At 69.0% G+C, this 42,282-nt stretch carries 39 protein-coding genes; 16 read left to right on the forward strand and 23 right to left on the reverse strand.

Annotated features, from left to right (window positions below; all coding sequences use genetic code 11):
• Both ON38_RS34190 and ON38_RS15300 read left to right on the forward strand, forming a co-directional pair.
• Nucleotides 1-706, forward strand: a 706-nt coding sequence (locus ON38_RS34190) for a DUF8176 domain-containing protein (protein WP_506330619.1), incomplete at its 5' end; no start/stop codon positions are given.
• Between the two features lie 69 nt (nucleotides 707-775).
• Complete coding sequence (locus ON38_RS15300) at nucleotides 776-1,768, forward strand: Acg family FMN-binding oxidoreductase (protein WP_039825500.1); 993 nt, start codon at nucleotides 776-778, stop codon at nucleotides 1,766-1,768.
• A 198-nt stretch (nucleotides 1,769-1,966) separates the two neighbouring features.
• Here ON38_RS15300 and ON38_RS15305 read toward each other — a convergent pair whose 3' ends face one another.
• The 16 genes from ON38_RS15305 to ON38_RS15380 form a co-directional block, all read right to left on the reverse strand.
• Entirely contained in the window at nucleotides 1,967-3,196 is a 1,230-nt protein-coding gene (locus tag ON38_RS15305) for a cytochrome P450 family protein (protein WP_039825472.1), read from the reverse strand.
• 26 nt (nucleotides 3,197-3,222) lie between these two features.
• Nucleotides 3,223-4,467 carry a cytochrome P450 gene (locus tag ON38_RS15310; protein ID WP_039825473.1) on the reverse strand — a complete coding sequence of 415 codons (1,245 nt, stop codon included), beginning with the start codon at nucleotides 4,465-4,467 and terminating at the stop codon, nucleotides 3,223-3,225.
• 175 nt (nucleotides 4,468-4,642) lie between these two features.
• The gene (locus ON38_RS15315) at nucleotides 4,643-5,911 is read right to left on the reverse strand and encodes a cytochrome P450 family protein (protein WP_245564055.1); all 1,269 of its coding nucleotides are present in this window, start codon (nucleotides 5,909-5,911) and stop codon (nucleotides 4,643-4,645) included.
• 145 nt (nucleotides 5,912-6,056) lie between these two features.
• The gene (locus tag ON38_RS15320; protein WP_039825474.1) at nucleotides 6,057-7,274 is read right to left on the reverse strand and encodes a cytochrome P450 family protein; all 1,218 of its coding nucleotides are present in this window, start codon (nucleotides 7,272-7,274) and stop codon (nucleotides 6,057-6,059) included.
• 11 nt (nucleotides 7,275-7,285) lie between these two features.
• Nucleotides 7,286-8,557, reverse strand: a complete 1,272-nt coding sequence (locus tag ON38_RS15325) for a cytochrome P450 (RefSeq protein ID WP_039825475.1) — start codon at nucleotides 8,555-8,557, stop codon at nucleotides 7,286-7,288.
• Nucleotides 8,554-9,177 (reverse strand): GTP-binding protein, encoded by a 624-nt coding sequence (locus ON38_RS15330; protein WP_051164821.1) that lies wholly within the window; start codon nucleotides 9,175-9,177, stop codon nucleotides 8,554-8,556. The genes ON38_RS15325 and ON38_RS15330 overlap by 4 nt, the downstream gene beginning before the upstream one ends.
• Nucleotides 9,152-9,499, reverse strand: coding sequence for a DUF742 domain-containing protein (locus tag ON38_RS15335; protein ID WP_030521401.1), 348 nt, complete (start codon nucleotides 9,497-9,499; stop codon nucleotides 9,152-9,154). The genes ON38_RS15330 and ON38_RS15335 overlap by 26 nt, the downstream gene beginning before the upstream one ends.
• Nucleotides 9,496-9,930: a roadblock/LC7 domain-containing protein gene (locus ON38_RS15340; protein WP_030521402.1), complete on the reverse strand. Its 435-nt coding sequence runs from the start codon at nucleotides 9,928-9,930 to the stop codon at nucleotides 9,496-9,498. Before ON38_RS15340 ends, ON38_RS15335 begins: the two co-directional genes overlap by 4 nt.
• Nucleotides 9,930-11,510: an ATP-binding protein gene (locus tag ON38_RS15345; protein ID WP_039825476.1), complete on the reverse strand. Its 1,581-nt coding sequence runs from the start codon at nucleotides 11,508-11,510 to the stop codon at nucleotides 9,930-9,932. Before ON38_RS15345 ends, ON38_RS15340 begins: the two co-directional genes overlap by 1 nt.
• A gap of 823 nt (nucleotides 11,511-12,333) precedes the next feature.
• The gene (locus tag ON38_RS15350) at nucleotides 12,334-12,723 is read right to left on the reverse strand and encodes a metal-sulfur cluster assembly factor (RefSeq protein WP_039825477.1); all 390 of its coding nucleotides are present in this window, start codon (nucleotides 12,721-12,723) and stop codon (nucleotides 12,334-12,336) included.
• Entirely contained in the window at nucleotides 12,720-13,223 is a 504-nt protein-coding gene (gene sufU, locus ON38_RS15355; RefSeq protein ID WP_039825478.1) for a Fe-S cluster assembly sulfur transfer protein SufU, read from the reverse strand. Before sufU ends, ON38_RS15350 begins: the two co-directional genes overlap by 4 nt.
• A gap of 3 nt (nucleotides 13,224-13,226) precedes the next feature.
• A complete protein-coding gene (locus ON38_RS15360; RefSeq protein WP_039825479.1) occupies nucleotides 13,227-14,480 on the reverse strand; it encodes a cysteine desulfurase in 1,254 nt (417 codons plus the stop codon).
• Nucleotide 14,481: 1 nt separating this feature from the next.
• On the reverse strand, nucleotides 14,482-15,252 hold the full coding sequence (gene sufC, locus ON38_RS15365; RefSeq protein WP_030521407.1) for a Fe-S cluster assembly ATPase SufC: 771 nt from the start codon (nucleotides 15,250-15,252) through the stop codon (nucleotides 14,482-14,484).
• A gap of 44 nt (nucleotides 15,253-15,296) precedes the next feature.
• Nucleotides 15,297-16,487, reverse strand: coding sequence for a Fe-S cluster assembly protein SufD (gene sufD, locus ON38_RS15370; protein WP_051164827.1), 1,191 nt, complete (start codon nucleotides 16,485-16,487; stop codon nucleotides 15,297-15,299).
• Nucleotides 16,488-16,510: 23 nt separating this feature from the next.
• Nucleotides 16,511-17,947, reverse strand: a complete 1,437-nt coding sequence (sufB, locus tag ON38_RS15375) for a Fe-S cluster assembly protein SufB (protein WP_039825481.1) — start codon at nucleotides 17,945-17,947, stop codon at nucleotides 16,511-16,513.
• A complete protein-coding gene (locus tag ON38_RS15380) occupies nucleotides 17,944-18,798 on the reverse strand; it encodes a helix-turn-helix transcriptional regulator (RefSeq protein WP_051164822.1) in 855 nt (284 codons plus the stop codon). Before ON38_RS15380 ends, sufB begins: the two co-directional genes overlap by 4 nt.
• A 472-nt stretch (nucleotides 18,799-19,270) precedes the next feature.
• Here ON38_RS15380 and mptB point away from each other — a divergent pair, with 472 nt between their 5' ends.
• From mptB to ON38_RS15400, 4 genes are all read left to right on the forward strand, one after another.
• Nucleotides 19,271-20,992 carry a polyprenol phosphomannose-dependent alpha 1,6 mannosyltransferase MptB gene (gene mptB / locus ON38_RS15385; RefSeq protein WP_373281220.1) on the forward strand — a complete coding sequence of 574 codons (1,722 nt, stop codon included), beginning with the start codon at nucleotides 19,271-19,273 and terminating at the stop codon, nucleotides 20,990-20,992.
• Nucleotides 20,989-21,921: an ABC transporter ATP-binding protein gene (locus tag ON38_RS15390; RefSeq protein WP_039825483.1), complete on the forward strand. Its 933-nt coding sequence runs from the start codon at nucleotides 20,989-20,991 to the stop codon at nucleotides 21,919-21,921. Before mptB ends, ON38_RS15390 begins: the two co-directional genes overlap by 4 nt.
• 87 nt (nucleotides 21,922-22,008) lie before the next feature.
• Complete coding sequence (locus ON38_RS15395; protein ID WP_039825484.1) at nucleotides 22,009-22,800, forward strand: ABC transporter permease; 792 nt, start codon at nucleotides 22,009-22,011, stop codon at nucleotides 22,798-22,800.
• Nucleotides 22,801-22,865: 65 nt separating this feature from the next.
• Nucleotides 22,866-23,840 carry a COX15/CtaA family protein gene (locus ON38_RS15400; protein ID WP_039825485.1) on the forward strand — a complete coding sequence of 325 codons (975 nt, stop codon included), beginning with the start codon at nucleotides 22,866-22,868 and terminating at the stop codon, nucleotides 23,838-23,840.
• A gap of 87 nt (nucleotides 23,841-23,927) precedes the next feature.
• Here ON38_RS15400 and ON38_RS15405 read toward each other — a convergent pair whose 3' ends face one another.
• Both ON38_RS15405 and ON38_RS15410 read right to left on the reverse strand, forming a co-directional pair.
• Entirely contained in the window at nucleotides 23,928-25,160 is a 1,233-nt protein-coding gene (locus tag ON38_RS15405; protein WP_039825486.1) for a PucR family transcriptional regulator, read from the reverse strand.
• Nucleotides 25,161-25,298: 138 nt separating this feature from the next.
• Nucleotides 25,299-25,649, reverse strand: a complete 351-nt coding sequence (locus tag ON38_RS15410) for a hypothetical protein (protein ID WP_039825504.1) — start codon at nucleotides 25,647-25,649, stop codon at nucleotides 25,299-25,301.
• Between the two features lie 136 nt (nucleotides 25,650-25,785).
• Between ON38_RS15410 and ON38_RS15415 the strand changes: the two genes are divergently transcribed.
• Nucleotides 25,786-26,751 carry a quinone oxidoreductase family protein gene (locus ON38_RS15415; RefSeq protein ID WP_039825487.1) on the forward strand — a complete coding sequence of 322 codons (966 nt, stop codon included), beginning with the start codon at nucleotides 25,786-25,788 and terminating at the stop codon, nucleotides 26,749-26,751.
• Between the two features lie 21 nt (nucleotides 26,752-26,772).
• Here the strand turns inward: ON38_RS15415 and ON38_RS15420 are convergent, their stop codons facing one another.
• On the reverse strand, nucleotides 26,773-27,375 hold the full coding sequence (locus ON38_RS15420; RefSeq protein WP_039825488.1) for a TetR/AcrR family transcriptional regulator: 603 nt from the start codon (nucleotides 27,373-27,375) through the stop codon (nucleotides 26,773-26,775).
• A gap of 97 nt (nucleotides 27,376-27,472) precedes the next feature.
• Between ON38_RS15420 and ON38_RS15425 the strand changes: the two genes are divergently transcribed.
• Nucleotides 27,473-28,900 carry an FAD-dependent monooxygenase gene (locus ON38_RS15425; protein ID WP_039825489.1) on the forward strand — a complete coding sequence of 476 codons (1,428 nt, stop codon included), beginning with the start codon at nucleotides 27,473-27,475 and terminating at the stop codon, nucleotides 28,898-28,900.
• A 290-nt stretch (nucleotides 28,901-29,190) separates the two neighbouring features.
• On the opposite strand, the gene ON38_RS15430 is transcribed toward ON38_RS15425, so the two are convergent.
• Nucleotides 29,191-30,180, reverse strand: a complete 990-nt coding sequence (locus ON38_RS15430; RefSeq protein WP_051164824.1) for a heme o synthase — start codon at nucleotides 30,178-30,180, stop codon at nucleotides 29,191-29,193.
• A gap of 349 nt (nucleotides 30,181-30,529) precedes the next feature.
• On the opposite strand from ON38_RS15430, the gene tkt reads away from it, so the two are divergent.
• Genes tkt through pgl form a run of 5 tightly spaced genes read left to right on the forward strand, consistent with a single transcriptional unit; the run spans nucleotide 30,530 to nucleotide 37,041 of the window.
• Nucleotides 30,530-32,671, forward strand: coding sequence for a transketolase (tkt, locus tag ON38_RS15435; RefSeq protein ID WP_039825491.1), 2,142 nt, complete (start codon nucleotides 30,530-30,532; stop codon nucleotides 32,669-32,671).
• Nucleotides 32,672-32,677: 6 nt separating this feature from the next.
• On the forward strand, nucleotides 32,678-33,820 hold the full coding sequence (gene tal, locus ON38_RS15440) for a transaldolase (RefSeq protein ID WP_039825492.1): 1,143 nt from the start codon (nucleotides 32,678-32,680) through the stop codon (nucleotides 33,818-33,820).
• 5 nt (nucleotides 33,821-33,825) lie between these two features.
• On the forward strand, nucleotides 33,826-35,400 hold the full coding sequence (zwf, locus tag ON38_RS15445) for a glucose-6-phosphate dehydrogenase (protein ID WP_039825493.1): 1,575 nt from the start codon (nucleotides 33,826-33,828) through the stop codon (nucleotides 35,398-35,400).
• The gene (gene opcA / locus ON38_RS15450; RefSeq protein ID WP_174372420.1) at nucleotides 35,397-36,308 is read left to right on the forward strand and encodes a glucose-6-phosphate dehydrogenase assembly protein OpcA; all 912 of its coding nucleotides are present in this window, start codon (nucleotides 35,397-35,399) and stop codon (nucleotides 36,306-36,308) included. Before zwf ends, opcA begins: the two co-directional genes overlap by 4 nt.
• Nucleotides 36,298-37,041, forward strand: a complete 744-nt coding sequence (pgl, locus tag ON38_RS15455; RefSeq protein WP_039825495.1) for a 6-phosphogluconolactonase — start codon at nucleotides 36,298-36,300, stop codon at nucleotides 37,039-37,041. Before opcA ends, pgl begins: the two co-directional genes overlap by 11 nt.
• On the opposite strand, the gene ON38_RS15460 is transcribed toward pgl, so the two are convergent.
• Complete coding sequence (locus ON38_RS15460) at nucleotides 37,033-37,566, reverse strand: anthrone oxygenase family protein (RefSeq protein WP_051164825.1); 534 nt, start codon at nucleotides 37,564-37,566, stop codon at nucleotides 37,033-37,035. The two genes, pgl and ON38_RS15460, sit on opposite strands and share 9 nt — an antisense overlap.
• An 86-nt stretch (nucleotides 37,567-37,652) precedes the next feature.
• Between ON38_RS15460 and ON38_RS15465 the strand changes: the two genes are divergently transcribed.
• Nucleotides 37,653-38,252, forward strand: a complete 600-nt coding sequence (locus tag ON38_RS15465) for a TetR/AcrR family transcriptional regulator (RefSeq protein ID WP_039825496.1) — start codon at nucleotides 37,653-37,655, stop codon at nucleotides 38,250-38,252.
• A gap of 95 nt (nucleotides 38,253-38,347) precedes the next feature.
• On the opposite strand, the gene ON38_RS15470 is transcribed toward ON38_RS15465, so the two are convergent.
• On the reverse strand, nucleotides 38,348-39,082 hold the full coding sequence (locus ON38_RS15470) for a TetR/AcrR family transcriptional regulator (RefSeq protein WP_083872705.1): 735 nt from the start codon (nucleotides 39,080-39,082) through the stop codon (nucleotides 38,348-38,350).
• 74 nt (nucleotides 39,083-39,156) lie between these two features.
• On the opposite strand from ON38_RS15470, the gene ON38_RS15475 reads away from it, so the two are divergent.
• Together ON38_RS15475 and ON38_RS15480 are read left to right on the forward strand one after the other, a co-directional pair.
• A complete protein-coding gene (locus tag ON38_RS15475; protein ID WP_039825497.1) occupies nucleotides 39,157-39,471 on the forward strand; it encodes a DUF1330 domain-containing protein in 315 nt (104 codons plus the stop codon).
• A gap of 85 nt (nucleotides 39,472-39,556) precedes the next feature.
• On the forward strand, nucleotides 39,557-41,893 hold the full coding sequence (locus ON38_RS15480) for a thiamine pyrophosphate-dependent enzyme (RefSeq protein WP_083872706.1): 2,337 nt from the start codon (nucleotides 39,557-39,559) through the stop codon (nucleotides 41,891-41,893).
• A 1-nt stretch (nucleotide 41,894) separates the two neighbouring features.
• Here the strand turns inward: ON38_RS15480 and ON38_RS15485 are convergent.
• A partial coding sequence (locus tag ON38_RS15485) for a protocatechuate dioxygenase (protein ID WP_039825498.1) occupies nucleotides 41,895-42,282 on the reverse strand: 388 nt, incomplete at its 5' end.

Consider the following 42,282-nt stretch of genomic DNA (forward strand, 5'->3'; position numbering starts at 1 on the left):
AACACCGGCCGGGGCGGCCTCGGCGGCGGATCTCACCAGCGCGGTCGAGACCGAGCCGGTGGAATCCGCCGCGGACACCTCCCCGGCGACCGCACGGGAACGCCTGCGCCGACGGCTGACCCCACCCGACCACACCGCCCCGGCGCCCGTCCGTGCCGCGGCCCCCGGCTCCGGCCGCGGCCGCGCGCTCCCGGTGTTGCTGGGCGTCGCGGGAGTCGCGGCCCTGGGCGCGGCCGCGTACGTGCAATTCGCGGTCGTCGGTGGTGATGAGCCGCGCTCCCCCGCCGCGGCGGCGCCCAGCGCCACGGTGCCCGCCGCGCCCGGCACCGACCCGCACTGCGTGGCCGAACGGGTCGGCAACACCGTGCAGGGCAACGAACCGGGCGGCACCGATTCGGGCCCCTCGGCCATCTTCGGGTTCCAGCACGCCTACTACGTCGCCCGGTCCGGGGAGCAGGCCCGCGCACTGGTCGCGGGCGACGCCGCCGTCCCACCGGCCGCCGATATCCAGCGCGGTATCGACACCATCCCGGAGGGAACCACCTACTGTGTCCGGATCGCGCCCGGCGCGTTCGTCGGCCAGTACACCGTGACCGTCACCGAGTACCGGCCCGGATCGGCGCCGCTGGGATACAACCCGCAACTGGTCACGACGATGCGAATCGGTGACCGGACCTTGATCACCGGTATCGGCCCCATGCCCTGAGTGCCACGATTCGGCCCGGATCGGCGCCCTGGGCTGGTCCGGCGCGCCCGCGAGGCGCAGACTCGGAAGATGGACGCCATCGGTACGGCCCGGGTGCCCGATCATCCGACAGTGCAGGCGGCGCTGTCCCTCGCCCGGCGGGCGCCGTCGGTGCACAATACGCAACCGTGGCGCTGGGTATTCGACGGTCACCGGCTGCACCTGCACCGTGACACCAGCCGGCAACTGTTCTCGGCCGACCCGCAGGGCAGACAGCTCACCATCAGCTGCGGGGCCATCCTCGACCACACCCGGACCGCGTTCGCGGCAGCGGGCTGGGACACCGAGGTGATCCGGCTTCCGGATACCGCGCCCGACCATCTCGCGACCCTCGACTTCGCGCCGGCCACCGAGGTCTCCGATACCGTCCGGGCCCGCGCCACGGCCATCGAGCAGCGCTACACCGACCGGCTGCCGATGCTGCCGCCCCGCGACTGGGACCGGGTCGAGCCCGGCCTGCACACGGCGGCCGGTGCCCGCCGGGCCCGGCTCGACATTCTGGGCGATTCCGCCCGGATCCGCTTGGCCGCCGCGTCGGCTCGGTCGGCGGCGCTGCGCGAATACGATCCGCAGTATCTGAACGAACTGCACTGGTGGGCGGGTAACGACTCCCCCGCCGACGGGGTGCCGATCTCCGCGCTGGTCTCGGCGGCGGAAGCGGCGCAGGTCGGGGTGGGCCGGGCCTTCCCCACCGCGCCGCCCTCGCTGCGACGCGGTGAGCTGACCGACGCCTCGCGGCTGCTGGTGATCGGTTCGGCGACCGACGGCCCCCTGGAGTGGTTGCGCGCCGGGGAAGCCCTGTCCGCGGTACTGCTGGACTGCACGGTCGCCGGACTGGCGACCTGCCCGCTGACCCATATCACCGAGGTCCCGGTGAGCCGCCGCGCCATCGCGACTCTGCTGCCCGAACCCACGGTCCCGCAGGTCGTGGTCCGGGTGGGCACCGCGCCCACCTCGGCGGCGCAACCGCCGACACCGCGGCGCACCGTCGGCGACTTCCTGGAACTGCATCGCGCCATGTGACCGGTTCGCTCCGGCGACGGACCCGGACGCCGCCGGAACACGCCGCCTCCGCCGCCACTGGCCGGTCCATGGGTACCACCCCTCGGCGACACCGCCGAGAGAAGTCCTCACGACTCCGCCGGAGCTCGTCGCGGCCCGAGCCTGCCTTCGCCGAACCGCCCGCGCCCCCGGTCCATGCGGACCGGACCGGCGCTCGACTCACTTCCCGTTCAGATGCACCGGCAGCCGGTGGTGGCCGTTGGAGATGAAACTGGGCACCACACCGAGCTGCTCGGGCGCCACCGCGAGTTCCATATCCGGGAACCGGCCGAAGATCGCGGGTAGCGCCACCCCCGCCTCCAGCCGGGCCAGCGGTGCGCCGAGGCAGTGGTGCGCGCCGTATCCGAACGCCAGATGGTCCTTCACCGCGCGCGTGGGATCGAACTCGTCGGCGGTAGCACCGTGGATCTTCGGGTCCCGGCTCGCACCGGCGTACCCGGCGAGGATCGCGTCGCCCTTGGTGATCTCGACATCGCCGAGCACGAAATCCTCGACCGCGTACCGCAGCGGGACGTGCGCCACCGGCGCCTCGAACCGCAGCGCCTCCTCGACCACGTCGGTCCACGAGATCCGGTCGGCGGCGAGGTCGGCCCGGTGCTGGGGCCGGGTCAGCAGCAGATACGTCGCCTGATCTAGCAGGTTGACGGTGGTCTCGTGGCCGGCACTGATCACCAGGAGCAGCGTGTCCACCAATTCCTGTTCGGTGAACGGGGTCTCGGCGTCGTCGCAGGCGGCGACGAGCAGAGTCGTCATGTCCTCGCCCGGATTCTCCCGGCGGTAGGCCACGAGTCCGAAGAGCAACGCCGCCATCTCCGCGTGGTTGGCCTGGGCCTGGGCCGCGGAGAGGGTCGTGTCGAAGAACCCGTCCACGCCCTTGCGCAGTTGCGGGTTCAGCTCCTCCGGCACCCCCATCAGCTCGCTGATGACGCGGATCGGGAGCGGGTAGGCAAAGCTTTCCCGCAGATCCACGATCTCCCCCGCCGGGGTGGCGGCCAGCGCTTCGAGCAGCTCCGCGGTGATCGCCTCGATCCGGGGCTGCAATGCCATGGTCCGCCGATGGGTGAACGCCGGGGCCACGATCTTGCGCAGCCGCCGGTGTTCTGCACCGTAGGCGGTGAACATACTGGTCACCGCCACCCAGGGCAGCAGCGGCCACTCGGCGGAGATCTCGCCGTTCTGGAAGGCCGGCCAGTGTTGCCGGGCGTCCTTGGAAACCTGTGGTCCGGCCAGGATCTCCTCGAGCAGAGCCGCGTCGGTCACCGACCAGGCGCGCACACCACCCGGGAGTACCACTGGCGAGACCGGGCCCTGTGCGCGGATGCGGGCGTTCTCGCCCTGGATATCCGAGCCACCTGGATCCAGGACGAGTGGGGCGGCGGGGTTCTGCATCGGAAACTCCTGACTGAACTGCCGAATCAGTGAATACCGGCCACGCGGATCGGTGGGCTCTTCGGAAAGGTGACCGGTAGCGCGGACAGTGCCCGGTGGAACGGACCCGGCCGCCACTGCAAATCGACGGCGGGCACCGCCAGCTCCAGTTCGGGGAGCGCATCGAGCAACTGATCGATCGCCTCCTGCACGATCAGCACCGCCACCGGCCGCGCCGGACACGCATGCGGGCCCATCCCGAAGGCCAGATGGGAACGGTTGTCGAGCACACTGCCCGTGCGGATCGCCGGATCGTTGTTACAGGCCGCCATACTGATCACCACCGGCTGATGTGCGGGCAACCACACAGTGTCGATCAGGACCGGCTGCCGCGGATAACTGAAGCAGTAGTTGGCGATCGGTGGGTCGTTGAACAGCACCTCGTCCAGCGCGTCCCGGGTCGACAGGCTTCCGTCCAGTACATTCGCCGCGAATCGCTCATCGGTCAGCATGAGCAGCAGGGTGTTCGCGATGAGATTCTGCGGCGGCTCGATCGCCGCCCCGTACAGCGTCACCAACTGGTGCATCATCTCTTCGTCGTCCAGTCGCACCGGGTGTTCGACCAGCCGGCTGGTGACATCGTCGCCGGGTTCGGCGCGTTTGAGCCGGGTCAGTTCCAGCAGCGCCTCGGACAGCATCCGGTTGCCGCGGTCGGCATCGACGGTATCGAACAGCGCCGCCATCCCGGTGGCCGCGCGCTGGCTGATATCGGGCGGACAACCGAGCGTGGCGTTGAGGGTGGCGAAAGCCAGCGGCAGGGCGTACTGGCTGACCACATCGCAGTGACCGACCTCGCAGAACGAGTTGATCAGCGGGATCGCGACCTGTTCCACGGTGGCGTGCAGGCGGTGCAGATCGATCTTCCCGAGCGCTGCCGCGGCCGCCGAGCGATACCGCGTGTGCTCACTGCCGGCACTGCGGATCGGATTGGGGCGCCACTCCATCATCGGGCGGACCGGGCAGTCGGCGGGCACGCTCTGTTCCCATACCCGCGGATCGGCGGGAAAATGCTCCGGATCGTGCAGGATTCGCAGGGCGGCGTGGTAGCCGATCACCAGGGTGGCCGGGACGCCCGGGGCCAGCTCCACCGGAGCCAGCGAGCCGAAGCGTTGCCGCATGTCCCGGTACACCCGGTGCGGATCGGCGGCGTACTCATCCGAATAGAGCGGAATGCGCGGGCCGTCGAAATCCCGTGGTCCCGTATGCGATAGGGGTGTGCTCTCGATATTCAAACGTCTTGGTTCCTGCGCGATGGGTCTCGCGACCGGAGATCCGGCCGCCGGGCTGAGTTCGCGACTCTACCTGGAACCTAACGTGGCCGACCGGGTTTCGCAGCGCCACGGATGCCGCTACACATAGAGGGTCGGCCGAGTAACCGCGGCGCGCGGCGTCGAGGCGTCCCGCTGTTCAGCGACCGTTCATCCGGATCGGCGGCGATTCCGGGAAGGTGACCGGCAGCGAGACCAGTGCGCGATGGAACGGACCCGGGCGCCATCGCAGGTCCGCCCGCGGTACCGCCAGTTCCATCTCCGGCACCGCGTCCAGCAACTGGTCGAGTGCGTCCTGGACGATCAGCAGCGCCACCGAACGGGCCGGGCAACTGTGCTGGCCCGCGCTGAAGGCCAGATGCGACCTGTTGACGGTCAGCCCATCGGCTTTGATGGCGGGATCGTTGTTGCAGGCGGTCATACTGATCATCACCGGCTGGTGTGCCGGCAGCCAGATCCCGTCGATCAGCATCGGCTGCCGTGGATAACTGATGCAGTAGTTGGACAGCGGCGGATCGTTGAACAGGACCTCGTCCAGGGCGTCCCGGGTGGAGAGGCTGCCGTCCAGCAGATTGGCCGCGAACCGCTCATCGGTCAGCATCAGCAGTAGCGTGTTCGCGATCAGGTTCTGCGGCGGTTCGGTGCCCGCACCGTAGAGCAATGCCAGCTGCTGCCGGGTCTCCTCGTCGCTCAACTGCACCGGATGCCGGACCAGCCGGGTGGTGATGTCGTCACCGGGCTGCACCCGTTTGAGCCGGGCCAGTTCCAGTAGCGCGTCGGCCTGGGTGACATTGCCCTCGGCCGCGTCCACCGTATCGAACATGGCCGCCAGGCCGCGGGCCGCGCGGTGCCCGAGTTCGGGCGGACAGCCGAGCATGGCATTGAGGGTGGCGAAGATCAGCGGGGAGGCATACTGCCCGACCACATCGCAGTAGCCGTCGGCACAGAACGAGTTGATCAGCGTGACCGCGATCTCCTCGATAGTGGTGCGCAACTCGTGCATATCGATCTCACCGATGGCCGAGACCGCGGCCGACCGGTAGCGGATCCGCTCCTGGCCGACGGTACGCAGGGGATTGGGCCGGTACTCCATCATGGGCAGTACCGGGCAGTCCTCGGGTACCCCGCGCTGCCACATCCGCGGGTCGGCCGGAAAGTGCTCCGGGTCATTGAGGATTCGCAGGGCGGTGTGGTACCCGATCACCAGCGTGGCCGGGACGCCCGGGGCCAGCTCCACCGGAGCCAGCGAACCGAAACGCTGCCGCATCTCCCGGTAGATCCGGTGCGGGTCGGCGGCGAACTCCTCCGAATACAGCGGAACGTAGGGGCCGATGGGATCGACCGGGGAGCCGTGGATCACCAGGCGCGGATCGGAGACGCGGTACTGATCATGTTGTGCTGTGGTCAAGACATCACACTCCGAGGTTCGTATGAATCGGCGAATAGTGCGTTTTCGCAGACCTATCCGCCGACCCATACATCTCGCTCAGCGACGTCCGCGACGAGCCATCAGCATGAAGTTGTAGTAACCAGAACCTTTTACGCTACCGGCTTCAGCCCAGGTACACAGGCAATTCCTGGTGACCGTTGGAAACAAAGCTCACCACCGGCTTCAATTCACTCACCTCGACGGCCAGCCGGATGTCCGGGAACCGCCGGAAGAGAGCGGGCAACGCCAGCTCGCCCTCCATCCGGGCCAGCGGCGCACCGATGCAATGGTGCGCCCCGTGACCGAAGGACAGATGATCCTTGACCGCCCGGGTGATATCGAAGACGTCGGCGGTGTCGCCGTGGATCTTCGGGTCACGACCGGCCGCGACGTAGGAGGCCAGGATGGCTTCCCCCTTGCCGATTCGCAAACCCTCGATCTCGATGTCCTCCACGGCGTACCGCAGCGGCAGATGCGCCACCGGGGCCTGGTAGCGCAGGGTCTCCTCCACCACCTCCGACCAGCTCACCGCACCCGCCAGAGCGGCCGCGCGCTGTTCGGGATGGGTGAGCAGCGCGACGATGGCCTGGTCGAGCAGGTTGACCGTCGTCTCGTGGCCGGCATTGATGACCAGCATCAGGGTTTCGACGATCTGCTTCTCGGTGAGCTGCGAACCGTCCTCGTCGCGACTGCTGATCATCACGCTGGTGATGTCGTCTCCGGGATTGTCGCGCCGATAGGCGACCAGTTCGGTCACCAGACCGTACATCTCGACGAAGTTGGCCTGCGCGCCCGCCTGATCGATGGTGGTGTCGAAGTAGCGGTCCACGCACACCCGCAGCCCCGCACCGAGGGTTTCCGGGACCCCCAGCAGTTCGGTGATCACCTGGATCGGCACCGGGTAGGCGTAGCCCTCGCGCAGGTCGACGACCTGGCCCGCGGGTACAGCGGCCAGCCGGTCGAGCAGATCGGCGACGAGTGCTTCCACCCGCGGCCGCAGCGCCGCGGTCCGCCGGTGGGTGAAGGCCGGGGACACCAGCCGGCGCAACCGGCGATGGTCGGCGCCGTAGGTGGTGAACATGTTCTCCACCGCGATCCACGGCAGCAGCGGCCAGTCCTCGGTGATCTCACCGTTCACGAACGCCGTCCAGTGCTGGCGCGGATCCTTGGACACCCGCGGATCGGCCAGCAGGCTCTTGAGGACCGTCGCGTCGGTGACCGACCACGCGGGCACGCCGCCCGGCAGCTCGATCGGCGCCGCGGGACCCTGGGCGCGCAACCTCGCCGCTTCCCCCTGGGTATCGGCACCGGCCATGTCCAGAACGATGGGTTGGCGTTCCAACGACTGACTCCTTATACGAGAGGCAACGGCGGAGAAGGGGGAAAGACGACCGGCAGTGCGGCCAGTGCCCGGTGGAACGGGCCGGGACGCCAGACGAGCTCTTCGGGCGCTATCCCGAGTTCCAGTTCGGGCAGCGCGTCGAGCAGCAGGTCGATCGCTCCCTGGACGACCACGAACGCCGGCGACTGCGCGGGGCACGCGTGCGGTCCGATACTCCAGGCCAGATGCGAGCGGTTGCCCGTGTGGTCGGCGCCCCGGATGGCCGGATCGTTGTTGCATGCCGAAAGACTGATCACCACCGGTTGGTGGGCGGGCAGCCAGGTGTTCTCGACGAGAATCGGCTGCCGCGGATAGGTGGTGCAGAAGTTGGCCATCGGCGGGTCGTTGAACAGCACCTCGTCCAGCGCGTCACGGGTGGACAGCGCACCGCCGAGCATGCTTCCGCCGAACCGCTCGTCGGTCATCATCAGCAGCAGTGTGTTGTTGATCAGGTTCTGCTGCGGTTCCACCCCGGCGCCGTAGAAGCTGATCAGATTGGACAGCAGCTCCTCGTCGTCGAGTTTCGCGGGATGGTGCACCATCCGGGAGGTCACATCGTCGCCCGGGTCGGAACGCTTCATGAAGACGAGCTCCATCAGCGCCTCGCTGAGATGGGTCATCCCCCATTCGGCGTTGACCGTGTCGAACAGCGCGGCCATCCCGTTGGCGACGCGTTCGCCCAGCTCCAGTGAGCAACCAACCATCTGGTTGATCACCTCGAACACCAGCGGAAACGCGTACTGCGTGACGAGGTCGGCCTTACCCGTCTCGCAGAAGGAGTTGATCAGCGGGACCGCGATCCGCTCCACGGTCTGGTGCAGTTCGTGCAAATCGATTCCGTCGATGGCGTGCACATACACCTGGCGGTAGCGCTGATGCAGCTCACCGCTGTTGCGCAGGGCGTTCGGGTACCACTCCATCATCGGCTTGACCGGCGAATCGGCCGGGATACTCGTCTGCCAGGTCCGCGGATCCGCCGGGAACCGGTCGGGATCGTTGAGGATCCGCACGGCCGCGTCGTAACCGATCACCAGGGTGGCGGGAACGTCCGGGGCCAAATCGATGGGAACCAGCGACCCGAACCGGCTCCGCATCGCGGCATAGGCGCGATGCGGGTCACCGGCGAATTCTTCGGAGAAGAGGCTGAATCGGTCGCCGACGCCTCCGGTGGGGTCTCCGTGGACGACCGGGCAGCCGGCGAACGGAGGTTGTTGTTGCGGAACCGGAGAGAACTGCGTGGTCAAAGACGAGACTCCAATCGGTGGAACAAAAATTCGACGAGCGTGATCAGCGACTGCAGGCAGGTGCGCCGATCACGGGCGTCGAGGGCGATGAGCGGAGTGTCGTCGGTCAGGTCGAGCGCCTCGCGCACTTCCGACAGCGGGAAGCGGTTCGAACCCTCGAACTCGTTCACGCCGACCGCGTACGGCACACCACGCTCCTCGAGTACGGCCAGTACCTCGTCGGCCTTCTCGATTCGCCGGGTGTCCACCAGGACCAGGGCACCGAGTGCGCCCTTGGCCAGTTCCTCCCACAGCGGAATGAATCGCTGCTGGCCCGGCGTACCGAAGAGGTACAGGGCCAGTTCGGGATTGAGTGTGATACGGCCGAAATCCATCGCGACCGTGGTCTGCGTTTTCGATCCCAGCCCGCCCAGATCGTCGATGCCGACGCTGGCCTCGGTGATGGTCTCCTCGGTACGCAGCGGTTTGATCTCGGAGATACTGCTCACGAAGGTGGTCTTGCCGACGCCGAAATTACCGGCCACCAGCAATTTCACCGAGCGGGTCACCGTCTCCGGCACATAGTCGACCGCGCGGCCGTATTCCGCGGACCGATCAGGCCGGGAGAGCACGGAGCCCATTGAGTACCTCCTCGAGCAGGGCGATCTCCGGCATTATTTCCGCCGGGGTCGGGATATTGAGATGTCCGCTGTCCAGCAGGTCGGACACGACGATCGTCACCACCGACGGCGGGAGGTCGAGATAGGCGGCGACCTCCGCTATCGACAGGGCGCCGCGGGCGCAGACATCGACCACCCGGCGCGCATCCGGTGTAGAGCCCGGCGCCGGATCTCCGACGGCGACGACCAGGGTGACCAGGCCGAGCTCACGGGTCGGACGGGAGCGTCCGCCGGTCCGCACATACGCGCGGACCAGGTCTGGATCACGCCGCGACCGGCTCATTGCAGATCGCCGCCGTGTGCGCCTCTGCGGGGCTCGCTCCCGAGCTCGTGGCCGACCCGGCCGGCGAGCTCGTTCATCCGGTGGGCGATCAGGCCCACATCGATATCGGTCATGGTCGCCACACCCAGGAGCGCGCCTTCGCCCGCCGCGGTGATCATGATCATGCCCTGGTCGTACTCGGTCATGTTCTGCCGCACATCGTTTCCGTTGCTACCGCAGAACTCGCCGAGCGCCTTACCGAGTGAACGCAACCCGGAGGCCGCGGCGGCGAATCGCTCGGCATCGTCTTTCGCGATACCCGCCGAATGGGCGATGCGCAGCCCGTCCTCGGACAACAGGACGGCGAATCGGACGCCGGGAACCTCGAGATCGTCCAGTAACCAGCCCAGTTTGTTGGTGCTGTCGGATACCACTGTCCTCGGTGAACCCATCAGGATGTCATCCCTTCGGTGTGTTCGGATGCGGCGGCACGGCCGCTCTTGGAGCCGCTCTGCCAGGCAGCGGCGATATCGGGGCGGGGCTGCCCCGGTTCGGTCCTGTCCTGTCCGGACACGCGATCGTTGATGTCATCAGGGACGGCCGCGGCACGGCGCCGGCGCCGGGGGAGACCGCCGCTGGTGATGTCGTGGACTGTCGTACGCTGCTCGCTCTCGGTCTCGTCGATGCCACCTGCCGCCGAAGTCCGCTCGGCAGGCCGGGAGCTCTCGGACACAACCGGTATCGCGGCATGCGCGCCGGTGCTCGTCGCCGAATGCGCTCCGATACCGGACGATACGGCGTTCCCGACCAAGGCGTTACCGGAGCTTCCCGATACCGACGAGGCCTGGCCGCCGGGGACCGCGGCGAGTTCCCGCGGCGCCGACGCGCCGACGGGTGCCGCGGCGTCGTTGTCCTGGTTGGCCTTCGGTGCGACCAGCAGTGCCTCCGGGATATAGACCATGGCGCGCATACCGCCGTAGGCGTTCGGTCCGTCGATGTAGACGGTGAACCCGTAGCGGCGGGCGAGCGCGGCGATACCCGGGAAACCGACCTTGGGGGCCGGGCCCAGCTGATGGATGTCGATCGAGCGTTCGTTGGCCAGGACCTGGCGGGCCTCTTCCATCTGCTCGGCGTTCATCCGCACGCCGGCGTCGTCGACGATCACGGTCACACCGTGATGGCCTTCCTGGAAGGTCACGTCCACGAAGGAGGTCGGCGGCGAGTAGCGCAGCGCGTTGTCGATGAGCGAGGCCAGTGTGTGCACCAGCGGTTCCACCGCACGACTGATGACGATGCGGTCGAGCTGGGACGGGCGCACCCGCAGGTAGTCACGGACACGACCGGTCGCACCACCGACGACGTCGGTGAGCGACTGGGCGGGCCAGCGGCGTCCGGGCAGACCACCACAGACGATCACGTAGGACTGCGCCTGGCGGATCATCTGCTGCACGGTGTGGTCGATCCGGATGAGGGTCTCGTAGACGCGGTCGTCGCGGTGTTCGCGGAGCGCGGAGCTCACGACCTGGGAGACGTCGGCTCCCAGGCTCACCACGGAGGTGCCGAACGAGCGGACCGCGGCGCTGGTCGCCTCACGCGCAAGGGTTTCCGAGCGTTCGCGGCCGGCGTCGGCCTCGGTGCGCACGTTCCGCTCGGCGGCCGCGACGGCGGTACGGACCTGCTCCTCCATCTCCCGGGTGACGGCTTCGCGGGTTTCGCTCTGGATCGTCCGCAGGTCCTCGGTGACCCGGTCGACGATCCAGCGCAGGCACTGGGCGAAGCGCGAATTCTCCAGTCCGGGGGGCACTTCGGGAGCCACGGCGGTCTGCTCGAACCGGCGGGTGGACTCCGAGAGGGCGGGCAACGTGCTGGCCGCGAGATGCTCGAGCGCATCCTCGCGTACGGCTAGTTCCCGCTCGAGCACATCGAGTCGTTTCTGTTGGTCTCGCACGGCCCGAACGGCGTACCACGCCACGCCGAGCACCAATATGGGGGCGAGTATCCAGGGAAGCAGCACGGCGGTATTCAGATTCATCAGCTTTCTCGTCGTTGACGGGGCTCGAGGCGCGCCACGCGGTGCCGTGGCATGCCACGGCGCTTCGTCTCGCCTTCCTCGCGACGCCGACCATGTTCGCCCCTGGCCGGATGAGGTCCGTGCCGGGCACCGCGGTAACGGTCGGTGACATATCCCTTAGTTACTTTCGGCTACCCGAAAGTAACTAAGGGACAAGTCATTCGGCCGATCGATGACCATCGGAGCACACCCTCCGATGGCCCGGAACCCGACGACTCGCTCACAGTAGCAGCATTGTGGTGAACTCTCTCAATAACGGCCGATAATCGATTGTCACCTTTCCGTGATAGGGCCGCGACCTCGCAGAATGCGCAAAGGTATTGCGACGGTGAAGATCACGACCACAGGGCCCCGCGGGGGCCGCACGCGCAACCGGGGGTGCTCCAACGCACACCGTGATCGCATCCCCTATCACCAGGGGCGGAGCACCGAAAGAAGACCGAACGGTCGGCGATTGGCGGCGGGCCCGGAAAATTGATATCAAGACAGGTCCAATACTGCCCGGCGCCGCCCGAATCGGGTCCGGCCCCCGGCCGAATTGCCCCAATGCGCGCTTCCCGGCGGGCGGACGACGATCACCACCGAGAGGTGGAAAGCCGTATTCCGCTAAAGCCCCGGCATTAGCGGGGGAAATGCCACCGCGACGCCGGAACGGCCGACCGGTCCGTACCAGCGGCCCGCTTCCCGGCCTTCTGTCCGCACCAATTCGGGTACGGACCAGAACGCGACGACGACCTGTCGGTCGCCGTCGCGTGGGTGTTGCGCGCGGGTGGGTACGCGGGCCTCAGACCGTGAAGCCGAGCGCCCGCAGCTGTTCCCGGCCGTCCTCGGTGATCTTGTCCGGACCCCACGGCGGCATCCAGACCCAGTTGATCTTCAGATCGTCGACCAGCCCACTGCGTACCAGGGCATTGCGCGACTGATCCTCGATCACATCGGTGAGCGGGCAGGCGGCCGAGGTCAGCGTCATATCCAGCACCGCGGTGGTCTCCTCGACCCGCATTCCGTAGACCAGACCGAGATCCACGACGTTGATACCGAGTTCGGGATCGACCACATCGCGCATCGCCTCCTCGATATCGGCGAGCTGCGCCAGATCCTCGGCCGAGAGTTCGGCTTCGGGGCCGGCCGGTTGCTCCGGCGCGGTGGCCTCGGTGGCAGGAGTGTCGGTCATGCTGTTTCCCCGTTCCGTGATCGGTCGGTAGCGGACGCACCGGGCCCCGCGGCGGAATCGGCCGCGCCGTCGACCCGCAGCACCGCGTCCTTGAACGCCATCCAGCCCAGCAGTGCGCATTTCACCCGGGCCGGGTATTTGGCGACACCGGCGAACGCGATTCCATCGCCGATGACGTCCTCGTCGCCCTCGACGGTACCCCGGCTGCCGATCATCTCGTTGAACGAGTCGACCACACCCAGCGCCTCCACCACCGGTAATCCGATCACCTGATCGGTGAGCACCGATACCGAGGCCTGGCTGATCGAGCAGCCCTGGCCGTCGTAGGACACATCCTCGACCGCGCCGTCGTCGCCGAGCCGCACCCGCAGCGTGACCTCGTCACCGCAGGTGGGGTTCACGTGGTGCACCTCGGCGCCGAACGGCTCCCGCAGGCCGCGGTTGTGCGGATGCTTGTAGTGATCCAGGATCACTTCCTGGTACATCTGCTCCATGCGCATGTTCTAGGCAACCCCGAAGAAGCTCTGGGCCTTCCGCACCGCGGCGACCATCGTGTCCACTTCGTCCACCGTGTTGTACAGCGCGAACGAGGCGCGCGCGGTCGCGGCGACACCGAAACGCCGGTGCAGCGGCCAGGCGCAGTGATGACCCACCCGGATCGCGACGCCCTCGTCGTCCAAGATCTGACCCAGGTCGTGCGCGTGGATCCCGTCGGCGAGGAACGCGACCGCGCCACCGCGGTCGACATTCTCGGTCGGGCCGATGATCCGGATGCCCGGTACCGCGCCCAGTCCGGCGAGCGCGGCGTCGACGAGGGTGTGCTCGTGCGCGGCCACCGCGTCCATCCCGATCTCCTCCAGATAGCGCACGGCCGCGCCCAATCCGATGACCTGCGAGGTCATCGGTACCCCGGCCTCGAAACGCTGCGGCGGCGGCGCGTAGGTGGTCTGCTCCATGGTGACGGTCTCGATCATGGACCCACCGGTGATGAAGGGTGGGGTCTCCTCGAGCAGCGCCCGCTTCCCGTACAGCACACCGACCCCCGACGGACCCAGCATCTTGTGTCCGGAGAACGCCGCGTAGTCCACGTCCAGGGCGTGGAAGTCGACCGGGGCGTGCGGTACCGACTGGCAGGCGTCCAGGACCACCAGCGCACCCACGGCCCGCGCCCGGCGCACCAGTTCGGCGACCGGCGCCACCGCACCGGTGACATTCGACTGGTGGCTGAAGGCCACGACCTTGGTGGCCGGCGACAACTCGAGCGAATCGAGATCGATACGGCCGTCGTCGGTGACGCCGTACCAGCGCAGGGTGGCGCCGGTCCGGCGGGCGAGCTCCTGCCAGGGCACCAGATTCGCGTGGTGCTCCAGTTCGGTGACCACGATCTCGTCGCCCGGGCCCACGTGGTACGGGAACCGGTCGTCGGAGAACGCGTAGGTCACCAGATTGAGCGATTCGGTCGCGTTCTTGGTGAACACGAGTTCGTCGGCGGCGGCGCCGACGAAGCGCGCGATCTGCGCCCGGGCGTCCTCGTAGGCGTCGGTGGCCTCCTCCGACAACTGGTGGGCGCCGCGATGGACCGCGGAATTGCTAGCCAGCAGGAAGTCACGTTCGGCGTCCAGTACCGCCAGCGGCCGCTGCGCGGTAGCCCCGGAATCCAGGTACACCAGCGGCTTCCCGTCCCGGACCGTACGGTTCAGGATCGGGAAGTCGGCCCGGATCCGGGCGACGTCGAAGGCGGGAAGGGTCGCGGTCATATCAGGCTCCGGCTCCGGCCGTCTGAGTGAATTTCACATAGCCGTTGGCGTCGAGTTCCTCGGCGAGCTCGGGACCGCCCTCGGCGACGATGCGCCCGCCCACGAAGACGTGCACGAACTGCGGCTGGATATAGCGCAGGATGCGGGTGTAGTGGGTGATCAGCAGAACTCCGCCGTTCTCCCGCTCCCGGTAGCGGTTCACACCCTCGGAGACGATCCGCAGCGCGTCCACGTCCAGACCGGAGTCGGTTTCGTCGAGGATGGCGATCTTCGGCTTGAGCAGGCCCAGCTGCAGGATCTCGTGCCGCTTTTTCTCCCCGCCGGAGAAGCCCTCGTTCACGCTGCGGTCGGCGAAGGCGGCGTCGATATCGAGCTCGTTCATCGACTCCTTCACCTCCTTGACCCAGTGCCGCAGCTTCGGCGCCTCACCGCGGACCGCGGTCGCCGCCGTGCGCAGGAAGTTCGACATGGAGACACCGGGGACCTCCACCGGGTACTGCATGGCCAGGAACAGCCCGGCCCGCGCCCGCTCGTCGACCGACATCTCCAGCACGTCCTCGCCGTCGAGGGTGATCGACCCCGAGGTGACGGTGTACTTGGGATGCCCGGCGATGGCGTAGGACAGCGTCGACTTGCCGGAGCCGTTGGGACCCATGATGGCGTGCGTCTCGCCGGATTTCACGGTGAGGTTCACACCGTTGAGGATCTTGACGGTGTCCCCGTCGGGGGTGGCGACCTCGGCGTGCAGGTCCTTGATTTCCAGGGTGGTCATAGGGTGTCGAATTCCTTCGGTGGTCTGGGAGGCCGGGTGGTCGGTCAGGCGCCGATCGCGGCGAGTTCGGCTTCGATGGCCGCCTCGAGCCGCTCGGCGACCTCACCGACTCCGATCTTCTGGATGATCTCGTGGAAGAAACCGCGCACCACCAGGCGGCGGGCGGCGTCTTCCGGAATACCGCGGGCACGCAGATAGAACAGCTGCTCGTCGTCGAACCGGCCGGTCGCCGAGGCGTGGCCCGCGCCGACGATCTCACCGGTCTCGATCTCCAGGTTCGGCACCGAATCGGCACGGGCGCCGTCGGTGAGTACCAGGTTACGGTTGATCTCGAACGTATCGGTTCCCTCGGCCGCGGCCCGGATCAGCACATCGCCGACCCAGACCGTGCGGGCATCGCCCTTGGGCGAATGGGGATCGCCCTGGAGCGCGCCCTTGTACAGCACGTTCGATTTGCAGTGCGGTACCGCGTGATCGACCAGCAGACGCTGTTCGAAATGCTGGCCGGCGTCGGCGAAGTAGAGACCGAGCAGTTCGGCGTCACCGCCCGGGCCCGCGTAACGGACATTGCCGGTGAGCCGGACCAGGTCGCCGCCGAGGGTGACCGCGGTGTGCCGCAGCACCGCGTCACGCCCCACCAGGGCGTGATGGGCGGTGGCGTGCACGACGTCGTCGGCCCAGTCCTGGACCGCCACCACGGTCAGCTTGGCGCTGTCGCCGAGCACGAATTCGACGTTCTCGGCGTAGGTTCCGCTGCCGCGCTGGTCGATCACCACGGTGGCGACGGCGAATTCGGCCAGCCGCACCTGGAGGTGACCGTAGGCGGTCTTCCCCTCGCCGGGCCCGGTGATCCGCACGACGACGGGTTCGGCGACCTCGGTCTCCTTGCCCACCGAGAGAATCGTCGCCTGCTCGAATCCGGAGTACGCCTGCGCGGCGACCCGGTCCGACGGCGTGCCGCCCTGCCCGAGCCGGGAATCGTCGCGGCCCACCGTTTCCACGGTGACCCCGGCGACCTGCCCGACCTCGACCCCGGCCTGCCCATCGGCGGTCGCGGTGCCGTTGTGCAGACCGCGCAGCCGGCGCAGCGGGGTGAACCGCCAGGCCTCGTCCTTACCGGAGGGGATCTCGAAGGCGTTCACATCGAAGGAGGTGAACACCTCCCCCTTGTTGATCGCCGGCGTACGAGCCTCGGCGGCCTCGGAAAGGTTCGAGGGACCACTGGCTGTGTCGATCGGTTCGCTCGCAAGCTCGCTCACTAGCCGACGGCTCCTTCCATCTGCAGTTCGATCAGGCGGTTGAGTTCCAGCGCGTACTCCATCGGGAGTTCCTTGGCGATGGGCTCGACGAAGCCGCGCACCACCATGGCCATCGCCTCGTCCTCGGTCATCCCGCGGCTCATGAGGTAGAACAGCTGGTCCTCCGACACCTTGGACACCGTCGCCTCGTGACCCATGGTCACGTCGTCCTCACGGATGTCGACATAGGGATAGGTGTCGGACCGGCTGACGGTGTCGACCAGCAGCGCATCGCATTTCACGGTCGATTTGGATCCGTGGGCGCCCTTGTTGACCTGCACCAGGCCGCGGTAGGACGCGCGGCCGCCGCCCCGTGCCACCGACTTCGACACGATGGTCGAGGAGGTGTGCGGGGCCAGGTGCACCATCTTGGCGCCGGTGTCCTGGTGCTGGCCCTCACCGGCGAACGCGACGGAGAGCACCTCGCCCTTGGCGTGCTCACCGGTCATCCACACGGCCGGGTACTTCATGGTGACCTTGGAGCCGATATTGCCGTCGATCCACTCCATGGTGGCGCCGGCTTCGGCCTTGGCCCGCTTGGTGACCAGGTTGTAGACGTTGTTCGACCAGTTCTGGATGGTCGTGTAGCGGCAGCGGCCGCCCTTCTTCACGATGATCTCGACGACCGCCGAGTGCAGCGAATCGGATTTGTAGATCGGCGCGGTGCAGCCCTCGACGTAGTGCACGTAGGCGCCCTCGTCGACGATGATCAGGGTCCGCTCGAACTGGCCCATGTTCTCGGTGTTGATCCGGAAGTAGGCCTGCAGCGGGATATCCACGTGCACGCCGGGCGGCACGTAGATGAAGGAGCCACCCGACCACACCGCGGTGTTCAGCGCGGAGAACTTGTTGTCCCCGGCCGGGATGACCGTGCCGAAGTACTCACGGAAGATCTCCGGATGCTCCTTCAGCGCGGTATCGGTGTCGAGGAAGATGACGCCCTGCTGCTCCAGGTCCTCCCGGATCTGGTGGTAGACGACTTCGCTCTCGTACTGGGCGGCGACACCGGAGACCAGCCGCTGCTTCTCCGCCTCCGGGATACCCAGCTTGTCGTAGGTGTTGCGGATGTCCTCGGGCAGGTCTTCCCAGCTCTCGGCCTGCTTCTCGGTCGAGCGCACGAAGTACTTGATGTTGTCGAAGTCGATACCGTCGAGGTTGGAGCCCCAGTTCGGCATGGGCTTGCGGTCGAAGATGCGCAGCGCCTTGAGCCGGTTCTCCAGCATCCAGGCCGGTTCGTCCTTCTTGGCCGAGATATCGCGAACGACCTCCTCGGAGAGACCACGCTGCGCGCTGGCTCCGGCCGCATCCGAGTCGGCCCAGCCGTAACCGTATTTACCCAGTGAGGCAATGGCCTCCTCCTGGGTGAGCGGTGGCACCTGGTCGGTGGTGGTCGTCATTCGGCGCTCCTTCCGGAGTCGTTCGGTGCGTCCGCTGCGGGCTGTGCAGCGGTTGCAGGTGAAGCGTGCTTCGATCGGTCGGCAGCCGCCGTCGGCAGCACCGTCAGCGGTACGTGGGTGGTACAGGCGCAGTCACCGTTGGCGATGGTGGCCAAGCGCTGCACATGGGTGCCGAGAACCTCCCGGAAGGCCTCGAGTTCGGCCTCACACAGTTCGGGAAATTCCTCGGCCACATGGGCGACCGGGCAGTGGTGCTGGCAGATCTGGACGCCCGCGCCCACCCGGCGGGTACTCGCGGCGAACCCCGCGCCCGAGAGCGCCGTAGCGATCTCGTCGGCCTTGGCGGCCGTCCCCGACTGCGCGGGATCCTCCACGACGCCGGGGTCTTCCGCCGCCGGCTCCACACGGTGACCGGGCAGCGGATCGATCCCGTCGACGAGCGTGCGTGCCCGTTTGCGGGCGAATTCGGTGACCGCTTCCTCCCCGCCGATCTCGCGCAGCTGCCGGATGGCCGCACCGGCGAGATCGTCGTAGGCGTGACCGAGCATGCCGCGCCCGGCCGCGGTGAGCTGGTACTGCTTGGCCGGCCGTCCGCGACCCTTCTGCTGCCAGGGCGCCGACCGCCCGGCGCGGGCCTGCCCCGATTCGATGAGCGCGTCCAGATGCCGGCGCACCCCGGCGGGGGCCAGGCCCAGGGCACTGCCTATCGCGGTCGCGGTGATCGGTCCCTCCTCCAGCAGCAGCCGGACGATGGCGGCACGGGTATGACCCTCGCCGCCGGTCGCGGGCACGCCGACGGACCCGGTGCCGGCCCGGTGACCAGCCCTTTCGTCCACATTCGGCAAACCCATAGTTTTCACAACATCAGTGTGGCGGAATTCGTTCCCGAAATCTAATAAGGGTGCCCTGAGCAGGAGGGTCGGCGGCGCCGGCCGCGGTCGGCCCGGATCACCGAAATCGCCTGCTCGGGCGAGAAAGAGCCGTTCCCGGCTTTCCCGACGGATCGGCGCAGTGATGTGCTTCACTGCGACCGCGATCCGACCGGAGTGCGGAGTCGGCTGCCGCGGAGTTTGCTGTCCGGCTGCGCCGCCCCCCGCGCGGACACCCGCCGGAACCGCCGGGTGCACCCCGGCGCACGGCCCGGAGATCTCGCGCGGATCCACCGGCGCAGGCCCCTGGGCCGAAACGCCGGACACCACGGTAGCCAGAAGATGTCCGGCCCCGGAACCCGGCGCCGCGTTATGCGGTGGGCGCGCCCCGGAGCCCAGATGATGTCGCGGCCCGGACACCGGCAGCGCCCCCGGCGAACTAGTCTCGGTGACCGTGGCAGGACAGGCAGGCGCCCCGGGCGCAGTGGCGTCGCGCGGGCAGCGCGCACTGGGACTGGTGCGGCGCGCCCTCGGACTCGATGTCCCGCCCTCGGACCACACCATCGCGATTCTGCACAGCGACGAATCCGAGGTCCCGGGGCTCGACCGCCGGGAGCGGGCGCAACTGGACCGCATCCGGCTGATGGGCGCCACCGGCACCGTGCTCATGGCGATCAGCGCCCTCGGTATCGGCGCGCAGCCGGTGCACCAGAATCCGACCTCGGGGATGCGGGTCCTGGGCATCTTCGCGCGGGCGCACACCGGATCACTGGCCATGTGCATGGTCGGCACGGTGACCGTGGTGCTGGCGTGGCTGCTGCTGGGGCGCTTCGCCGTCGGCGGTATCGGCGGTTCGCCGCGGCACCGGTTGACCCGGCGCCAGTTCGACCGCACCCTGCTGCTGTGGATCATCCCGCTGTGCGTGGCGCCGCCGATGTTCAGCAACGACGTCTACTCCTATCTGGCGCAGAGCGAGATCGCCGCCCGCGGAATAGACCCGTACCAGGAGGGCCCGGTCGCCGGGCTCGGTATCGACAACGTACTCACCAACAATGTTCCCAACATCTGGCGCGAGACGCCCGCGCCCTACGGACCGCTGTTCCTGTGGATAGGTCACGGGATCGCCGAGCTCACCGGGGAGAACATCCTGGCCGGAGTGTGGGTGCACCGGCTGCTGGCCCTGGCCGGGGTGGCGCTGATCGTCTGGGCGCTGCCGCGGCTGTCCGTGCGCTGCGGGGTGGCGCCGGTGAGCGCGCTGTGGTTGGGCGTGGCGAATCCGCTGGTGCTGTTCCATCTGGTCGGCGGCGTGCACAACGACGCGCTGATGCTCGGCCTGATGCTCGCCGGCCTGGAGTTCATGTTGCGCGCGATCCACGGGGTGCCCGGCGACGGCGGACCGCCCCCGCTGGACGGCCGCGGCTGGACCCTGCTGGTGAGCGGCGCGGTCGTGATCAGCCTGTCGTCCTCGGTGAAGGTCACCTCGATCATCGCGCTGGGCTTCGCGGGAATGGCGCTGGCCCGCCGCTGGGGGCCGGGGCTGCGGCCGATCCTGGCCGCGGCCGGGTTACTCGGCCTGATCGCGGTGGTGGTGACCGTGGTGATCAGCACGGTCAGCGGCCTCGGTTTCGGCTGGCTCTACACCCTGAACACGGCGAACGCGGTGCGCAGCTGGATGTCGCTGCCCACCGCGCTGGGCATCGTCACCGGATTCGGCGGCGTGCTGCTCGGCCTCGGCGACCACACCACCGCGCTGCTCAGCATCACCCGGCCCATCGCCGCCGTGGTGGCGGGTTTCATCACCGTGCGGATGCTGGTCGCCACCTGGACCGGACGCCTGCATCCGGTGGGCGCGCTCGGGGTCTCGCTGGGCGCGATCGTGCTGCTGTTCCCGGTCGTGCAACCCTGGTATCTGCTGTGGGCCATCGTGCCGATGGCGGCCTGGGCCACCCGGCCGGCGTTCCGTGGCCCGGCGATCGGTATCTCCGCGGTGGTCAGCGTGATCCTCATGCCGCGCGGCGCCGACCTCGAGGTGTTCCAGATCGTGGGGTCGGCGGTGGCCACCGTGATCGTGTCGCTGCTGTTCATCGTGGTCACCCGCAACTCGCTGCCCTGGCGAGTGCAGCAGGGGGTGTCGGCGCCGTCACAGCCGGCCGGGGCCTACGGTGGGACCTCGTGACCGCTTCCCGGGTGCCCGCCGTTCAGGTGGACCACGTCGACAAACGCTACGGCGAGACGATCGCGGTGGACGGTATCGGTTTCACCATCGAACCCGCCCAGGTTTTCGCCCTGCTCGGTCCGAACGGCGCCGGTAAGACCACCACGGTGGAGATGTGCGAGGGCTTCGTGCGCCCGGACTCGGGGCGGGTGCGGGTTCTCGGCCTGGACCCGATCGCCGATTCCGAGCGCCTGCGCCCGCGGATCGGGGTGATGCTGCAGGGCGGCGGCGCGTATCCAGGGGCGCGTGCCGGGGAGATGCTGGATCTGGTCGCCTCCTATTCGGCCGACCCGCTGGACCCGGGCTGGCTGCTCGGGGTGCTGGGCCTGGCCGATCACCGCCGGACCCCGTATCGCCGGCTCTCCGGCGGTCAGCAGCAGCGGCTGTCGCTGGCCTGCGCGCTGGTCGGCCGGCCGGAGATCGTCTTCCTCGACGAACCCACCGCGGGCATGGACGCGCAGGCCCGGATCATGGTGTGGGAGTTGATCGACGCGCTGCGCCGCGACGGGGTCAGCGTCCTGCTCACCACCCATCTCATGGACGAGGCCGAGGAACTGGCCGACCATCTGGTGATCATCGACCACGGGCGCATCGTCGCCTCCGGTACCCCGGCCGAGGTGACCGCGCACGGCGCGGCCGGGCAGTTGCGTTTCGCCGCACCGCCGAAACTGGACCTCGAACTGTTGCAGCTGGCGCTGCCGGAAGGTTTCGCGCCGAAGGAGACCAGCCCCGGCTCGTATCTGGTGGAGGGCGAGATCAACCCGCAGGTGCTGGCCACCGTGACCGCCTGGTGTGCCCGGGTGAACGTGCTCGCCACCGATATCCGGATCGATCAGCGCCGGCTCGAGGACGTGTTCCTGGAACTGACCGGACGGGATCTGCGCGCATGAGCAGCGACAGCCCCACTTTCGCCAGGGCCTCCGCCGGCGTGACTGCCCACTCGGAAAAGGTGCTGTGATGCGATTCAGGGAGAACGTGTGACCAAGCCCGAGCTGACGGCCAACCGCTTCGAACCCGGTACGTTCGCGCCCGCGCCCCGGCCCGCGCCGCGGGCGGCCATGTTGCTCGCGCAGACCCGGCTCGACCTGGTGCTGCTGCTGCGCAACGGCGAGCAACTGCTGCTCACCATGTTCATCCCGGTGACCCTGCTGATCGGGCTGGCGCTGCTGCCCTTCGGCGACATGGGCCCGGACAAGATCGACAAGATCGTGCCGGCGGTGATGATGGTGGCGGTGATGTCGACCGCGTTCACCGGTCAGGCGATCGCCATCGGATTCGACCGCCGCTACGGCGCGCTCAAACGGCTCGGCGCCACTCCCCTGCCGCGCTGGGGGATCATCGCCGGGAAGAGCGGGGCGGTCCTGCTGGTGGTGATCCTGCAGGCAGTGCTGCTGGGACTGATCGGGGTGGCGCTGGGCTGGCGGCCCACTCCGCTGGGGCTGCTGCTGGGCGCGGTGCTGATCGCGCTGGGCACCGCCACGTTCGCGGCGATGGGCCTGCTGCTCGGCGGCACGCTGAAGGCCGAAGTGGTGCTGGCACTGGCCAATATCCTCTGGTTCGTCATGCTCGGTATCGCCAGTGTGGTCTTCGCCTCCGACGAACTACCCACCGCGGTCCACACCCTGGTGCGGCTGGTTCCCTCGGGCGCGCTGGCGGTCGCCCTGGAACACGCGCTGAGCGGCGGCGTCGACTGGCTGGGCGTGGTCGCGCTGATCGTCTGGGGTACCGGCGCGGGTCTGCTCGCGGCGCGCTGGTTCCGCTTCGAATGATCTTCCACGACACGTTGTAGTAGTCCGGGTGCGGATCGGCGGGGGCGGCCCGCTACCATCGGCACGTGCTGTATCGCGCATTCCTGCGACTCGTCGACCGGCTGCCGCTACCCTCGCGGCGCACCCAGCTGCTGCTCGCCCTGGCGGTGATCGCCTCCCAGGCCGGTATCGCGGTGACCGGCGCGATCGTGCGCGTCACCGCGTCCGGTCTGGGCTGCCCCACCTGGCCGCAGTGCTTCCCGGGCAGTTTCACCCCGGTCGGGGTGTCCGAGGTGGCCGTGCTGCACCAGGCGGTGGAGTTCGGTAACCGCATGCTCACCTTCTTGGTGACGCTGTGCGCGGCGCTCATCGTCCTCGCCGTCACCCGGGCCCGGCGGCGGCGCGAAGTGCTGATCTACGCCTGGCTCATGCCCGCGGGCACCGTCCTGCAGGCGATCATCGGCGGTATCACGGTGCTGTCCGGGCTGCTGTGGTGGACCGTCGCGCTGCACCTGCTCGCCTCCATGCTCATGGTGTGGGTGGCCGCGGTGATGTACGCCAAGGTCGCCTCCCCCGACGACGGTGTCGACACCGTCCGTGCGCCCGCACCCCTGCGCTGGTTGACCGCACTGAGCGGAGTCGCCCTGGCCGGGGTTCTGATCGCGGGCACACTGGTGACCGGCGCCGGACCGCATGCCGGTGACAAGAGCATCGAACGTCCGGTGGCCCGGCTCGAGGTGGAGATCGTCACGCTGGTGCATCTGCATTCGCAGTTGCTGGTGGGCTACCTGGCCCTGCTGGTCGGTCTCGCCTTCGGGCTCTTCGCGACCGGTATCACCAAACCGGTCCGGGACCGCCTGTTCGTCCTGCTCGGCCTGGTGCTCACGCAGTCACTGGTCGGTATCGTCCAGTACTTCACCGATGTCCCGGCGGCGCTGGTCGCCATCCATGTCGGCGGCGCCGCCCTGTGCACCGCCGCGACCGCCGCGCTGTGGGCGTCCCTGCGCACCCGCGAGAAACTGCCCGCCGCGGTCGTGGAATCGAGCGCCCAGCCGGCCTGACACACCTCGCGAGCAAGCCTCCGGATAGACGGGGCCGCCGAGGCTCGGCAGCCCCCCGGCCTCCCGGGGGGCTGCCGCCGTGCCGGGTCAGGTGCCGCTCGCCCCGTTCTGATAACTGCGTGCCACCAGCGCCGAGGTCAGATACCACAGACCCGTGGGAATCGCCGGATCGAATCCGGTGAGCATCCGGACTCGTTTGAGCCGGTAGTCGAGCGTATTGGTGTGCATATGCATGAGCCGGGCGGTGCGTTGCCGGTTGAAGTTGTTGGCGATGTGCTGACGCAGCGTTTCCAGTAGCTCGGGATGTTCGTCCAGCGGATCCAGAATGGCGCTCAGGTGCTCGCGGGCCGGGCCCGGCCGGGTGATCTGGAACTCCAGCGCCAGATCGGTGAACCGGTGCAGGCCGCCGCCGTCGGTGATGCGCTGCACGGTATCGAGGAGTTCGTGGGCGCGGTCGGTGGCGTCGGGGATCTCGGCGGTGGCCGCGGTGACCACGGTGCCCGTGACGGGTACCTGCGCCGCCTGCGACAGGCGGGCGATCAGATCGTCCAGGGTGTCCTCGGGGAAAGCGTCCGCGGGCAACAGCACCGTACCGCCGTCGATACTCAGCAGCGACAGCGCTTTCTCACCGCAGCTGCGGGCGAGCTCGGCCTGGACCCGGCGCAGTTTGCGCCGGGCGACGATCCGGCCGTCGACCCGGGGCGCGGATTCGTCCGGATGCGGCGGCAGTGCGAGCGCCAGGACCTGGTAGGACCCGGCGATCTCGATACCACATTCGCGGGCCATGGTGGCGGTGCTGTGCCCGCCGAGCAGCGCCGAGGTCAAGGTGTGCACCGCCGTGTGGTGTTCGGAGACCACCCCGCGATACTCGCCCACATACGCCAGCGCCACCTCCGAGGTGATGGTGTCCAGGATTTCCAGCATCCGGCGGGCGGTGGCGGCCAGGGTCGCCGAATCCGCCGGCCCCGCGGTGGCGATGATGCGGTCGAAACCGAGTTTGAAGCCTTCGTGGATGGCGTGGTTGATCGTGTCGATCGGGATACCCTCGCGCGCCCATTCGGCGGCGGCTTCCCGGACCTGTTCGATCTTCTCCGGTAGCTCGCGGCCGTCGAGCCGGCTCACCGTGAGTTCCAGGCAGAGCCGGGTCACCGCGGTGACATCACCCTGGAGCGCGTCACCCGGAAGCGTCCCGCACGGTGCCACATGCTCGACGAAATGACCGACCATCTGACGCGACAGGGTCGATACGTCCCGTAGGTGGTTCGAGATCGGACGGCCGGACACCGTGAGTCTGGAACGGGTCGGACTACTGACCGTCATAGCGGCTCCTTCTACCCCGGGGCTGACGCTCGAGGCACTAACGGTAGCGCGAACCGGTTACCCGTCAGTAGTTTTTGCTCGGGAAACTGTTCGACCTACCTGCGGCCCGGCCGCCCGACCTGTGAGCACCCACAGGCGTCAGCTCTCGTTGCGAGCCTTCGGAAATCGCGTCTGACCGGCGACCCAGCCGGCCATCTTCGCCCAGTGCCCGCGCCGCGGCGTGGTACGGGCGACCAGGTCGCGTTCCCAGCCCTCGGCGGCGGTGAGACCGTCCACCGCATCGATGACCGCCTGCGCGGTGGCGGTATCGGCGACCATCCGGTCCCCGAGGACACCGTCGGAGCCCACCAGGGTGAGCCGTACGCCCCGGCGGCCCACCGGCTGCGGTACGGCCTCGGCCGAACCCCCGTGCGCGGCGACGAACTTGCGCACCGACTCGACGACCTCGCGGGGCGCGGCGACGGTGGCGGTGGCGGAATCTGCACTCATGCCGGAGAGTTTACCGGCGAGTAGGGCGGCGCCCCGGGGCCCGGTCCGAACCACCCGACCACCGCCACGGCAGGGACGGTCCCGCTGCGCCGGACCCCTGCGTTCCGGGTGCGGGCACCGGTGTAGAACTGGTCTCATGCGCGCGATCCAGGTAGAACGACACGGCGGTCCGGAAGTGCTGACCCTCGCCGAGGTTCCCGATCCGGAGCCCGGACCGAATCAGCTACTGGTCGATATCGATGCCGTCGGCGTCAATTTCATCGACACCTATTTCCGCACCGGCACCTATCCGCGCCCGGTGCCCTACATACCGGGTTCCGAGGGTACCGGAGTGGTGGCCGAAATCGGTTCCGAGGTCACCGAATTCGCCGTCGGCGACCGGGTGGCCTGGGCGGCGGCCCCGAACAGCTACGCCCCGCGCGCCGTGGTGGACGAGGCGGTCGCCGTGGCGGTGCCCGGCGATATCGACCCGGCGGTGGCGGCCTCGGCTCTGCTGCAGGGAATGACGGCGCACTATCTCATCGAATCGGTCTACCGCCCCGAACCGGGCGAGACGGTCCTGGTGCACGCCGGGGCGGGCGGGGTCGGACTACTGCTCACCCAGCTGGCCGCGGCGCGCGATATCCGGGTGATCACCACGGTGTCCACCGACGAGAAGGAGGCGCTGTCGCGCGGGGCCGGGGCATGGGAGGTGCTGCGCTACGGCGACGATCTCGCCGAGCGGGTCCGCGAGCTGACCGGCGGCGAGGGCGTCGCGGCGGTCTACGACGGCGTGGGCGCGGCCACCTTCGACGCGAGCCTCGCCTCGCTGCGGGTCCGCGGCACGCTGGCACTGTTCGGCGCGGCCAGCGGCCCGGTGCCGCCGGTGGATCTGCAGCGGCTCAACGCGGCCGGGTCGGTGTTCGTGACGCGGCCCAATATCGCCCACTACACCCGCGACCGCGCCGAACTGGTCTGGCGGGCCGGCGATATCTTCGAGGCCGTGGCCGACGGCTCGCTCACCGTCCGGATCGGCGCGACCTACCCGCTGGCCGAAGCCGAACAGGCGCATCGCGATCTGGAGAGCCGCAAGACCACCGGCTCGATCGTCCTGCTGCCCTGATCCGTCCGGCCGGGCGCGGCCTCAGTAGTCGCGCCCGGTCAAACCGCGGTAGACGAAGCGCGTCAGGCTCGCCACGGCGTCGTCGTCGGATATCCGCACCGCACCGTCCTCGACCCCGGCCGCGATGGCCTGGACGAGGTAGAACATCATCGCCAGGCTGGTGTCGACCGTACCGGGCAGCGTCATGCCCTTCGCTGCCAAGCCGTCCAGATGGTCGGCGATATCCCGGCGTTGTTCCGCGCCGAATTGCGCCATCTCGCGGGCGAATTCCTCATTGACCAGGGCAGCCTGTCCCATCGCCCGCATGACCGCGGCGTGCTCACGGGCGAAGCGCCAGAAGCCGGCTATATGGAACCGGACGGCGTCGGGGTCGCTGAAGTCCGGATTGTGCTCGGCCTGCCCGGCCTGTTCGTCCCCGGCCTGCCCCAGATCGGCGAGCAGCGCCCGGAGCAGTTCCTCCTTGCTCGCGAAATGGTTGTAGAACGAACCCGCCGACCGGCCCGCCGCCGCGGTGATGTCGGTGATCTTGGTGTTCAGATAGCCGCGTTCCGCGAAGACTCGCCGTGCGGCCGCCTTGAGCGCCTGCTCCGTTTCTTCCGCCCGTTCGCGACGGCTCGATCCCACCGACCTCACCTCCTTGACACGGCAACCTACCAACCTCAATACTGAATTCAGATTCACTGAATTTAAATTCACTCAAGTTTCCGGTCAGGAGTCCCCCATGTCGTCATCCGTCCTCATCGCCGGTGCCGGCCCCACCGGCCTCACCCTCGCCCTGGACCTGGCCCGGCGGAATATCGCCGTGCGCCTCGTCGACAAGTCCGTCGAGTTCTGCCCCGGATCGCGCGGTGACGGCATCCAGCCCCGGACCCTCGAGGCATTCGACGACCTGGGCGTGCTCGACGCCGTGCGGGCGGCGGGCGCGCCGGCGCCGGTCATGCGGGCCTATTTCGACGGGCAGCCGGTCGGCGAGCACCGGATGGCCGAACCCGTCGATCCCACCCCGGCGGTCCCCTACCCCAACAGCTGGTTCCTCGGGCAGGCGCAGACCGAGGCGATCCTGCGGACCCGGCTGGCGGAGTTCGGGATACGGGTAGAACTCGGCACGACACTCGTATCGTTCGCTCAGGACGAGGCGAGCGTCACGGCGCACCTGGCGAGCGACCGGGGCACGGAAACCGTGCGGGTCGCCTACCTGGTCGGCGCCGACGGCGGCGGCAGTACGGTCCGCAAACAGGCCGGGATCGCGTTCGACGGAACCACCGATGAATCACTGCGCATGCTGCTCGGTGACGTCCGGGCCGACGCCCTCGACCACGACTACGGCTACTGGTTCGCCGCCGCCGCGGAGCCGACCCGGGGGATCGCGCTGTCGCCGCTACCGGGCGGGCGTCATTTCCAGTTCGCCGCGCCCCTCGCCGACGGCACCGAACCCACCCTGGAGGCTTTGCAGGCAGCCATGGATCGCTGGTCGGGGCGCACCGATATCACCCTGACCGATCTGATCTGGGCAACGGCCTGGCGGCCCAATATCCGGCTCGCCGCGCGGTTCCGGGCCGGGCGCGTGCTGCTCGCGGGCGATGCCGCGCATGTGCATCCGCCCACCGGTGGGCAGGGTATGAACACCGGCATCCAGGACGCCTACAACCTGGGCTGGAAACTCGCGGCCGCGCTGGCCGGCGACGACGGGCCGCTGTCCACCTACGAACCGGAACGCCGCGCGGTCGCGGCCCGGGTGCTCGGTATCAGCTCCGCGCTGCTCGGCAAGCTCATCGACGGTGCGGAAGATGCCATGGAACGCGGCGAGGAGACCCGCCAGCTCGATATCAGCTACCGCGACCCGGCCGACAGCCGCCCTGTCGCGGCCGGCGACCGCGCCCCCGACGCACCGCTGAAGGGCGCCGACGGGCAGCCGCTGCGGCTGTTCGATCTCTTCCGCGGACCGCATGCCACCCTGCTGTGCTTCGGCGCCACGGACGAGTTGCCCGCACTGCCCGGCACCCGGAGTTACGCGGTGGTCGAACCGGGCACCGCGAACGCCGGTCCCGCGGTGATCGATGTCGAGGGCCACGCCCGCGCTGCCTACCACGCCGGCGCGGGGACGCGAATTCTGATCCGTCCCGACGGCTATATCGGGCAGGTCGACTGACGGCTAGCGGCGGCCGATCCCCGCCCGGCAGTCTCCCGCGGCGCTTCAGCGGCGTTCCGGCATCGCGTCGGCACCCCACCTGCCCTACCGATCAGCGTGTAACTCGAGGATCGGGTCCCTGCGCCCCTGCTGTCGTCCGGGATACCCACGAGCGTCTTCGCCGGACCCGGGTCGGTTGGGCCCACAGCCGCGGCCACCCGATGCCCGGCTCGCCCAGATCCGCGCAGGTCACTCCCAGAACCAGGCGCTACCGGGAGGGCCGGTGCGGCCCACCGGTGTGGCGCCGGGGTTCAGCCGAAGAAGACGTCGCCCAGCGTGGTCCAGCCGAGTACCGAATCGACGGCCAGACCGCAGAACACCACCGCCAGGTAGTTGTTGGACTGGAGGAACAGCCGCAGCGGTTTGACCGATTCGCCCCGGCGCACCCCGGCGTAGAGCTGGTGGGCCATCAGCAGGAACCAGGCGCCGGCGACCAGGGCCACCGCCGTGTAGATCACTCCGGTGGCCGGAACCAGTGCCAGCGTGGTGAGCACGGTCAGCCAGGTGTAGACGACGATCTGTTTGGTGACGGTCTGTTCGGTGGCGACCACCGGCAGCATCGGCACCCCGGCCGCGCGATAGTCCTCCTTGTAGCGCATGGCCAGCGCCCACGTATGGGGCGGCGTCCAGAAGAAGATCACGCCGAACAGCGCGAGCGCGGGCCAGCCGATGGTGCCGGTGACCGCCGACCAGCCGACCAGCGCGGGCATACATCCGGCCGCGCCGCCCCACACCACGTTCTGCGAGGTACGCCGTTTGAGGCCGAGGGTGTAGACGAAGACGTAGAACAGGATGGTCGCGACGACCAGCACACCGCTGAGCAGATTGGCCTGCCACCACAGCCACGCGAACGAGCCGATGCCCAGTACGACCCCGAAGACGAAGGCGTGCGAGGTGGGGACCGCGTCGCGGGCCAGCGGCCGCTTGGCGGTCCGCTTCATCACCTTGTCGATATCGGCGTCGGCGACGCAGTTGAGCGTATTGGCGCTGGCCGCGCCCATCCAGCCGCCGAACAGGGTCGCCAGGATCAGCCGGATATCGACCGTGCCGCGGTCGGCCAGCAACATCGTGGGGATGGTGGCCACCAGCAACAGTTCGATGACGCGCGGTTTGGTGAGCGCGATATAGGCGAGCGGGCGGCGGGCGACGCGGGCGAGCCTCTCGCTGCCGAGGACGCGGTCCGCGGGTGCCGGAGCGGAATCGTGGGCGCCGCCGACCCCCGTGTCATGACCGATCCGCACTATCTCTCCTCGCACGCTGTGCTTCCGCATCCGGTTTGGGAAGGAGCAGCGCGCGGCTGCGACGCGGCTACTACTACACACGATGGTAGACCCACGCCCGGTGCCCGCCGCCGCTCGCCCCTGTGCGCCCGCCCCGGCGCCGCGTTCCGCGGTGTGCCCGGCGCGGCCGGACATCGCGGCCATCCGGGGAACGACCGGCTCGCGCGACTGGCCGGGGGGCGTGCACGGGGGCGGCCGGTCGCAATTAGGGTAGGGGGTGTATGCGGCGCCACAGTCACCGCGCCGCACCGGTTCGCCACCCTGCCCGCCCCCAATTTCGACGCCTCGAAATGTCAGGAGAAACACGGTCGTGTCAGTGACAGACGACATCCGCGCCCTCACCCAGCCGAACCTTCCGGACGACTGGACGGATCTGGACACCAAAGCTGTCGACACCGTCCGGGTCCTGGCCGCCGACGCGGTGCAGGCCGCGGGCAACGGCCACCCCGGTACGGCCATGAGCCTGGCGCCGCTGGCCTACACGCTGTTCCAGCGCACCATGCGGCACGACCCCGCCGATCCCGAGTGGGTGGGCCGCGACCGGTTCGTCCTGTCCTGCGGGCACTCCAGCCTGACCCTCTACATCCAGCTGTACCTGGCCGGTTTCGGTCTGGAACTCGACGATCTGCGCAACCTGCGCAAATGGGGTTCGCTGACCCCGGGCCACCCGGAGTACCGGCACACCAAGGGCGTGGAGATCACCACCGGCCCGCTGGGCCAGGGCCTGGCCTCGGCGGTGGGTATGGCCATGGCCGCCCGCCGTGAACGCGGTCTGTTCGACCCCGCGGCGAAAGCCGGCGCCAGCCCGTTCGATCACCACATCTACGTGATCGCCTCCGACGGCGATATGGAAGAGGGCGTCACCTCCGAGGCCTCCTCGCTGGCGGGCACCCAGCAGCTGGGCAACCTGGTCGTGATCTACGACGACAACAAGATCTCCATCGAGGACGACACCACCATCGCCTTCACCGAGGATGTAGCGGCGCGCTACGCGGCCTACGGCTGGCATGTGCAGGTGGTCGAGGGCGGCGAGGACGTCGTGGCGATCGAGGCGGCGCTGGCGGCGGCCAAGGCCGAGATCGGCAAGCCCTCGCTGATCCTGCTCCGCACCATCATCGGCTACCCGGCGCCGAACAAGATGAACACCGGCGCTTCGCACGGCGCGGCGCTCGGTGCCGACGAGGTGGCCGCCACCAAACGCGCTCTGGGCTTCGATCCCGAGCAGAGCTTCCAGGTCACCGACGAGGTCATCGCGCACACCCGCAAGGCCGCCGAACGCGGCGCGCGGGCGCACGCGGACTGGACCGTCGAATTCGACGCCTGGGCCCAGCGTGCGCCCGAGGCCAAGGCGTTGTTCGACCGGCTGTTCAACGGACAGTTGCCCGCGGGCTGGGACGCGGGCCTGCCCACCTGGGAACCCGACGCGAAGGGCCTGGCCACCCGGAAGGCCTCGGCCAAGGTGCTGGGCGCGCTGGGTCCGGTACTGCCGGAGCTGTGGGGCGGTTCGGCCGACCTCGCCGAATCGAACAACACCACCATCCCGGATTCGCTCAGCTTCGGCCCCGAGGCCATCTCGACCGGTATGTGGAAGGCGAGCCCCTACGGCCGGACCCTGCACTTCGGCGTCCGTGAGCACGCCATGGGCTCCATCCTCAACGGCATCGCCCTGCACGGCCCGACCCGCCCCTACGGCGGCACCTTCCTGGTGTTCAGCGATTACATGCGCCCGGCCGTCCGCCTGGCCGCGCTGATGCGGGTGCCGGTCACCTATGTCTGGACCCACGATTCGATCGGTCTCGGCGAGGACGGCCCGACCCACCAGCCCATCGAGCATCTGGCCGCGCTGCGCGCCATCCCGGGCCTGTCGGTGGTGCGTCCCGGTGACGCCAACGAAACCGCGTACGCCTGGCGCACCGTGATCGAGAAGCACAGCGGTAAGCACAATTCGCCGTTCGTCTCCAGCGATGCCGTGGGCACCCGCGGCCCGGCCGCCCTGGCGCTGACCCGCCAGGACCTGCCGGTACTGGAGGGCACCAGCCTCGAGGGTGTCGCCAAGGGCGGCTACATCCTGGCCGAGGCCTCCACCGGCGTGCCGCAGGTGATCCTCATCGGTACCGGCTCCGAGCTCCAGCTCGCCGTCGCCGCCCGCACTACGCTGGAGGAGCAGGGCATCGGTACCCGGGTGGTCTCGATGCCGTGCGTGGAGTGGTTCGACGCGCAGGACAGGGCGTATCGCGACGAGGTGCTGCCCCCGGCGGTCGCCGCGCGTGTCGTCGTCGAGGCCGGTATCGCGATGCCGTGGTACCGGTTCACCGGTGACGCGGGCGAGATCGTCTCGATCGAGCATTTCGGCGCCTCGGCCGACTACAAGACCCTGTTCCGCGAGTTCGGCTTCACGCCGGAGGCCGTCGTCGCCGCTGCGCAGCGCACGCTCGACAATGTGAAGGGATAAGGGCCCATGGCACAGAACGAGAACATCGCCGCCCTGGCCGCGGCCGGGGTATCGGTGTGGCTGGACGATCTGTCCCGCGATCGGATCAATTCCGGCAATCTCGCCGAACTGATCGCCACGCGCGGGGTCGTCGGAGTCACCACCAACCCCACCATTTTCCAGGGGGCCCTCAGCAAGGGCCACGCCTACGACGCGCAGGTCCGCGAACTGGCCGCGCGCGGCGCCGATGTCGACGCCGCGATCCGCACCATCACCACCGACGACGTCCGCGCGGCCTGCGATGTGCTGGCCCCGGTGTTCGAACGGACCGGCGGGGTCGACGGCCGGGTCTCCATCGAGGTGGATCCGCGCATGGCCTTCGACGCCGACAAGACCGTCGCCCAGGCGGTCGAACTGTGGAAGATCGTCGACCGGCCGAACCTGTTCATCAAGATCCCGGCCACCGAGGCGGGCCTGCCCGCCATCACCGCGGTGATCGAGGAGGGCATCAGCGTGAACGTCACGCTGATCTTCTCGGTGGAGCGGTACCGCGCGGTCATGGGCGCCTACCTCGACGGGCTGCGCAAGGCGCGGGTCGCCGGGCACGATCTGGGCAAGATCCATTCGGTGGCGTCGTTCTTCGTCTCCCGGGTGGACACCGAGATCGACAAACGCCTCGAGGCGATCGGCACCCCGGAGGCACTGGCACTGCGCGGTAAGGCCGGCGTCGCCAACGCCCGCCTCGCCTACGCCGAGTACGAGGACGTTTTCGCCCCCGGCGGCAACCACGCCTCGACCTACAAGCAGCTGGCCTCGTCCGGCGCCAACCGGCAGCGACCGCTGTGGGCCTCGACCGGCGTGAAGAACCCCGATTACCCGGACACCCTCTACGTGACCGAACTGGTCGCGCCGAACACGGTGAACACGCTGCCGGAGAAGACGCTCGAGGCCGTCGCCGATCACGGCGAGGTCCGCGGGGACACCGTTTCCGGCACGGCCGCCGAGGCCGCCGAGGTCTTCGACCGGCTGCGCGCGGCCGGTATCGATCTCGACGACGTCTTCGCCGTGCTCGAACGCGAGGGCGTGGACAAGTTCGAGAAGTCCTGGGAGGAACTACTGGAGGCCACCTCGGCCGAACTCCGGTCCGCTGCGGACGCAGGAGGTAACTGACCACGATGGCCGGCGCTCCGGAGAGCACTGACACCGCATCCGGCATCCCGTGGCGTAATCCGCTGCGGGACAGCCGGGACAAACGGATTCCGCGGATCGCGGGCCCGTGCAGCATGGTGATCTTCGGGGTCACCGGGGATCTGTCCCGGCGCAAACTCATGCCGGCCATCTACGATCTGGCGAACCGGGGGCTGCTGCCCCCGGGTTTCGCACTGGTCGGGTTCGCGCGCCGGGAGATGTCGGACCGCGATTTCGGCGATATCGTGCACGAGGCCGTCCGCGAGCACGCGCGCACCCCGTTCCGCCAGGAGGTCTGGAATCATCTGGCCGAGGGATTCCGGTTCGTCCAGGGCACCTTCGAGGACGGTGAGGCGTTCGGCCGCCTCGCCGAAACCCTGGCCCGGCTCGACGACGAGCGCGGCACCGGCGGTAACCACGCCTTCTACCTGTCGATTCCGCCGAACACCTTCCCGGTGGTGCTGGACCAGCTGCACCGCCACCGGCTGACCAGTTCCGCGGCTGCGCTCGGCCGCGCGCCGTGGCGGCGGGTCGTGATCGAGAAACCGTTCGGGCACGATCTCGACAGCGCACGCGAATTGAACGCCCTGGTGAACCGGGTGTTCCCCGAGGAGACGGTCTTCCGGATCGACCACTATCTCGGCAAGGAGACGGTGCAGAACATCCTGGCGCTGCGTTTCGCCAACCAGCTGTTCGATCCGATCTGGAACGCCAACTACGTCGACCACGTCCAGATCACCATGGCCGAGGACATCGGCCTGGGCGGCCGGGCCGGATACTACGACGGTATCGGCGCCGCCCGCGACGTGATCCAGAACCACCTGCTGCAATTGCTGGCGCTCACCGCCATGGAAGAGCCGATCAGCTTCGAACCCCGTCAGTTGCAGAACGAGAAGATCAAGGTCCTCTCCGCCACCAAACTCGTGGAACCGCTCGACGAGACCACCGCCCGCGGCCAGTACGCGGCAGGCTGGCAGGGCGGCCAGGAAGTGGTGGGCCTGCTCGACGAGGAGGGTTTCGATCCGCAGTCGCGCACCGAGACCTACGCGGCGCTGACCCTCGAGGTCGACACCCGGCGCTGGGCGGGGGTGCCGTTCTATCTGCGCACCGGTAAACGCCTGGGCCGACGGGTCACCGAGATCGCGGTGGTGTTCAAACGCGCCCCGCATCTGCCCTTCGATCAGACCATGACCGAGGAACTCGGCGAGAACGCGCTCGTCATCCGGGTTCAGCCCGACGAGGGCATCACCATGCGGTTCGGCTCGAAGGTGCCCGGGTCGTCGATGGAGGTGCGCGATGTGAACATGGACTTCAGTTACGGCGAGGCGTTCACCGAATCGTCCCCGGAGGCCTACGAGCGGCTCATCCTGGATGTACTGCTCGGCGAGCCCTCCCTGTTCCCGGTCAACGCGGAGGTCGAATTGTCCTGGCGCATCCTGGATCCGGTACTGGCCCACTGGGCCGCCGACGGGAAACCCGAGCAGTACGAGGCCGGGACCTGGGGCCCGGATTCCGCGGACGCTATGCTGGCCCGCACCGGCCGGGAATGGCGGCGGCCGTGATCATCGATATCCCCGACACCACGACCGGCGCGGTCACCAAACGCCTGGTACAGCTGCGCGAGAGCAACGGTGTGATCACCATGGGCCGGGTCCTGACCCTGGTGGTGTGCACACTGGACAGTTCCGAGGCCGAGGAGGCCATCGACGCCGCCAACGACGCCAGCCGCGAACACCCCTGCCGGGTGGTCGTGCTGGCGCGCGGCGACCGGTCGGCGCCGACCCGGCTGGACGCGCAGATCCGCGTCGGCGGGGACGCGGGCGCGGCCGAGGTGATCGTGCTGCGGCTGCAGGGCCAGCTGGTGAACCACGAGAACAGTGTGGTGATCCCGTTCCTGCTGCCCGATACCCCGGTGGTGGCGTGGTGGCCGCGCGGCGCCCCGGAGTTCCCCTCACGGGATTCGGTGGGCCGGTTGGCGACCCGGCGGATCACCGACGCCACCTTCGCTCCCGACCCGCAGGCGACCATCAAGAAACGGCGCGGCTCCTACGCGCCCGGCGATTCCGATCTGGCGTGGAGCCGGATCACCTATTGGCGGGCGTTGCTGGCCGCCGCGATGGACGAACCCCCGTTCGAACCCGTCCAGTCGGTGTCCGTTTCGGGCCTGCGCGACGAACCCGCGTTGGACATGCTGGCGGGCTGGCTGGCCCGGCGACTGGGGTGCCCCGTGTACCGGCAGACCGGGGAGCTGCGGGTGGAACTGCGCCGGAAATCGGTGTCCATCGCCATCGCGCGCCCGCAGACCGGTGTCACCGCGACGCTGACCCGCACCGGCGAGCCGGTGCAGCGGATCGCGCTTGCACGCCGCGAGACCCGCGACTGTCTGGCCGAGGAACTGCGCCGGCTGGACGCGGACGAGATCTATGCCGAGTCCCTGGCCGGAATCGAAGGAGTCGTCTATGACCACTAGCTCCGCAGCCGCCGTCGAAGTCCATGCCGACGGTGACGCCCTGACCACCGCCGCCGCCCGGTTGTTCGTCGAGGTCCTGGTCGCCGCACAGGCCGAACGCGGCTCGGCGTCGGTGGTGGTGACCGGCGGTGGAACCGGTATCACGCTGCTGGAGAAGGTCCGGAACGCCCCGGGCGATCTGGACTGGTCGAAACTCGATGTGTTCTGGGGCGACGAACGTTTCGTGCCCGCCGGGGACCCGGAGCGCAACGAACTCCAGGCCCACCGGGCCCTGCTGGATCACGTCCCGGTGGACCCGGCCCGGGTCCACACCGTGGCCACCTCCGACGGCGAATACCCCGACCCGGTCGAGGCCGCCGCCGAATACGCGACCGCCGTCCGCGCGCATCTCGCCGCCCATGGCGCGTTCGACCTCCATCTGCTCGGGATGGGCCCGGACGGGCACATCAATTCGCTCTTTCCCGGTCACACCGACACGATCGGTGAGGAGCACGAATACGCTGTCGCGGTCACCGATTCCCCCAAACCACCGCCGGTGCGCGTCACGCTGACCTATCCGGCGATCCGCCGCTCCCGCCATGTGGTGCTGGTGGTCGCCGGTTCCGGTAAGGCCGAGCCCGTGGCGGCGGCGCTGAACGGAGCCGACCCCCTGGAGATCCCGGCGGCGGGTGCGCACGGTGCGGAATCGACGACCTGGCTGCTGGATGAGGAAGCCGCCGCCGGATTACGCTGAGCGCGGTTCGACGGCGGCCGGCGATTGCGTGCGGGTCGCGCCACCGACAGCGCCGCCCCGGCTCTCGGTCCGGGCGGTGGCGAGCACGACGGCGATCACCAGGATGAACGCCGTGACGGCGCAACCGGTCCGGAGGAAGTGGAACATTTCCCAGCGGTGCAGGATCTCGGCGTAATCGGCCGGCGGAATGCCCACGGCCCACTGCTTGATGTGCTGGTTGATCGGGACGTTCCCGAAACGGGTCACCAGGAAAGAGGTGATCACCAGCGCCGACGCACCGCCGGCGAGCCACCGCGGCCACGCGCGCGAGCGCACGGCCAGCACCAGGGTGCTCAGGATCGCCAAACCCATCAGCGACTGCACGACCGGCCCGTTCACCCGCATCAGCGCCGTGTGGAACGTGAACCGGACGTCGAGCGGGACCGCACGAAACGCGTACAGCACATTCACCGCACCGTATCCGAAGGCCCCGGCCAGCAATCCGGGAAACAGCAGCGCTGCCGCGCGTACAGGTGTCGACCACATGGGGAAATCCCTTCCGGTATCGCAACACCGAGTTGCGATACCGTAAGAATGCCCGTGTGGCGCCGATATCGCAACAAGGAGTTGCAATGAATGCCGAAGCCCTCGGTCGTGGACCGAAGGTTCGCGCCGCCGTGCTGGCCGCGACCGTCGCCGAGCTGGGCGAGCACGGCTACGCCGCGTTCACCGTCGAGAACGTGGCGCGGCGCACCGGCGTACACAAGACCACCGTCTATCGCCGCTGGCCCGACCGTGACACGCTGATCACCGAAGCCTTGAGCGAGAGCGTCGCGACCGAGATCCCGGTTCCCGACACCGGTTCGATCGACGGCGATCTGCGGGTGCTGGCCCGCAGTCTGGTCGACTGGATCACCAGCCCGGCCGGCCGGGCGGTCCTCGCAGTGATGCTGTCCGGCGCCACCGGTGCACCGACGCCGTCGGATCCTGTCCGGCACGTCTTCCGTGATCGCATCCGCCGCACCCTGCCCCTGGTCGCTCGGGCCGTCGCCCGCGGCGAGCTGCCGGCGGGCACCGATGCCGCGGAGCTGATCAAAGCCCTGGTGGCGCCCATCTATCTGCGTGTGGTGATCACCGGGGAAAAGGTGGACGACCGCACCGCCGACCGGGCGGCCGCGGTGGCGCTCACCGCCGCGCGAACCGGGCTCTTCGCCGAGGACCCGCCCACATAACCGTGAACCGCCGGAATCCGCGCCTCGGCCCGGCATCCGATCCCGGGCGCTGCCGGAGCCGGACATCACGCTCGACCTCGCTCCGGGATCATCGATCAGTCGGTCGGCACCGCTCCCGGGCGGGGCAGGCCCAGCGAGGCCACGAGATCCAGCATTTCGGCATGATGCAGCGCCGCGGGGTTCTGCGCCACCGGATGGATATGGCCGTCGATCTCCAGTGCCACCAGGCCGTGCATCCGGCCCCACACCCGCAACGCCAGCGCCGCCGCGGCCGGAGCCACCTCCGGGAGGTCCTCGCGAACCTTCGCCACATAGTCGGGGTGCAGTTCGGCCCAGGAGGTCTCTGCCGGCAGCGGTGGGTCGGCGGCGGCCACCAGCCGGGTGAGTTCGCGGCAGACGCGGCGCGCGGTGCGATCCACCGGCCCGTCCTCCGGCGGACGGTAGCCGGGGACAGGATGCCCATAGAACAACCGGAACCCTTCCGGGTTGGCCAGCGCCCAGGTGCGCAGCGCACCACCCCAGGCCACCAGCCGTCCGGCCGGGTCACTCTCGGGCACGGCGTCGACCGCGACCCGCAGCGACTCCGCCAGCGAATCGCCGATACCACGGATCAGAGCGGTGATCAGATCGTCCCGGGTCGGGAAGTAGCTGTAGACGGCCCGCGCGGTCATACCCATCTCCCGCGCGATACCGCGCAGCGAGATCGCGCCCGGCCCTTCCTCGGCCATCTGCCGCAGCGCGATGGATTCGATCTCCCGGGTGGTTTCCGCGCGTAGCCGCGCCCGGCGACTCGGCACGCCCGTATCGGACCGGTTGTCGATCTTGACCACCTTGACAGGATACAGAGCATCAATAGTCTTATGCGTGTCATTACTACACGCCGTGTACTCCGATCGGAAATCGTATGCCCGCCTATGTGATAGCCAATGTGGAAGTTCTCGACGAGGAGGCGGGCTGGGCCTATGCCCCGGTCGCCCAGCAGTCGATACTCGAGTACGGGGGCCGCTACCTGGTCGCCGGGCCCACCTCCGGCACCGTCGAAGGCAGCTGGGACCTGCCCCGGCTGGTGATCCTCGAATTCCCCGATATGGAGCGGATCCGGCAGTGGTACGACTCGCCGGGGTATCGCCGGGCCAGGCAGATCCGGGAGGGCAAGATGCGGATACGCCTGTTGTTCTCCGAGGGCGTTCCGCCCGAAGGCTTCACCCTGCCCGCCTGACCCGCCGCGCGCCACGACACGAGGCCGATCCACTTCGCCACCGGATCACCGGTCCGCGACCTAGGCTGATGGCGGTGAGGACCCGGTGAGTATCCAGGACCCCGACCAGCGGTTCCGCGCGCAGATCGCGGCACTGCGCGTCCCCGTGCGGACCGCCGAGCAGATCCTGCCCCAGGGATTCACCGGCCGTGACTTCCTGGAGCTGTTCGACGCGCAGGTGCTGAGCCGGCAGGCCGATCTCGCCGCGCGGCGGCTGGGTGCGAGCGGGTGCGGCTTCTACAGCATCGGTTCGTCGGGGCATGAGGGCAATGTCGCGCTGGCGGCGGCGAGCCGGGTCACCGATCCGGTACTGCCGCACTATCGTTCGGGGGCCTTCTTCGTCCATCGCGCCCGCCGGGCGGGAGTGGCGGACCCGGTGCGCGATATCCTGCTGGGCGTGGTGGCCGCCGCGGCCGAGCCCCTCTCCGGGGGCCGGCACAAGGTGTTCGGCAGCGCGGTGGCGAATATCGTCCCGCAGACCTCCACCATCGCCTCGCAGCTGCCGCGCGCGGTCGGGCTCGCGTTCGCCCTCGACCGCGCCGCGCGGCTCGGAGTGGCCTGCCCGTGGCCCTCGGACTCGGTGGTGCTCTGCGGTTTCGGGGATGCCTCGGCCAATCATTCGACCGCGGCGGGCGCGATCAACGCCGCGGTCCACACCGCACATCTCGGCGTTTCCGTCCCGGTCCTGTTCGTCTGCGAGGACAACGGGATCGGGATCAGCGTGCCCACCCCGCCCGACTGGATCGAGCACGCCTACGGGCACCGGCCGGGCCTGCGCTGGTTCGGGGCCGACGGCTGCGACCTGCCCGACGCGGTACGCACCGCCGTGGCGGCGGTGGACTGGGTCCGCGCCCACCGGCGTCCGGCTTTTCTACATCTGCGCACCGTGCGGCTGTTCGGGCATGCCGGATCCGATGTGGAGAGCGCATACCTCGATACCGCCGCGATCGAAGCCGGCCTGGCGCGCGATCCGGTCGCCGCCACCGCGCGACTGCTGGTCGAGGCGGGTATCGGCACACCGCGGGAAGTGCTCGGCCGGTACGACCGGCTCGCCGATCAGGTCGCCTCGACCGCCGCGGAAGTGTGCCGGGAGCCGAAACTCACCACCGCCGGCGCGGTACTCGCACCGCTGGCTCCGGCCCGCCCGGATCAGGTGCGCGACGAGGTACAACGCCGGAGCGGCGAGCGGCCGGGAGCCGCGGCGCCCGCGGCCCGGCAGACAGCGGGTGGGCCGGTCACCACTTCGAACGCCGCCGCGGGATCCGGAAGCGGAGTCGGGCCGGAGGGAGGAACCCGCCCCGCCGGTGCGGCCGGCTCCGGACCCGGCGTGGCGGACGCAGCCGATGCCGGCTCGCAGACACTGGCGCAGGCGATCAACCGCACCCTCGCCGACCTGCTCGCCCGGGATCCCGAGATCCTCGTCTTCGGCGAGGACGTCGCCCGCAAGGGCGGCGTGTACGGCGTGACCAGGGGACTCCGCAAACAGTTCGGACCGCGACGGGTGTTCGATACCCTGCTCGACGAGCAGAGCGTCCTCGGGACGGCCCTCGGCGCCGGTCTGGCGGGTTTCCTGCCGATTCCGGAGATCCAGTACCTGGCCTATGTGCACAACGCGCTGGACCAGCTGCGCGGTGAGGCGGCGACCCTCTCGTTCTTCTCCGCCGGCCGCTACCGCAATCCGATGGTGGTACGTATCGCCGGATACGCCTACCAGCGCGGCTTCGGCGGCCATTTCCACAACGACAATTCCGTTGCCGCGCTGCGCGATATACCCGGAGTGATCGTGGCAACGCCGTCGCGGCCCGACGATGCGGCGGCCCTGCTGCGCACCTGTGTCGCCGCGGCCCGTGTGGACGGCCGCGTATGCGTGTTCCTGGAGCCCATCGCCCTCTATCACACCCGCGACCTGTACGAACCCGACGACGGACAGTGGGCGGCCACTGCGGAAACCGCCCACGTGCCGGTCGGCCGGGCCCGGGCCTACGGCGACGGCACGGATCTGACCATCGTCGCCTTCGCCAATTCGGTGCCGATGAGCCTGCGTGTGGCCCGCCGGCTCGCCCGGCGCGGTGCCGGGGTCCGGGTACTCGACCTGCGCTGGCTCGCCCCGCTTCCCGTCGCGGATCTGATCCGGCACGCCGAGGCCACCGGCCGGGTCCTGGTCGCCGACGAGACCCGGCGCAGCGGCGGCGTCTCCGAATCCGTGTGCGCGGCACTGGTGGACGCGGGATTCACCGGCGCGCTGGCCCGGGTCACGAGCGCGGACAGTTTCGTCCCGCTGGGGCCCGCGGCCGCGACCGTGCTGCTGAGCGAGGCCGATATCGACGCGGCCGCCGACCGGCTGCTCTCCGCGGACCGGCCCCGGCCCGGCGCCGCGCGGTAGGTCAGCGGTCGATACCGAGATTGATCGCTGCCAGAAAACTGTTACCCTGCCGCCCGACCACGAACATTCCCGACTCGTCGAAAATGAAATCTCCGGAGTTCTGGGTGTTGTCCTCCCATCCCGGGTGATCGGTGTAGGGCGCGGTCGCGTACACCGCCTTCTTGGTCTCGTCGTCGAAGTAGAGCTGGGTGGTCAGGACGGTCTTCTTGTCGATGTGCACCTTCACGTGGATATGGGTCGTCCGGCCGGTGTACCAGCCCGGGAAGATCGTGGTGAAGTAGGCGATCCCGTCCGCGCCGGTGGGTTGCGCGCCACGCAGATAGGTGCCGTCGTCGGTGGTCGCCGACTCCGCGTCGCCTTTGCTGTAGGAGCCGTCCGAGGAGCCACCC

Source organism: Nocardia testacea NBRC 100365, from assembly GCF_000308775.1.
Taxonomy (GTDB): domain Bacteria; phylum Actinomycetota; class Actinomycetes; order Mycobacteriales; family Mycobacteriaceae; genus Nocardia; species Nocardia testacea.

Bases quoted from the DNA above. Each gene is read 5' to 3' on its own strand.
- ON38_RS15300 (WP_039825500.1), top strand. From the start codon at position 776: ATGGACGCCATCGGTACGGCCCGGGTGCCCGATCATCCGACAGTGCAG.
- ON38_RS15305 (WP_039825472.1), bottom strand. From the start codon at position 3,196: ATGCAGAACCCCGCCGCCCCACTCGTCCTGGATCCAGGTGGCTCGGAT.
- ON38_RS15330 (WP_051164821.1), bottom strand. From the start codon at position 9,177: ATGGGCTCCGTGCTCTCCCGGCCTGATCGGTCCGCGGAATACGGCCGC.
- ON38_RS15335 (WP_030521401.1), bottom strand. From the start codon at position 9,499: ATGAGCCGGTCGCGGCGTGATCCAGACCTGGTCCGCGCGTATGTGCGG.
- ON38_RS15340 (WP_030521402.1), bottom strand. From the start codon at position 9,930: ATGGGTTCACCGAGGACAGTGGTATCCGACAGCACCAACAAACTGGGC.
- ON38_RS15345 (WP_039825476.1), bottom strand. From the start codon at position 11,510: ATGAATCTGAATACCGCCGTGCTGCTTCCCTGGATACTCGCCCCCATA.
- ON38_RS15350 (WP_039825477.1), bottom strand. From the start codon at position 12,723: ATGACCGACACTCCTGCCACCGAGGCCACCGCGCCGGAGCAACCGGCC.
- sufU (WP_039825478.1), bottom strand. From the start codon at position 13,223: ATGCGCATGGAGCAGATGTACCAGGAAGTGATCCTGGATCACTACAAG.
- ON38_RS15360 (WP_039825479.1), bottom strand. From the start codon at position 14,480: ATGACCGCGACCCTTCCCGCCTTCGACGTCGCCCGGATCCGGGCCGAC.
- sufC (WP_030521407.1), bottom strand. From the start codon at position 15,252: ATGACCACCCTGGAAATCAAGGACCTGCACGCCGAGGTCGCCACCCCC.
- sufB (WP_039825481.1), bottom strand. From the start codon at position 17,947: ATGACGACCACCACCGACCAGGTGCCACCGCTCACCCAGGAGGAGGCC.
- ON38_RS15380 (WP_051164822.1), bottom strand. From the start codon at position 18,798: ATGGGTTTGCCGAATGTGGACGAAAGGGCTGGTCACCGGGCCGGCACC.
- ON38_RS15405 (WP_039825486.1), bottom strand. From the start codon at position 25,160: ATGACGGTCAGTAGTCCGACCCGTTCCAGACTCACGGTGTCCGGCCGT.
- ON38_RS15410 (WP_039825504.1), bottom strand. From the start codon at position 25,649: ATGAGTGCAGATTCCGCCACCGCCACCGTCGCCGCGCCCCGCGAGGTC.
- ON38_RS15415 (WP_039825487.1), top strand. From the start codon at position 25,786: ATGCGCGCGATCCAGGTAGAACGACACGGCGGTCCGGAAGTGCTGACC.
- ON38_RS15425 (WP_039825489.1), top strand. From the start codon at position 27,473: ATGTCGTCATCCGTCCTCATCGCCGGTGCCGGCCCCACCGGCCTCACC.
- tal (WP_039825492.1), top strand. From the start codon at position 32,678: ATGGCACAGAACGAGAACATCGCCGCCCTGGCCGCGGCCGGGGTATCG.
- zwf (WP_039825493.1), top strand. From the start codon at position 33,826: ATGGCCGGCGCTCCGGAGAGCACTGACACCGCATCCGGCATCCCGTGG.
- pgl (WP_039825495.1), top strand. From the start codon at position 36,298: ATGACCACTAGCTCCGCAGCCGCCGTCGAAGTCCATGCCGACGGTGAC.
- ON38_RS15460 (WP_051164825.1), bottom strand. From the start codon at position 37,566: ATGTGGTCGACACCTGTACGCGCGGCAGCGCTGCTGTTTCCCGGATTG.
- ON38_RS15465 (WP_039825496.1), top strand. From the start codon at position 37,653: ATGAATGCCGAAGCCCTCGGTCGTGGACCGAAGGTTCGCGCCGCCGTG.
- ON38_RS15475 (WP_039825497.1), top strand. From the start codon at position 39,157: ATGCCCGCCTATGTGATAGCCAATGTGGAAGTTCTCGACGAGGAGGCG.